Genomic DNA, 57,671 nt, shown 5'->3' on the forward strand with positions numbered 1-57,671 from the left:
CAAAGTATGGAGGCGGGATGTGGATTTATCAGAATGCACCAACCCTGACCAATGTTACATTCCTGTCGAATTACGCAACTAATAATTGTGGCGGATTGTTTAATCAGAGTACTTCAAATCAATCCATAACCGGTGCTATATTCCAGTCGAATTACTCCTTAGAACGTGGTGGCGGGATGGTCAATAATAATTCTTCACCAACCATTACCAACATTGTATTCCGGATGAATTACGCAGGAATTGATGGAGGTGGGATGTATAATTATTCTTCTTCTTCTCCAACCATCACCAATGCTGTATTTTTATCCAATTCATCAAACTACGGCGGAGCTCTGTATAGCTATGATTATTCCCACCCTGTCGTTACCAACGCTACATTCTCGAAGAACAACGCAGGCATAAGGGGTGGCGGGATATACATCTGGAGTAATGGTTCAGCCACCTTCAACAACTGCATTATCTGGGGAAATACAACCACCCCGGGGATTAATGGTCAGCAGATATGCGTGGATGGGGGAACAACCACCCTGAACTATTGTTGCTATGCGAATGGAACGAATGATGTTAAATTGTTAAACAACGGTACATTAACGGCGACCAATAATATTATCACCAAAAACCCAAACTTCATTGACCCGGCAAGTGATTTCAGGATACTCGGCAATTCTCCCTGTGTGGATGCAGGCAGCAACGGCTATAACTCCGAAACTTATGACATTCGCGGCGAGGCCCGCATCCAGAACGACACAATAGACATGGGCGCATACGAATGGACAGCGGGCCTGGACCCGGCTGTTCAGATCTTTTATGTTAACGACGATGCACCCGGCAGCAACGACGGAACCAGTTGGACCGATGCCTTCACCTCATTCCAGTCGGCCCTGGATGTGGCCACAAGCGGCCACCAAATATGGGTGGCAGCCGGAACCTACAAGCCGAGTTATGATTACGGATTAAATATTGCACCCCCGGATACCGCAAGAGGTTATCACTTCCGCATGATCGAAGGTGTTGAAATCTATGGCGGCTTTGCCGGAAACGAAACCGCCGTTAGCCAGCGAACCGACTTTGGTGTGGGAGGTGCCAACGAGACCATCCTGAGCGGAGATATTGGAACTGTGGGTGTGAATACAGACAACTGCTACCATGTATTCTACCATCCGTATGGTTTGAACTTAACAAGCGCTGTTATATTAGACGGGTTTACCATCACAGGGGGGAATGCTAATGGAAGTTATCCTCATTTCAAAGGCGGCGGGATGTATAATAATTATTCTTCTCCAACCATCACCAATGCTACATTCTCTTTGAATTCCGGTAAGGATGGTGGCGGGATGTTTAATTCTGATTCTTCTCCAACCATCACCAATGTTACATTTCAATCGAATAACAGCTCCGGGTCCGAGACCGGAAAAGGCGGCGGGCTTTCAAATCAATATTCTTCCCCAACCCTCACCAATGTTATCTTCCAGTCAAATTTCTCAGGATGGGGGGGCGGGATGTATATTGATGGTTCTGCACCCACCCTTATCAATACTACTTTCCTGTCGAATTCTGCCACCTATGGCGGAGGAATGTATAGCAAGGCTTTTTCTTCAGTAACGCTCAACAACTGCATCGTCTGGGGCAACACCGCTGACGTGAGCGGTAAGCAGTTTTACCTGGAAAATGCAATCAACACCCTGAATTATTCCTGCTATTCAAACGGCACGGGAGATGTTTTTACCATCAACAGTGCTTTTACGGCAACCAATAATAATATCACCAAAAACCCAAAATTCATTGATCCCGCAGATGATTTCAGAATCCATGGCAATTCGCCCTGTGTGAATACAGGCAACAACGATTATAATTCTGAAACTTATGACATCCGTGGCGAAGCCCGCATCCAGGGTGACACCATCGACATGGGTGCTTACGAATGGACAGCGGGTATAGACGCGGCAACGGATACCGTGTATATAAGCGCTGGTGCAACTGGCAGCAACACAGGGACAGACTGGGCCAATGCATTTACCTCCTTCCAGTCGGCCCTGGACATTGCCGCCAGCGGCGACCAGATATGGGTGGCAACCGGAACCTATTACCCAAGTTACGATTATGGTTTGGATATTGGAGAAAGAGGTAAGCACTTTCGTATGATCGAAGGTGTGGAAATCTATGGTGGCTTTGCAGGAATGGAAGATTCCATCAGCCAGCGCACCGACTTTGGTATGGGAGGCGCCAACGAGACATTCCTGAGCGGGGATATCGGAACCGTGGGTGTGGTTACCGACAACTGCTACCATATTTTCTACCACCCGGAGGGTTTGAACTTAACGGGCGTTGCTATATTAGACGGGTTTACGATAACAGAGGGGAATGCTAATGGAAGTAATCCTCATAACAATGGGGGCGGAATGCATAATTATAATTCTTCTCCAACCATCACCAATGCCACATTTTCATCAAATTCTGCGTTACGCGGCGGCGGGATGTTTAATGATGCTTCTTCTCCAACCATCACCAATGCTACATTCTCTTTGAATTCCGCATATTTTCATGGCGGCGGGATGTATAATAATTTTTCTTCTCCAACCATCACCAATGCTACATTCTCTTTGAATTCCGCAGATTATTCTGGCGGTGGGATGTCTAATAATTGGTATTCTTCTCCAACCATCACCAATGCTACATTCTCTTTGAATTCTGCAGATTATGATAATGGCGGTGGGATGCATAATTTTTATTCTTCTCCATCCATCACAAATACTACATTTTCATTGAATTCCGCATCAATTGGCGGAGGAATGAGTAATCATAGCTCTTCATCTCCAACCATCATAAATGCTACATTTTCATTGAATTACGCAGACAGCCTGGGTGGCGGGATCTATAATTATTATGCTTCTCCTACCTTCAACAATTGCATCATCTGGGGAAATATAACCACACAGGGGGTAGATGGACAGCAATTTTGCCTGGAGGGGGGAACTACAACCATGAATTATTCCTGCTTTGCAAATGGCGCTGAAGATGTGAATGTAATGAGTGGTACTTTTGTTGATTCCAATAGTAACATCACCACCAACCCGAAATTTGTAGATCCCGCAGATGATTTCAGAATCCACGGCAACTCTCCCTGTGTGAATACAGGCTTTAATGACTATTTTACTTTAGTTGATAGTGTGGACATCCGTGGCGAAGCCCGCATCCAGGACAACACCATTGATATGGGAGCCTACGAATATACATCGGGCCTGGATCCGGCTGTCCAAATCTTTTATGTTAACGACACTGCTACCGGCAGCAACACTGGGGCAAACTGGGCCAACGCCTTTACCTCTTTCCAGTCGGCGCTGGATCTCGCTGCTCCCGATGATCAGATATGGGTGGCAGCCGGCACCTATGAACCGGATTACGATTATGGTTTGGGTATTGGAGAAAGAGGTTATCATTTTCGCATGATCGAAGGGGTGGCTATTTACGGCGGTTTTGCAGGAACTGAAGATTCCATCAGCCAGCGCACCGACTTCGGCATAAATGGCGACAATGAGACCATCCTGAGCGGGGATATCGGAATTGCAGGCGATAGTACCGACAACTGCTACCATGTTTTCTACCACCCGCAAGGTTTGAATCTAACCGGCGCTGCTATGTTAGACGGGTTTACCATCACAGGAGGGAACGCGGATGGTGTTGATTCCCATGGCCGCGGCGGCGGGATGATGAATGATGGGCCATGTTCTCCCACCATTACCAATGTTTCATTCAGGTCGAATGCTGCTGCCAGCGGCGGCGGGATGTTCAACAGTGATTCCGATCCGTACCTTACCAATGTGATCTTCCTTTTGAACACCGCGGTTGAGTCGGGTGGCGGTATCTATAATGATGTGTCTTCTCCGTCAATCACCAATGTTACATTCTCGATGAATGCAGCCGGTAACCAGGGCGGCGGTATCTATAATTTAAATTCTTCTCCTTCCCTCTTCAACTCCATTGTTTGGGGAAACACGGCTTCCGCCGGCAGTCAACTCTACATGGACGGAGGAAGCACCACCCTGAACTATTGCTGCTATGCCAACGGCGCCGGGGATACAACTGCTGTAAACTCCGCTGTTTTTACAGTCACAAACAACAATATCACCGACGATCCGAAATTTGTAAATCCTGCAAGTGATCTGAGGCCATTCGCCACCTCACCCTGTGTGAATGCAGGAAACAACGACTATAATTTCGCGAGTACCGACATACGCGGTGAAACCCGGATCCAGGGTACCACCATTGATATGGGCGCTTACGAATGGATCACGGGAACAGATCCCTACGGCATTTATTATGTAAAGCACGATGCGGCTGGCAGCAATAACGGATCAGGCTGGGACGATGCCTTCACCTCAATTCAGTCGGCGCTGGATATTTCAGTCGGCGGCGACCAGGTGTGGGTAGCAGCCGGAACCTACACACCAAGTTACGATTATGATTTGGGTATTGGAGAAAGAGGCAAGCACTTCCGCATGATCGAAGGTGCGGCTATATACGGTGGCTTTGCAGGAACGGAAGATTCCGTCAGCCAGCGAACCGACTTTGGCCCGGGTGGCGCTTATGAAACCATCCTGAGCGGGGATCTCGGAATTGTAGGTGATCATACCGACAACTGCTATCATGTATTCTACCACCCGGAAGGTCTTAATTTAACCGGCGCTGCCAGGTTAGACGGGTTTACGATCAATGGGGGCCATGCAGATGGAAGTCCTCCTCATGATGTTGGCGGCGGGATGTCCAATTGGTCTTCTTCTCCGGCCATCACCTATGCTACATTTGCATTGAATTCCGCGTCTCAATACGGCGGCGGCATCTTTAATTCTTCTTCTTCTCCAACCATCACCAATGCCACATTTTCATCAAATTCTGCATCAAACAAAGGCGGCGGGATTTACTGTCAGGCATCTTCATTCCCAACCCTAAACAACAGCATCGTCTGGAACAACGCTGCTGAAAGCGGTAAACAGTTTTACCTGGATAGTGCAACCATCACCCTGAACTATTCCTGCTATGCAAACGGATCGAATGATGTTACCCTTTCAAACGGCGGTACATTAACAGCAGCCAATAATAATACTACCGATAATCCTAAGCTTGACGCAGATCTTAACCTTACCTGGACAAATTTTCCCGTAGATGATGCAACCAAATCTCCCTGTATTAACACCGGTGATCCGCTTGATTGGATAAATAACCCCAACCACCGCGACCCCGACCAGTCGATGATGGATATGGGGGCAAAGCATTATCACCAGGAACCAGCGCTTTATTTTTATGATGAAATATCTTGCGACAATCCACCGGAACAATATAATACAGATTGCTATAACCACAATTTCGGTGAGAAATATGTAAACACTTCATCAACACATCGTTGGTTTAACATCGTGAACCGGGTTGATAAATTTACCAATATTGAATTTGTTTTCACCGGAAGTCATCCGTCAGATTTTAAGCTTAATTCTGCCAATGATACAATTTTAGGTACTTTGCAAGGTTATTTTCCGGTATTACCCTACTTTCAACCAACCGGAACAGGGCCTCGTGCATCTACTTTACAGGTAGTATCGGATGGAGTTATCGTAAAGGAAGTTTTTTTAAGTGGTTACGGAAAAGGATCCGGTAATATTGAAGGCTATGTGTATGCTCCGGGTGGTGAAATCCCTGTTTCAGGAGTGAATATAACCGTATTCAGAGAAGAATTCTATCAGGGCAACTTAGAGGATACGATCTCATTTTATGCTAATACCAACCTGAACGGGAGATATTATATAGCCAATGTTGGTTTTGGGTCTGATTTTAGATTTACTGTAACACCTTACCACATGACCGATGGTATTGAGCATGATTTTGACCCGGAATATTATGACGATATTATCATTGAAAACGAGAATGTAACTTATCCGGTACCTGATTTTATTAATACATCAGTATTCCCTTTTGCAGGATTTGTTTTTTATCAGGGAACGCAATGCCCGGTTGAAGATGTAATAATCAGTGTAAATGGTATAAACACAACCCCAACCAATGAAGAGGGAGCTTACCAATTGACTTTACCCATTGGCAATCACACCATCTCTCTTTCAAAACCCGGACATACCTTTAACCCGCCAGATACAACAATATATGTAACATCACCCCTGGCAAACATCAATTTTGAAGATGAATACACCCATCACCTGCATGGTTTTATTGGTGGTGCATGCGAAATACCATTAACACTGGACTCCGCTCAAAAAATTGAGCTTAATGTTCATCACGTTTTGGAATGTATGGCAGACATGACCATCGAGCTCCCCTTAATAGGTGATAGTGCCGGGTTTTACGTCATCGAGCTGCCGCCGGGCAACTACCAACTCAGTATTGATGAGAATTTTTATACAGAAGATTTCCCGACGGTTCCATTAAACTATTCTGCTGTTGAAGTTGATCTGTCAGAGAATGACACATTGAAGCACGACATCATTTTTCTTACTGAGCCTGTAATAAATGTTTCATGGCCGGACAACGAATCGGATACCATTGTTTATTACCTGGATGACATACCTGTTTTGCACCAGATCAATAAATATACTGCTATTGTTGATGTTTACCGCCCATATGTGAACGGCACATGCCCTGTACCACCGGGCGATACCCTACAAGTGTATGACGGCATCAGTGATGCGAAAGGCTGGAAAGACCTCATTATATCCGATACAACAAAATATGTTTTTTATGCCGGCATGCCCAACATTATAGCAGGAGGCAGCAATCCCCACCAGAAAAAGCTGCAATTCCAGTATGTGTATGATCAGGAAGCCAGAGAAATTGTTGAGTATGATATCTGGGTATATGTGCTGGGCATCAAACCCAGGGCGGGGCAGGCATTTACCACCACCACCCCCCAGATACCTTTGTGGATAATTCGTGATCCGCCGGGGGATAATAGCTATAGTATCTGGGAACAGAGTAAAACATTTTCACAATCGTTTAGCTTCAGTATGGCACGTGGTTTAGAGTACTCAGAAATGTCAACAGCAAAATTGGGAGTTGATTTTAAAACTGAGATTGGATTTATAGTAAGTACGGAGGTTGATGTTGATGTTACAAACGACATTGGCGTTGGTTATACTACAAGCCTAAGCCAAAACTCCCTGGTGGAAAATCAATATACCTTTTCAACTACAACGAGTTACGCGACAAGCCAGACCCAAAGCGGAGAGGGAGCCGACCTGTTTGTTGGTTCTGCAATCAATATTATTTATGGTATCACCGATGTATTGGCGATTGTTAATGATACCATCAACATCTCACAAGATATCATCCTTGTACCTAATGGCTTTCATACCAGCTATGTTTACTCCCAAAGCCAGATCCTAAATGAAGTAATCCCATCACTTGCGTTGATCGGAGACCAAGAGTCAGTTGACATGTGGGAAGATATCATCTCGCTAAATAATTCCCTAAAAGACAGTGCTACATTTATAAGATCACGCTCTTTCGGTGGAGGAGGTTATACCATAGGAGAATCACAAACCTTCGACATACTGAGTATGACTGAAATTTCTTTCGAGGTGGCTTTGGATCTGAAAGTGACCCAAGCCCTCGGACTTACAGTTAATGGTGCTGGTGGATTGTTTGAACGATATGTTACCACAAGCGTGAAGTATGGCGGCTCCCAGGTAAACACCGGAGCTATTTCAACTACAACGGGATTTTTTTTGCAGGATGAGAATGGGGGGGATCTTTTCACGTTTGATATTAAGGAGGACCCGGTTTATGGCACACCTGTATTCGACCTGATATCTGGTAAGTCATCCTGCCCCTTTGAGCCGGGTACCCAACGACGGCAGGGCTGTGAATTTGACCAGCCCGTTTACCTGAAACAGGAAATCGTAGGGGATACAGCAAATTATGAAGTGGAGCTAAGTGGAACGGGATCAACTGTTGATCAATTTGGATATATACTGTCCGTAATGAGTGAAACAAATCCATACGGCGCAGTGGTAACGATGGATGGTGAGAATCTATCCAACGGCGTAGAAATTTCGCTAACGAATGGCCAAGGCACTCCAAAAATCATCAAATTAGTCAGAGACAACGACTTTGATGTTTACGAACTCACTGGTATTGCCTTGAAACTGGCATCCACATGTGGAGATCCCTCAATTGCAGATACTGCCATCCTCAATGCACATTTTGTTCCGGCATGCACCTATGTAAGCATTGTAGAACCCAACCAAAACTGGGTGGTGAACGGTGATAATACCACCCTGGAAATAATCATAGGAGGCTATGATACGACGAACTCTTCATTCCTGAATGTCGAATTGCAGTACCGGTATTATGGATTGTTAGGATGGGAAGGTTGGGTGACCAAAGAGACCTACCAAAAAGAAGAGTTGGGTGACGGTTACACAACCTATTCCTGGGATATGGAATATTATACTGATGGGAAATACCAGATACGTGCGGTAGCAAATTGTACCAATAACCAGCAGACCATTTCGCCCTCAAAAACCGGGTTTGTGGACAAATCCCCTCCAATTCTAACATCATCAGGGCCGGCCAACATGCTTCAACCCGGGGTTGAAATATTCTTTAAATACGATCAACGGCTCAATCCAGGGACCGTGAACCTGAGCAACTGTACTTTGCACAATATAGACAACCTTCAAACGGATCTGCCGATAAGCATACTTTTGACTGAAGACTCAACTAGAATTACGTTTACAATACCACCCGGCATGATTTACTTTGCCGAAAACCAAACGCTGGTGGCAAAGGTTTCAGAACTGGAAGATCTCTACGGTAACAGTTTACCTGTCCCTGACTCAATTATTTTTTACGTGAACCTGGGGCCATTACACTGGAGTGTTAACAATTTTGCGTTTGAAATTGATCCTGCGGATTCCGTCAGCTTCATTTCAACTTTAAGTAATGTTTCTTCAAAAGAGGTTTATTATTCACTACAATTGCCCGAATGGCTCACCGCAACGCCCAGTCAGGGGTCTTTGGAGCCGAACGGTTCAGTAGTCATAAATTTCCAGAGCGAGAATCTTAGTACTGGTTTTTATAACGAAACCCTCTTTGCTTTTACCCTGGGTTTCCCGGGAGAAGAAATACATGTTGACGTTCAGGCCGGCGATCCTGAACTTTCTGCCAGTCCACTCAGTCATCAGGTTTTAGCACTGGCCGGAGAGGTTATCTTCAACATCACTTCAAATGTTTCGTGGACGGTTGCTGAGGACGTAAGCTGGCTTTCAGAGGAACCTATGGGTAGCAGTAACAATGGAATACTCACTGTTTCATACAACACCAATGCATCCTGGTCGGGCCGTACCGGAATCATTACACTTTCGGCAGTTGGCTTTACTGATATTGAACTCACCATCAATCAGGCCGGGGCTGTATTATCAGATAGTAACTTCGTTGTGGATCACACAGTGCAAGCGGGAGAAATTGAATGTTATGAGGCATTGCAAACCATCACCGCACAGAATTTGACTTTTGAAAGCGGAAGCACTGTCAGGATGGTTGCCGGGAATAAAATAACCCTGCTGCCAGATGTTCACGCCCAATATGGCGCTGATTTTCATGCCTGGATTTCAGATACTGATTTCTGTAGTTTGCCGCCTCCGGCCATGGCTTCTGCTGAAATAGAAACAGAGCAATTTGAGGATGAAATGGTATTTACCGATAAGCAGGAGCTAATCAGGGTTTATCCAAACCCCGGCAAGGGCCTGTTTACCCTGGAATTACTGGGAAGCAATCAGCAGCAGAATAGCACGGTGCAGATATACACCATTATGGGAGAAAGGATATTGGACATGAGGCTGGAAGGCGGAAATAACCATCATTTTGATTTATCCGCAAAGCCTGATGGCATTTACGTGGTAGTGGTCATTAACGGGAATGATAAGGCCATTGTGAAGCTTATTAAGATGTAGGGCTGTATTTATTTCTACCATTCACAAATGCTTTGTGCCAATGTTTATCAGTTCAGATATTCAACCAGCTATTGTCTGGATAAATATCTGAACTGATGGACACTTTCGATTCATTTAAGTGGATTAGCAATCCTTGTAGGAATAATGTCCGGATTTGCATTTAATCGAACAATTCAACTCGCCAGCCTGCCCGAAAGAAAAAACTGACAGGTGGCTGGTCAGACAATTGACTGTCTTATAAAGCCCAATGCCAACCCGGTGGAGGCGTTGAAGTATGAGTAAATGATTATTCCAGCTTCCGCAATAACGAATCCGCTTTCAGTAAATCAGTATACAAAATGCCATCCAGGTGGTCAATCTCGTGCTGGAAAATACGGGCGGTGAATCCCTGAACGGTTTCAATAACTTCATTCCCTTCCGGGTGAATGTATTTAATTTCAATCATATCCGGACGTTCCACCGGGCCGCGGCATCCGGGGATAGACAAACAACCTTCGTCGTGGGTGACAGTTTCTGTTGATTTGGAAAGGATAACAGGATTGAAGTAAGCTTCAAAAGGTTCATCTTCTTTGTCGAAGCGCTGAACCAAGATGATCCTGCGGTTGATTCCTACCTGCGGGGCAGCAATACCCACACCACCTACTTCAGGATGGGTCACAGTGATTAACATTCGCTGGGTTAAGATCTCCAAATGCTTGTTGTCCGGCTGTTTTACAGGATTGGATATTTTTCTGAGCACAAGAGAATCTTCAGCGTCAAAAACACTCAGAACATACATGGCGCTATCGGCAGGGCCAGTATTGATCAGCCTTTTCTCGATGGATGTTAATCGGTTGCCTTGACAGGATGCAAAAAGAGTCAAAGCAATTAGTGGTATTATTATTCTCGGTTTCATCGTATTATTGATTTTTATGTAATTGGCAAATTTATATTTTTTGTCAAATCCAGATAAGTTGCTTTATCGGTTTTTTGCCAACCCGGGACAATTAAAATCAGATTTTGATTTCAAATTAAAGCGTTTATATTAATTTTGCACCCCTTACTTAAATTACTTCAACGAAAAACCAGCATTAATGAAAAACAAATATATTGATCTTATTGAACAAACATTTGATTTCCCAACTGAAGAATTCAAGGTTGTGGATGATGAGCTTTACTTCAACGATATCCCAATGATGGATATTATAAAGCAATACGGCACTCCCGTGAAGTTAACTTATCTTCCCAGGATCAGTAAGCAAATTCAAAAGGCAAAACGAATGTTCAACGTTGCTATTGCGAAAGCCGATTATGAGGGCGAATATCACTTTTGTTACTGCACAAAAAGTTCCCATTTCTCTTTTATACTCGAGGAAGCATTGAAAAATGAGGCGCATATTGAAACCTCCTCAGCGTTTGATATCAACATTCTTGAGCAATTGCATGATGAAGGCAAGTTTGCCAAGGATAATTTTATTATCTGTAACGGGTTCAAACGGCCGCAATACATTGAAAACATCATCAACCTTGTAGAAAATGATTTTGTGAACACCATACCGATTTTGGATAACCTTGCCGAAATTGATCACTACGACCAGGGGATGACCAAGAAATGCAAACTTGGTATCCGGATTGCAGCAGAAGAAGAACCTCGTTTTGAATTTTACACTTCCAGGCTTGGCGTCAGATATAATGACATAGTTCCTTTCTATGAAGCCAAAATAAAGAACAACCCGAAGTTTGAGCTTAAGATGCTTCATTTCTTCATCAACACGGGTATTCGCGACAATGCATATTATTGGAACGAGTTGCAGAAATGCGTAAATGTATATTGCGATCTCAAAAAAATCTGCCCCGAACTTGATTCCCTGAATATTGGCGGCGGTTTTCCTATAAAAAACTCCCTCTCCTTTACTTTTGATTATGAATATATGGCTGAGGAAATAGTAGCGCAGATCAAGGCTGCCTGCGATCGCAACGGGGTTGCTGAACCGGATATTTTTACTGAATTTGGTTCGTTTACAGTTGGTGAAAGCGGCGCCGTACTTTATTCCATCATTGACCAGAAACGCCAGAACGACCGGGAAATCTGGAACATGATTGACAGCTCTTTCATGACCACGCTACCCGACACATGGGCGGCTCACCAGCGCTTTATTCTACTTGCCGTGAATAACTGGGACAAGGAATATGAAAGGGTATTTCTTGGAGGTCTTACCTGCGACAGCCAGGACTATTACAATTCTGAAGCCCATGCCAATGCAATCTTTCTTCCAAAAATTGCCAATGGCGATCCGCAGTACATTGGATTGTTTCATACCGGCGCCTACCAGGAATCAATTGGAGGATACGGCGGGGTTCAGCATTGCCTTATCCCGGCACCCAAGCACATCATCATTGACATTGATGAGGAGGGAGAATACACCACAAAACTGTTTGGAAAGGAGCAGAGTTATAAGTCTATGCTCAAGATATTGGGTTATTGATCTGCAATTTATTGTAATTTTGCGCCTTGCTTCTGAGCGGGAAAAACACATTCTGCCAAGAATATCCAAAAGTATAAACCAAAACCAACAGCTATGAACTTCGGCGATTTACCCGAGAAATATTCAACATTAGGATCATCAAAAATTGTGATCCTCCCAGTTCCGTTTGATGCCACCAGCACCTGGGGCAAAGGCGCCGATCGCGGCCCCGAAGCCATTATTGAAGCTTCGAACAACATGGAAATTTACGATATTGAAACCGATAGCGAAGTGCATTTGCTTGGCATTCATACTGCCGAACCGGTTGCTGTAACTGATGATCCCGACGAAATGGTTCAGTCAGTTTACAAAGAAGTGAAAAAGCATCTTAAGAAGAACAAATTTGTTGTCACACTTGGCGGTGAGCACTCAATAAGTATTGGCGCCATAAAGGCTCATGCCGAACAATTTGAAGATTTAACCATTGTACAGATTGACGCCCACGCCGACCTGCGCGATGAGTACATGGGTTCGAAAAACAATCATGCCTGTGTGATGGCGAGAGCAAAGGAACTTGCCCCGGTGGTTCAGATCGGTATCAGAAGTATGAGCGTTGAAGAAAGTTTTGGCGTTGAGCAGGGTCGGATTTTCTATGCCCGCGATATCAACGACAACGAAACCTGGAAATACGATATGCTAAGCATACTCACCAACAATGTTTACATTACTTTCGATCTTGACGCCCTTGATCCTTCCATTATGCCATCAACCGGCACCCCCGAACCAGGTGGATTGCTTTGGTATCAGGCAATTGAGATTTTACGCCGCATTAGCGAAAGGAGCAATATCGTAGGCTTTGATGTGACAGAACTTGCTCCGAACCCAAATACAAAAGCTCCTGATTTTCTCGCATCAAAACTGATTTATAAGCTGCTGACTTATAAATTTATTGACCAGATACCGGGCCAGGAAAAATAATTCCGGCGCAAAATATAGATTCAATAATTTTCAATAAAGAATAAAATGAAAAAATCAGATCTCCTCAAAGATCCAGTAAAACACATTGACATCAAGAGTTTCGATGCAAGCCCAATGATCAATGCAATGCGCGAAATGTCGTTCACATCGCGCGATACGGCCGCTGCTGCCGATATTTTTGATCTTATGATCAATGATAAGGATTGTTCAATAATCCTCACCCTGGCCGGCAGTACCAGTGCGGGCGGTTGCATGCAGATTTATGTTGACATGATCCGGAACAATATGATTGATGCAATTGTAGCTACCGGTGCAAGCATTGTTGATATGGACTTTTTCGAAGCCCTTGGGTTCAGGCATTATAAAGGCAGTTCCGACCTCGACGACAAGGTGCTTAGAGAACTATACATTGACCGGATTTATGACACGCTGATAGACGAGGAAGAACTTCAGGCTTGCGATCACACAGTATATGAAATTGCAAGCCAGCTTGAACCAAGGCCATACAGCTCACGCGAATTTATTCATGAAATGGGCCGGTGGCTCGTGAATAATCCGGATAAAGCTGTTAAGAAAGATTCATTGGTCCAGGTTGCTTACGAACACAAAGTGCCCATTTTCTGCCCGGCTTTCTCTGATAGCAGCGCGGGTTTTGGTTTGGTAAAACACCAATGGGACAACCCCGGGAAACACCTTTCAATAGATTCAGTAGCCGATTTCCTTGAACTCACCAAAATTAAAATGGCTGCTCCTACAACCGGTTTGTTTATGATTGGGGGTGGGGTTCCAAAAAACTTTGTTCAGGATACAGTTATTTGTGCCGAAATTCTTGGAAAAGATGTTCCCATGCATAAATATGCCGTTCAGATTACTGTTGCCGACTCCCGTGATGGCGCTTGCTCTAGTTCAACACTCAAAGAAGCAGCATCATGGGGAAAGGTTGATACCGTGTATGAACAAATGGTTTACGCCGAGGCTACCTCCGTGTTGCCTATGATTGCAAGCTACCTTTACCACAAAGGCGACTGGCGCAACCGTCAAAAGTTTGAGTGGGCAAATCTGTACGGGAAATAATTATTCAACAGGTATCTCTGCCCTTTCGCGCTTAAAATAAGATCCTTTGACGAGGCTGTCTCAAATGGTCATATCTTGTCATCCTGAACGAAGTGAAGGATCTCTATTTGACTGTATATTAGATTCTTCGCTGCGCTCAGAATGACAAAAGCCGACAATCCGAAAAGTTTGGAGACAGCCTCTTTTTTGTTAGCCTTATTTTTTTACGGCTTGACCATAATCTCTCCCGTCATTCAATGATTTCATCAGGCATTTCATAGCCTAAAAACCGGCATTCACAGTACTTTGTTTTTGCACATAATTGGCTGGATTTACATTTGCTGCATAATCATTTCAAAATCTTTAAACAGTAAAATCATGAAAACACAATTCAACCAGTTACTTGCCCTGTTTACCTTCAGCGCTCTGCTTTTATCCGGATGTTACAAACTTGAACCCTGGCCTTCAATTAAGGGCGAAGGTCCGATGGTTCGCGACACATATCAAATGGGATATTTTGATGGGGTGCAGGTAGATGTAAATGCGTTCGTAAGAATATCGCAAGGATCAGAAACCAGGGTTGAAATCCTTGGCCAGGAGAATATTCTTGATATTCTTGATGTGCGAACAATAAATAATGTTCTCGTCATTAGTTTCGATGTGAATGTCTGGAAGTATGAGAAGCTGCAGATTGACATTGAAGTTCCTGATCTGAACCTCATATCCTCTATGGGCAGCGCAGATATTCATATGATAACGCCATTGGTTACGGATAATCTGAGCATTGATATTTTTGGCTCAGGAACCACGATAATCCCTGAGTTATCGGCTGAAAAACTCACCTCACGCATTCATGGATCAGGAAATATTGAAGTAGGCGGATCGGTTGAAACCGAACATGTGAGCATAAACGGTTCAGGCAATTTTTACGCATTTGATCTTTTTGCCGCCGAAGTCAGGATTAATATCTTCGGTTCAGGAAATGGCAACATTTTTGTAAGCAACTCGCTCGATGCTTCAATTCATGGAAGTGGCAGCGTGTTCTTCAAGGGAAACCCACAAGTTAGCACGACCTCAATTTTTGGAAGTGGAAAAGTTGTAAAGGTTAACTAACCGCGGAACGATGACTCTTAAAATTTAATCACCTCAATTACATTAACTTAATTTTTAAAACTATGAAAAAGTTGGTCTTAAGCATGATAGTGGCAATTATGTCGGTATCAGCAGTTGCACAAAGTTATGAATACAAAATCGTAACAATTGTTGAGTCAATCGTTCCAATGGGTCTTGGAAGATCACGTATCATTGAAAACAAGCAGGAAATCAATGCAAGCGATTTAACCACGGCCAGAACCGATGGCAAAACCAGTAAACAAAAAGAAGTGAGCAGGAGCGATGCCAAGATCCAGGAATTTGAAGAAACTACTTTACTGAATTTTTACAGCGGTGTTGGTATCAATTTCCAGAATATTGCTTCAAATGATGCTATTATCACATCAAAGATCATGGAGATTGTTCAAGAAGGATGGGACCTGGCATTTGCCCTCAGCGGAGTTGAAAGCGACAGTGGCGATACCGATGGTAAAGGCATCTATATCACCCGCCTGATATTCAAGAGAGTGATCGAATAGTTTTTTATTCATTCAATATTTTCAAGCCCCGGAAGGTTTATATAAATCTGACGGGGCTCTTCATTTCTTAGCATTCCATTGTATCTTTACACATCGATCAATTGAAATTTAAATTTATTGCACATGGTTTTCACAAAGCCATTCATCATATTTAACCTGGCCTTGGTTTCCATGATGATATTCGGGTCATGTAACACTACCCGCAGGCTCGAAAAGGCATTGGCCAACCCGAAAGGAGTTACCAAACTCAATTTAAGTTATGGCAGTCTTAATGAGCTGCCGGCAGAAATTTCAACCTTAACTGAACTTGAAGAACTTATCCTTTTTAAAAATCAGATTAGCAGCCTGCCACCTGAAATTGGCCAGCTCAGCAAACTCCGGAAGTTGGTAGTCAGTAGCAACAACTTAAAGACAATACCGCCCGAAATAAGCCAACTAACAAACCTTGAACATTTATCTTTAAAATTCAATGAAATTGATAGCCTTCCACCCGAAATAGGCTCGTTGGCGAACCTGGATTATCTTGATCTGAGCTACAACCGGATTGAAAAACTTCCGCCAGAAATAGGCATGCTCAAAAACCTTGAATTTCTGTATCTCGGTCAGAACCAATTATACGAAATCCCACCCGAAATAGGACAGCTCGAGCGCCTGCGCCATTTATACATCGGCAGGAATTTTCTCACATTTCTGCCCTTTGAAATCGGGAATCTGCGTAACCTGAATGAACTTGACATCGCAGGAAGCGGTCCTTTACTTGATGTGCCTGAAAGCATCTCAAATCTTAGAAGCCTTGATATAATTTATATTGATCAAACAACTGTTTTGCCTTACAGTATCCATTTATTGCGCAACCGGACGATGATTATAATTAAATTCTGAGTAAGCCTGCAAATCTGAAACATATCTAAACCCTGCAATCCTGCATCGCTGAAAAGTCTTACTTTTGTTCCTGATGTGGGAAAAATTTAAACTTCACCTAAGCCAGGATCTTAAGATTGTAAAGCAATCGCGGATTCTTGTTGCAGTGAGTGGTGGGATGGATTCGGTTGCGCTTTTGCATCTGCTCAACAAAGCGGAACTGGCGATAGGTGTTGCACATGTAAATTTTAAATTGCGAGGCGATGAATCAGACCGCGATGAAATCTTCGTAAAAGAACTTACGGATCAATACAAATTGCCATTTTATTCCGTGCATTTTGCAACCGGCGATTTTGCTGATAAAGAGAGTATTTCAATACAAATGGCAGCCAGGCAATTGCGCTACGAATGGTTCGAAAAGATTGCGGCCAGCAACAATTATGATTTTCTAGCCACCGCCCATCATCTCGACGATCAGATCGAAACATTTTTTATTAACCTATTGCGTGGTTCAGGGATTGGCGGATTAAAAGGTATCCCTGTCAGAACCGGCATTTTCATCCGGCCATTGCTGCCTTTTCATCGGAGTGAAATTGAAGCGTATGTGAAATCAAACCGGCTTGACTTCAGAGAAGATTCAAGCAACCTCAAGTCAGATTATCTGCGAAATCGCATCCGGCATCATTTGATTCCACTATTGGAAGATTTGCAGCCATCGTTTCGTAAAGTGATGGCCAGTAATCTGAAACATCTTTCAAGTGCAGAAGCATTCTACAGGGAAGCAATCGGGCATTTGAGTTCTGGCATAATCAGAAATGAGGAATCCGGGACAATTATCTCTATTCAGAATTTGCTTGAGAGCAGTCACCCTGAATTGCTGCTGCATGAAATTCTGCAGGAATATGGGTTCACCACCGGCCAAACGCAGCAAATTTTCCTTGCAACAAGCGCGCAGCCTGGTAAAATCTTCAGGTCAGAAACCCATCGCCTGATCAAGGACAGGGATAACTTCATATTGCAATCATTGAATGAAATTGACGACGATAAAGCGGGTTATACTGTTGAGTGTGATACTATAGAGGTAGTTCATCCCATTTGTTTGCAATTTAAGACCATCGAAAGGAATATTGATTTTCATCCTTTTGCTGATCCTGACAAGGCCTTCCTGGATTTTGATACAATCAAATTCCCATTAATGATTCGAAAATGGAAGCAGGGTGATAAGTTTAAACCCCTGGGCATGTCAGGTCATGTGAAACTGAGCGACTTTTTTATCGCAAATAAGATGTCATTAAGTGATAAAGAGAAGATATGGTTGCTTACAGATGCCGGCGATCAGATACTTTGGATCATAGGCTATCGCATTGCCGGGCAAAACAGGATCAAGCAATCAACAAAAACCGTATTTATGATTGAATGGTTACATTGAAACAAGTATATTTATCAATCATTTCAGGGATAAAAACTATTTTTGCAAAATAATTAATACTCGAAACCCATGCTTAACCGACTGCTTTTAATCTCGACTTTCGTGGCCATAACTTTATCAAGCGCTGCCCAAATTCTTGAGCCGGTAAAATGGTCCTTCTCAACCAACAGAACCAGCCTGAACGAGGCAGAAATTATTTTTACTGCCACCATTGACGATGGCTGGTACCTATACTCACAGCATCTTCCTGAAGGCGGACCGGTTCCGACAAGCTTTACCTTTGAAGAAAACGCTTCTTTTACCCTCGTTGGAAAGGTGATTGAGTCTAATGCAAAGGAGAAGTTTGATGAGATCTTCAAAATGGACATTAAGTATTTTCTTGGTGAACCGGTTTTCAGGCAAAAAATCAAACCCCTCACAAACGAGGCTTTCAAGGTCACGGGCTATGTAGAATTTATGAGCTGCGATAACAATAATTGCACTCCTCCTACTGCCGTTGATTTTGAATTAACTGTACCAGCGTTTATTGCTGATGAAACTACTCCGGCCAATCCTGATAGTGGGGAAGAATCAACTGAAACTTTGAAGGAAGAAACTATAGAAGTAGCACAACCCACTGCAATAACGATCGCTGAAGAAATGCCATTAGATCAGTCAACTGATAAAAGAGGACTTTGGTATATTTTCTTTGCCGGTTTGCTGGGTGGTTTGCTTGCATTGTTAACCCCATGTGTCTTTCCTATGATCCCAATGACGGTCAGTTATTTTATCAGGAATACAAGCAATAAGGCCAAAGGTAGAAGAGATGCAGTTATTTACGGTATTTCCATCGTGATTATTTATGTGACCCTGGGTCTGGGCGTTTCATTGATTTTTGGATCCGATGGCCTGAACCAATTGTCAACCAGTCCCTGGTTCAACCTGTTTTTCTTTGTATTGCTTATCGTTTTTGCGGCAGCATTTTTTGGTGCATTTGAGTTACAATTGCCGTCGAGCTGGACGAACGCCATTGATAACAAGGCAGAAAAAACCGGTGGGTTCGTAGGTGTATTTCTGATGGCGCTGGTTCTTGTGTTGGTTTCCTTTTCATGTACCGGCCCAATCATTGGCACGCTGCTGGTTGAAGCAGCAACTTCAGGCAGCATGCTCTCTCCTATGATTGGCATGACAGGTTTTTCAATAGCCCTTGCAATTCCTTTTACACTCCTGGCTATTTTCCCCTCAATGATGGGTTCGATACCAAAATCAGGAGGCTGGCTTAATTCAGTAAAAGTGGTGCTGGCATTTTTGTTGCTTGCTTTCTCACTCAAATTCCTCACCGTTGCCGATTCAGTTGCACAGTGGAATTTAATGAGCCGCGATGTTTTCCTCGCGATCTGGATTGCTATTTTCACCTTGATGGGCTTTTATCTGCTCGGAAAGATCAAATTCCACCACGACAGCGATTTACCTTATGTTTCTGTGCCACGCATTTTTCTTGTCATCATCGTTTTCTCTTTTGTGGCTTATTTAATTCCGGGTATGTGGGGAGCGCCTCTAACAAGCATCAGTTCTTTTGCTCCTCCGGTTACCACACAGGTATTTGATGTCAACCGTTCATCGGGAGGCGAGCAGGGCAGCGCAGTAAATCAAACCAGCCTGCTTCCTGAAGGTTATCATACCAAAGAAGGCGCTTATGGGCTGGTTAAATTTCTTGAATACGACGAAGGCCTTGAATACGCCCGCAAAGTAGGCAAACCCATATTTCTCGACTTCACGGGTCATGGCTGCGTTAACTGCCGGAAAATGGAAGCAGCCGTGTGGAGCGATCCGCAAGTGCTGCAGAGGTTACGAAATGAATATGTGATCATTTCATTGTATGTTGACGATCGAACACGCTTATCGGATGAAGAACAATATACTTCCGATTTTGGAGGTAGGGAAAGGCGAATCAGAACGATTGGTAATAAATGGAGCGATTTTCAGGCAAAGCGCTATGGAGTAAATTCCCAACCGTATTATGTTTTGCTCGACCACCAGGAAAACCAGTTGGCTCAACCCTATAGTTACAATACAAATGTTGGGCAGTTTGTCGACCACCTGGACAAGGGAATTGAGGCTTTCAGGCAAGCACAATAGTTGCTTTTCCCCTTTTGGCTCAGCTAGAATCTATATTTCTCCCCTGAGAGAAAAGCCCTTCGGGGATGAATGGGCAGCCCGCCCGGCTGAACACCGTTCGGACGGGTTGGCAATCAAATACAACGCTCCCCGCCCGTACCGAAGCGGCACGTTCGGGCTGGCATCACTCTATTACTGCAATCATTCAAGGATTAAAGTCCAAAGCCAAAATCCAAAATCCAAGTCTAAGATTTCAATCCAAAATATAAGTTACTTGTATTTACGAATCTTAAATCTGGAATTTTGAATGAGTAATTCCCTTACTCCATCTAAAATGGCACATCGGGACTCCGACACTCGAAACTGTATCATAAACAACAGGGCTTCAATCCCCTCGTACCTCGGGGCTTGGATCCCTTCCATTACTCCAACACTCCAACACTCCAATCCTACAGTATCACAGCAGCACTGCCTCACTGCATCACAAAAAATGCAACATGTGGGTTAGTTAGATTACCGTGCCTAATCAAACGCAATCTTATTCACATAAAAAACATTCCTTTTGTTTTGTGAAGGAAGATAATTGTTGGTGATGGTCTGATAACCCGAAGCCAGAAAATAATTCCCATACCATTTAATCAGGCGACTGCTTTGTTCACTGTTTACCCTGTCTTTTGAATAACTGGTTTCAATATTTGCGTAAGAAATGTTGGTTATCGTGGTGTCTTCCTGTAACAGTTTCCACGCTATTTTACCTTCATGATTATAAGCCAAAGCCAGTCCATCCACATCGTTGTGAAGAACGAGCCTGGGAAAAAGATCAAAAGTCCGGATGTTGATCATTTCTATTCCATTGTCCCATTTTAGCTGACCCTGGCTGTCAAAAGCCACGACTACTCCATGGCTGTACCTGTAGCCATCAAACACGGAATAGCTCCTGGGCACCGGTCTGCCATAATAATCATAAGCAATGGTTGTAACCGTGCGGAAGTCAGGAGTAAAAGCCTCACCTGCCAGCAGAAAGGCATCATTTGCTTTTAACACTTCATGCATCACAAGGTAGTGTTCAAAACTTGCTGCTTGTGAGCGTTGAAACCAGCGCCTGAGCGAACGCTGCCTTCGTTCTGCAATGGTTCCGCGAATGTAATTTTCGAGATTGGTAAGATCGCTGAAATTATGGAATTGTACTTGTGGATTGTTGCCATCCAACCCAACCAACACGTTATAAAAGCCGGTTGAACGGCTTCCTTCTGCATCAGTTACACCGGAAGCTCTCCTTTGAGGTTGTGAAGTAAAACTGCCCAATACCATATAAGAACCTTCATTCAGCGGAACGTATTCAGCAGAGGTGATCATCTTCCGGCTGTCATTTTTTATAAGTTGCGTGAATGATTGCTCATTTCCTTCACTGTTGAAGCGATGCAGACAAAGTGCATTGCGGCGTCGCTCATTTCTGGAACTTGTTATAACAATAATCTCCTGTGTTTTATCATTAACATTGATGTTCTCTATAAAGTTACCTCCCTCAGAATTTAGCTCAAGCTCAATTGAATCGCCTGATTTTATATCAATACGGTAAACCTTGCACGCATTCTTTGAGTTCACACCAACATAGCAATGATTGCCTTGCCTTGTAAAGCGGTATGGTTCAAAGCGTTTATCAATATTTCCGTCAACCAGATGATATTGTTTTGATGCAGTATTGATAGTCAGGATTTGCAGGTTGGATTCTGCCGATGCACGGGAATCATAAAACATCAACGAAACCTGTTGCTCATTATGGAATGAAGCCGCGTATTCCTGGTACCGAAGCAGAGGCACGGTAAACTCCCATTGCAGACCAAAAATAGTGTCATAATGCCCGAATCCCCATATTCGGGAATTTCGATCTTCAAATTCGTTGGTTTTAAGGCTTAACAACAGGCCATGCCCAGCCATAGGAACGAGCATGAATGGCTCAGTATTTGGCTTGGATTCCAGCTCAATTCTTACAGGCTGGCTGTCAGTTTGCCCAGCTACGATTAAGCTCAGCAGAAACGCGATTACAACTATCAGATAATGCTTCATGGTTTTTGCAGGTTCGAATCCAAAAGTACAAAACTCTGCCCAGATGGCTATGTTATTCAGTATTTGCCAGGGCAAAAAAAAAGCCGTTCTTATTACTGAACGGCTTTACTTGATAATTAAGTTTATTAGTTTTTGACTTCTTCGAAGTCAACATCGGTTACTTCGTCATTTCCGCTTTTGGGTTCGGAAGCTCCCTGATCAGAACCAGGTTGATTTTGTGCTTGCTCCTGACCTTGTGTGGCCTTGTACATTTCTTCACTTGCGGCCTGCCATGCAGCATTAAGTTCAGTCATTGAAGCATCTATTCCGGCAATGTCTCGATTTTTATGCGCTTCCTTAAGCTTATTTAGCGCATCTTCAATCGGTAGCTTTTTCTCTGCCGGAAGCTTCTCGCCGAATTCCTTGAGTTGTTTTTCTGTTTGGAACACAAGGGCATCAGCGCTGTTTAATTTGTCCACTTCTTCCTTGAGTTTCTTGTCAGACTCAGCATTGGCTTCAGCTTCTGTTTTCATACGTTTTACTTCATCATCGCTGAGACCGCTGGTGGCTTCAATTCTTATCTGGTGCGATTTCCCGGTGCCTTTATCTTTGGCTCCAACATTCAGAATACCATTGGCATCAATATCAAAAGTAACTTCAATTTGAGGTATACCGCGTTGTGCCGGTGGAATGCCATCGAGATGGAACCTGCCGATGCTTTTGTTATCTTTTGCCATCGGACGCTCGCCTTGCAGCACATGGATCTCAACAGATGGCTGGTTATCAGAGGCTGTGGAAAACACTTCCGATTTTTTTGTAGGAATCGTTGTGTTTGATTCTATGAGTTTGGTCATTACACCGCCAAGTGTTTCAATACCTAACGATAAAGGTGTTACGTCGAGCAACAGTACATCTTTCACTTCGCCGGTAAGAACGCCACCCTGTATGGCAGCGCCAATGGCAACTACTTCGTCGGGGTTCACACCTTTTGAAGGGGCTTTGCCGAAGAATTCTTCCACAACCTTTTGAATTGAAGGAATTCGGGTTGAACCACCAACAAGGATCACTTCGTCAATATCTGATGTTTTCAGGCCTGAATCGCTCATGGCTTTTCGGCATGGTTCAATGGTAGCCTTTACAAGACTTTCAGTAAGCTGATCAAATTTAGCTCTGGAAAGCGTTCTCACAAGGTGCTTGGGAATTCCGTCAACCGGCATAATGTAGGGCAGGTTGATTTCGGTTGAAGTTGAGCTTGATAATTCTATCTTCGCTTTTTCGGCGGCTTCTTTAAGTCTCTGCAAAGCCATTGCATCGCGGCGAAGGTCAATGCCTTCGTCTTTTTGAAACTCATCAGCAAGCCAGTCAATTATTTTCTGGTCGAAATCATCACCCCCCAGGTGAGTATCGCCGTTAGTTGATTTTACTTCAAATACGCCATCGCCCAATTCGAGGATCGAAATATCAAATGTTCCGCCTCCAAGGTCAAAAACGGCAACTTTCAAATCTTTATTTTTTTTATCGAGGCCGTAAGCAAGGGCAGCGGCTGTAGGTTCGTTAATGATTCGTTTAACAGTAAGCCCTGCAATTTCACCGGCTTCTTTTGTAGCCTGGCGTTGCGAATCACTGAAATATGCAGGCACGGTAATAACTGCTTCAGTTATTGTTTGACCCAAATAATCTTCAGCGGTCTTTTTCATCTTCTGCAACACCATTGCGGAAATTTCCTGGGGCGTATAAAGCCTGTCATCAATGCGGACGCGGGACGTATTATTGTCACCTTTTTCAATAACGTAAGGTACGCGCTTTACTTCTTTCTGAACCCTGTCAAATGTTTCGCCCATGATCCTTTTGATTGAAAAAACGGTTTTTTTTGCATTGGTGATGGCCTGACGTTTGGCAGGATCTCCGACTTTTCTTTCTCCGTTTTCGGTAAAAGCGACGATTGAGGGTGTAGTGCGACGGCCTTCGCTGTTAGGTATCACAACTGGTTCGCTGCCTTCCATTACGGCAACGCAGGAGTTTGTAGTTCCGAGGTCAATTCCGATTATTTTTCCCATAGTAAATTATCTTTTCTGATTAACAAATATTTTCAGGTTTCGTTACCCAAGTCAATGATTGTGCCAAGCTGCCTCCTATGCAATATTCGCATTGGCATTTCATATGTGCGAGCTTGCTTTTACGAAGGATGGCTTTAGTCAAAACAAATTAATTACCAGTCGCTTAGCTGATTTTACAGAGTCAATAAATGAGGGAAGTGTTTAAAATTCCGGATCGTAGATGAAAGTGGAATGAATGACAATTAGTCAGAAACTATGAGGCAATTAAGGAACCCACTGGAAATTATGGCCATCCATTTCCATTAGCCGGTTAATGGTTTGGAAATGGATACGGTGCACACTAGTCTTATCATAGCGGGCGCTGAAAACACCAAGGCCATTTTCAATATTTGTATATTCCGGTCTTTCCTGAACCAGGCTCGAAGATGGTTCATTCACTTCAATATAAGTGCTTAGGTCGGTGGCTGCCACATAAAAAATGAGTTCGACATTTACGGGGTAACGGATAATATTTTCAAGTTTCGGGATTTGGGTTTCAACCATACTGAAAAATGTTTCGTTGGTGAACCTGATCTCAATATCACCACCACCACTTGTATTTCCTGATTTTACTATGGGCGAGAACCATTCAATATGTCTTGCGATTGTATCGTTGGTTCCCACATCAACATCCAGATAATTGAAACGCATGATCATCTGGTAGCGTCCGGCATTTTTTGCCGGTCTCCAGGCAAATGTTTTTGTCGGATTAGTAGGAATATTAAAGTTGATCTGGGTATTCGCAGCCGGTGTGGTTATGCCGAAATCGCCCACTAGTTCGCATTCCGATGTAATTACCTTATTAGTACTGAGATTGGTAATTACCAATTTATATTTATAGTTCGGATTAAGAGTTGCTTCTCTAAAATACAGCGGTTGATTAGAGGAGAAAAATATACCGGATTCTTTGTCCTTAATTGTTATGGTATCAAGTTGCAGGGTTCGAACCAGGGTAGCGTCGTTCCATTCCTGGATCACCACGTCGAGATTGTTCGGATAGAGATTTGAATCGGCTTCCAGCGCCATTTGCAATACATTTCCCTGTCCGAGAAAAGCCTTTTGGATCCTGATATAATGGGTGTCCTCATTTTGATTAAGAATACCATAAACTACGGTAATATCTTTCCATTCGGCATTGAGGTCAAAATCAGTTTCGCACGAAACCCAAAGCAAGGGGATGAAGAGTAGAAGAATGAGGCGCTGGTAGTTTTTCATAAATATTATTGAGATAGCGATATAGGTTTGCAAAGGTAGCAATAATCAGATTAGCTTCATTTTCCATTAACGCTGAATGCCTGGGTTTATGATAAAAATGAATGGAAATACCGGAAAGTTCTGCAAACGCATACCGATTTGCTACCTTTGCAAACTTGTTTAATTATCGCCATCGTAGTTGGCGTAATCATCGGGGAACTAAACATCAGTAATAATTTGACGCATGACTAAAGTAATTGCCAGAAAAGTTACCACCCATGTGCTTCAGGAGATGAAGCTGAAAGGTGAAAAAATTTCAATGCTAACAGCCTATGATTTTTCAATGGCACGGCTTGTTGAGGCTGCCGGCATTGATGTGATCCTTGTTGGGGATTCCGCTTCAAATGTAATGGCAGGGCATAACAGTACGCTGCCTATTACGCTGGATCAGATGATCTATCATGGCAGTTCAGTTGTGAGGGCTGTAACAAGGGCGTTCGTGGTGGTTGATATGCCTTTTGGAACCTACCAGGGCAATTCAAAGGAAGCGCTGTCGTCATCTATCCGTATCATGAAAGAAACAGGCGCTGATGCTGTGAAACTTGAAGGCGGCAAAGAAATACTTGAATCCATTGACCGTATCCTCTCAGCAGGAATACCCGTGATGGGGCACCTGGGCCTGACACCCCAATCCATACACAAGTTTGGAACCTATGTGGTGAGGGCAACCGAAGAAAGCGAAGCAAAAAAACTTGTTGAAGATGCGCATCTTCTTGAACAATCGGGTTGTTTTGCGTTGGTACTTGAAAAAATACCAGCCAAACTAGGTGGAGATGTAGCCAATGCGTTAAAGATCCCTGTAATTGGCATTGGAGCAGGCAGGTACGTTGATGGGCAGGTGTTGGTTCTACATGATATGCTCGGGATCACACAGGAATTCTCACCAAGGTTTTTACGCCGCTATCATAATCTCAGTGAAGAAATTCAAGGTTCCGTGCGAACCTATATCAAGGACATTAAGTCACTGGAGTTTCCAAATGAAAGGGAGCAATATTGATTTAAATCCAAAGGCCAAAGTTCAAAATTCAAAGTCTCAAATCCCAAGCCCCAAATCCCAAGACTCAAGACCAGAATCCAAAGCTCAAAATTCAAAGAACAACGAATTAACTACTCAACACCGCAATACTCCAATACTCCACTACTCCATTTCCCCAATATTCAACTAAGCCCAAATGGATGAAATTGACTATATAAGCCTGCGTGTTCTTTTTGAGGACAATCATTTGCTCGTGTTAAACAAGCGTGCCGGCGATATTGTGCAGGGCGATAAAACAGGAACAGAACCCTTACTGGATAAAGCCAAAGCTTACATCAAAGTAAAATACAACAAACCCGGGAATGTTTATCTGGGCCTTCCGCACCGGCTCGATCAACCGGTAACCGGAGCGGTTATTTTTTCCCGCACTTCAAAATCCCTTGCACGCCTGAACCAAATGCTACAGGATCATGAGATCACAAAAATATATTGGGCCATTGTTAAGAACCGCCCACCGGTTGATGAAGGAACGTTAATTCATTTCATGTCGCGCAACCGGGAGAAAAATAAATCCTATGCTTTTGCCACTCCACGAAAAGATTCACAACGGGCAGAGCTAAAGTATACACTCATTGCCTCAAGCGAACATTACCATTTACTTGAAGTAGAATTGCTCACCGGTCGTCATCATCAAATCCGCTCACAACTTTCCATCAGTGGCTGCCCGATAAAGGGCGATCTGAAATACGGCGCCCCCCGCCCCAATGAGGATGCTTCAATTCACCTTCACGCCCGAAAGTTGATGTTTGCTCACCCAGTTTCAGGCGAAGCGCTCAATATCATAGCGCCGGTTCCATCCGATCCACTGTGGCAGTATTTTGAAAACATTCTTGGCTAACACAATCCCAGCTTTATCTTGCCGACCATTGCTTATTCAAAGCCTATCAACTTCCCACTCAATCAGCCAGATAATCTTCAATAGCTTTCTGTAGTCAAGTATCTGCACACTAAACTACTGCACAACTGCATCACTGTTTCACTGCATTACAGCATCACAACATTACTCCAGACTTGGACAGGCTCAGCCATCCGATTCCATTACTCCATCACTCCATTACTCCATTCCTACTGCATCACTGTAACACTGCATCACAATCCAAAAGCAGAGAAAAAATACTGGCAGATTTAGCCAGATTCTGATAACTTTGCCATAAAAAGCAGCAGGTTGTGAAAGAAGGTCAGAAAGGCAATATGGTTGAAACCCCCTTGATGAAGCAGTATTACTCCATCAAGGCGAAATATCCTGATGCATTGTTGCTTTTCAGGGTGGGCGATTTTTATGAAACCTTCGGCGAAGATGCCATCAAAGCCTCGAAAATACTTGGTATTGTACTCACAAGGCGGGCCAATGGCGCTGCTTCTTATGTTGAACTGGCCGGCTTTCCACATCATGCATTGGATACCTATTTACCGAAGCTGGTAAGATCGGGACTGCGGGTTGCCATTTGCGATCAGCTTGAAGACCCAAAGCTAACCAAGACAATAGTAAAGCGCGGAGTAACAGAACTTGTAACCCCCGGCGTTTCCTACAACGACAAAACGCTGGATCATAAGGCAAATAATTTCCTGGCCAGCATACATCTTCAACCTGTCACTTCCGGTATAAGTTTCCTGGATGTTTCCACCGGTGAGTTTTATCTTGCCGAAGGTTCGAACGAATATATTGATAAACTTCTTCAGGCTTTCCAACCCAGCGAAATCATCATTCAAAAAAGCAAACGCCATCGTTTTGCCGAACTATTTGGCGACAAGTTTTACACCAATACTTTTGAAGATTGGGTTTTTACCTTCGACTTTGCCCACGAACTCTTACTCAAACATTTCAAAACGGTATCCTTGAAAGGTTTTGGAATTGATGAGCAGAACCAGGGCACGATTGCTGCCGGTGCAGCGCTGCATTACCTCGCCGAAACACACCATGACAAGGTGGAACATATCTGCAAGATTTCGCGCATCGAAGAAGAAAACTACGTTTGGCTCGATAAATTCACGATCCGAAATCTTGAGCTGATCAGCTCAGTGAACGAAAATGCCGCTACTTTGCTCAATGTAATGGATCGAACCATTTCTCCGATGGGTTCGCGCATGATGAAACGCTGGATTGTGCTGCCGCTGAAAAACCGCAAGCCCATTGAGGAAAGACATGAAATGGTGGAGTTTTTCATTCAGCATCCGGAAGTTGTACAGGTTTTGAATCAGCAGATCAAAGTGATCGGCGACCTGGAGCGCCTGATTTCTAAAGTGGCAGTACGCCGTGTGAACCCCCGTGAAGTTGTGCAATTGAAGAGAGCGCTTGATGCGCTGATCCCGATCAGGGAAGTGTTGGCTTCATCAGGTAAGGCAGCGCTCAAAATTATTGCTGAGCAATTGAACCCCTGTACACTTATCAGCACCCGGATCGAAAAAGAGGTTCAAACAGAGCCTCCGGTGCAGGTTCAAAAAGGCGGTGTGATTGCCGATGGCGTGAATAGCGAACTTGATGAACTGCGCAAACTCTTGTATTCAGGAAAAGATTTTCTGGTTCAGATCCAACAGCGGGAAATTCAGAACACAGGTATAGCTTCACTGAAAATAGGCTACAACAACGTTTTTGGGTATTATCTTGAAGTTACCAACACGCATAAAAATAAAGTCCCGCCTGAATGGCACCGTAAGCAAACGCTGGTGAATGGCGAGCGCTATATTACTGAAGAACTTAAAGTTTACGAACAAAAAATTCTTGGCGCTGAGGAAAAGATCCTCGCTCTCGAGCAACGCTTGTTTGATGATTTGGTGCTGGCTCTTTCTGACTATATCGAACCGGTTCAGCTCAATGCATCGCTGATTGCCCGCCTTGATTGCCTGCTATCATTTGCTGCCATTGCTATTGAAAACAATTATGCACGGCCGGTAATGAATGATTCGTGGGCGCTGGACATTCGAGGAGGGCGGCACCCGGTGATCGAAAAACACATGCCAACAGGAGAAGAATACATTGCCAATGATGTTTACCTCGATCATGAAACCCAACAGATAATGATTATCACCGGGCCGAATATGTCCGGAAAATCGGCTTTGCTCAGGCAAACAGCGCTGATTGTGCTGATGGCGCAGGCCGGAAGTTTTGTTCCGGCCAGTGAAGCGACCCTCGGCGTAGTTGATAAGATTTTTACCCGGGTCGGAGCATCTGATAATATCTCGTCTGGTGAGTCCACTTTTATGGTGGAAATGAATGAAACAGCAAGCATTCTCAATAATGTTTCGAGCCGCAGCCTGATCCTGCTCGACGAGATAGGCCGTGGCACCAGCACCTACGATGGAATTTCCATTGCCTGGGCCATCGCAGAATATCTGCATGAGCATCCACTGTTCAACCCCAAAATCCTGTTTGCCACTCACTACCACGAGCTGAATGAAATGGCGGCTTCATTCCCGCGCATCAAGAATTTTCATGTGGCAGTAAAAGAACTTGGCAATAAAGTGATATTCCTGCGCAAGCTTAAGCCTGGCGGAAGCGAACACAGTTTCGGGATACATGTAGCCCGTATGGCAGGGATTCCTTCAACTGTAATAGATCGTGCGAACCAATTGCTGAAGCAACTGGAGCAATCGCACAGCCATGAAACACTTACAAGCAAGGGACGAAAAACAGGCAAACAAGCATCCGACCAATACCAGTTAAGCTTTATCCAACTGAATGATCCATTACTGGAACAAATCCGCGAAGACATTCTCAACACCGATATAAACACGCTCACACCGGTTGAGGCGCTGATGAAACTAAATGAGATCAGGATGTTGATTGGGAAGAAATGAATGCATGTCTGATAAAAGGCAAAGCAGATAGTTTAAACAATGGTTTGTGTACCACTGGATTAATTATCATCACACAAGACCAGAGAATGAAATTTACGGAAAGTAAAATAAGGGAAAATATATTTCAGAGAGAATTATAAATTGAATGTCTATTGCAGTAAGGCTGGTTTTAGCGATAGGATCGCTGGAAGCGATATTATCGCAATAAAAAAGCAGGAATTACTCCTGCTTCTGGTACCCGGGGCGGGACTTGAACCCGCACGGCCGCGAGGCCAAAGGATTTTAAGTCCTTCGTGTATACCAATTTCACCACCCGGGCTTTAAGAACTTATATAGCGGCACAAAAATACAATGCCTGTGCTAATTAATCAAATTTTTGTGCCTGAACAAAAAATCCCGGCTTTTACCGGGATTTGAGCGAAAGACGGGACTCGAACCCGCGACCCCGACCTTGGCAAGGTCGTGCTCTACCAACTGAGCTACTTTCGCTTTTTAATGAGCATTCCCTTTCGGGGCTGCAAATATACAATGATTTTCTTTTTGACAAAAAATCACTGAAAAAAATTTACTTGCTGTTTGTTACAATGATAAGTTCAATGGAGTTCTTAGCAAAGACACGAACCAAAACACCGTCTGAAGTTGTGAAAAGTGCTTCCACTCCTAACAGATGATTAACGTGGCTTCTAATCTTCCTCCAAGCTGGAAATTCAGTTGTTGTGAGCTTAAGGAATAGTACCATAGCATGTTAAGAACCAGGAATAAAATGATAAAATGAGTTGAGCGCGTAATGAATTGTTTAATTTTGATCCTTAACCTTAAATGAATTGCAATGAAACGCTCAAATGCCTTTTTGTTAATTGTAGTGGCGCTATTGTTGGGTTTTGGCGCTGCCATTGGGATTTACCTGATAGAAAAGAATCGCTACAGGAAAACGATCACTCAAATTCAAAGTGTAAATCTTCAGCATGTTTACCAGTTGCATGAATTTAAACGCGTTGTAGGACTGGATAATGTGGGCCAGCAACAGGAATTGTTTTTTGTAAAAGTTGAACAGGCGCTGCCGCTTCAGGCTCAACTTTCAGAACTGGCAAGGGCACTGTCGAGACATTGTTTTTCTTATTTGCCAATTGAAGTTCAGGGAATTCAGGAATACGACGACAAAAAAGTAGCCGTGATAAACCTCAAAGAGTCCGAAGGCTTTGGGACCGTAGAAACGTGGTATGGTGCATCATGGGCACAAGGTTTTTTCCAGGGCAGTTTAGGCGGCTCTTCAACCAGCACAATCCTTATTGAATCATTTTTGCAACGCGATAACCCGTTGCCATGGATTGATGGAGTGGTTTTTCTTTATGAAGATCAAACCATAAGGCAATTTGATCATGTTGCGGCTCTTGAGCAAACGGTATTCAGGAATGACAAATAATCACAGTAAATCAGGAGCGGGATCATATTTCTTAAGCTCCAGCGTATCCCCATCAAAAACAGCATAGGTGAAATGTGTGATCCAATCGCCAAGAATCACAAGCCTGGCTTTATCGTTTATCAGAACATTTGTGGGAAGGTGGCGGTGCCCGAAGATAAAATAATCTATTTCAGGCTGATGAGAAATTTTCCGGGCTGCATACTTATATAGCATTTCTTCCTCAATGGGCGGGTTGCCGTATTTTGCTTCATTTTCATTATTGGCATATCGGCTTTTTCTTGAAAAATACAAGGCCAATCGCGTACCGAAGTCGGGATGTAACCATCTGAAAAACCACTGGTTAAAGCGGCTCCTGAAGATTTTTTTCACGAATTTATAACCTTTGTCACCTGGGCCTAGTCCATCGCCATGGGCAAGAAAAAATAATTTATTACCAAAGCGTGTAAGCATTTTACCATCGTGAAGTTGAATGCCCACTTCCGTTTGTAAATAATCAAACGCCCAGATATCGTGGTTGCCTCTAAAAAGATGCACAGCTATTCCACGATCAACAAGCTCAGCCAGTTTCCCGAGCAAGCGGACAAAACCTTTTGGGATCACAGTTTTATACTCAAACCAGAAATCGAATACATCGCCCATGAGATAGATAGACTGTGCACTGTCTTTCACTTCATCAAGCCAATGCACAAGGATTTTTTCACGTCGAAGGCTTTTTTCGTGATTGGGAACCCCCAGGTGAAAATCAGAGGCAAAATATATTTTCTTTGTTAAAGGAGCTTGGTATGAATGTGTAGATTTATCCATCTGTTTCTTGTAACAGATTTACATGCCTGATAATAATTCCCTGATCAGTAAGGTGACCTTTGGTTCAACCTGCGAAGCTGCTTCAATCACATCGTGATGCGATACTTCAACAATTTTGCCTGTTACACCTAAATCAGTTATTACGCTTATGGCAAAACAGGGGAGATCCATCTGGCGTGCAACGATAACTTCCGGTATGGTTGACATTCCCACAGCATCAGCACCAATGGTTCGAATAAAGCGATATTCTGCAGGAGTTTCGTACATTGGCCCTGTTACAGCAGCGTAAACACCAGTTTTATATTTGATATTGTGACGACGTAAAATCTTGATGGCTTTGTGAATGAGTACGGCATCGTAGGCTTCGCTCATATCAGGGAAACGTGGACCGAATTCTTTTTCATTTGGTCCAAGCAAAGGATTGGTAGGCAAGAGGTTAATGTGGTCGGTGATGATCATCATGTCGCCGATCTCAAAATCGGGGTTCACACCACCACTGGCATTGGAAAGGATAAGCATTTTGATACCGAGCATCTTCATTACCCTAACCGGAAAGGTAAGTTCCTGCATGGTGTATCCTTCGTAGTAATGGAAACGGCCTTGCATGGCAACGATGCTTTTGTCTCCCAGCTTGCCAAAGATAAGTCGCCCCTGATGCCCTTCAACAGTTGAAACCGGGAAATGAGGAATTTCTTCGTAAGGAATGCTCTCGCTTATTTCAATTTCATTGATCAACCTACCCAGCCCGGAACCTAAAATTATGCCTACTTCCGGTTGAACCTTGGTTTGCAGCTTTATAAAATCAACGGTTTCTGTTACTTTTTTCAACATAATCTAAAATTTGTCGGTCAAACGCTTCCTTGTCGCCTTCATGAAAGTCAATTTCAATTGGAATGTAATGAAGGGGCAAATTTACTACCAAATCCCATATCCCAGGCTCTTTTAAACGCATGAGGTCTTTTTCAGTAGTCACTAACAATTTATTACGGGTAAAAATATCATCCCATTCCTTTGTAATCCGTGTAATGTCTTTAGCCGTGTAACGATGATGGTCAGGGAAAGTTAGCGTGATCAGATCAATGCATAAACTTTTCAGATGATCCTCAAGCGGGTAGGGGTTTGCAATCCCTGCAAACATGAATATGGTGTTTGCTACCTTTCCTTTCTTCAATGGACATTCCTTTTTTTGTGCCGGAATTATTTGCCCGTATTTAATGTACGATAGATAAAGGCTCTGATGAGGAAGAGGTTTTAATGAATCAATCAATCGCTGACGAGTGATAGGCGAATGAACCTTACGTGTTTTGGTAATAATGATGATGTCAGCGCGTTTGGCTTCACTCCTGGGTTCGCGTAAATTACCGGCCGGAAGCAAATAATCTTCCGTGTATAGATGATAAAAATCAGTTAATAGTATTGAAAGCCCTGGTTTAAGGGCACGGTGCTGAAACGCATCATCCAGAATAACAGCGCTAAGGTCGGGATAACGGTCGGTAAGTTCCCTGATGCCATGGCAACGGTTCTCGTCAACTGCCACAGGAAGATTGTCAAACTTTGTTGCAAATTGCAAAGGTTCATCACCAATTTCAGATGGAGTGGAGAAAATGCTGGCAGCATGAAACCCCTTGGTACTTCTCCCGTACCCCCGGCTAAGTGTAGCAACTTTATAGTTGTTTGAAAGCAATCGGATAAGGTATTCTGTATGAGGAGTTTTTCCGGTTCCACCGGTTGATAAGTTTCCAATGCCAATGATCGGAATGTCAAAACTTTGCGAGCGCAACACTTTCCGGTCAAACAACCAGTTTCGAATTACTATGATGAACCCAAAAATCAGGCTGAACGGGTACAAAAGTAATTTACGCATGCAATCAAACGATTAGGGTGAAAATAAAAATGAATCAAAACCCCGGAATCCCAATTAACGCGGCAAAATACAAAAAAAAACAATATCACCTGATTATCACATGTGCTTAATGGAAATTTAATATGTCTGAATTGGTTATGTCAGAATACCTACAATCCTTAAATTTGCAGTTGAAAATCAGGTTTTCAGATATTTCTTACAATTTAATTCCGACCCATGATCTACATAAAAACAATTACATCTTACCTTGACAAGGAATTTCCGTTGGCCGATCAGGAGGATTGGGATAACTGTGGGTTGCTTATCGGGAATGCAGAACAGGAAATAACCAGTGCCCTGCTATGCGTTGATATAACCGAAGATATCGTTGAGGAAGCGGTTCTGCTTAAATGTGGTTTAATCATTGCACATCATCCCATCATTTTTGGAGGCTTAAAGCGTATTACCGGAAAAACCTATGTGGAACGCATTGTTCAGAAAGTCATAAAATACAACATAGCCATTTATGCAATCCACACCAATCTCGATAATCATATCAATGGGTTGAACCGCATGCTGGCCGAAAAACTTGGCATGACCAACCTAAAGATCCTGCGGCCTAAGCAAGACACGCTTAGAAAGATCGTCACCTTTTGCCCGACCGAACATGCAGAAAAGGTTCGCAACGCTATTTTTGAAGCAGGCGCCGGCCAGATTGGCAATTACGATAGCTGCAGTTACAATACCCTAGGTGAGGGTTCGTACAGGGCAAATGCAGAGGCAAATCCCTATGCAGGAGAAACTGACAAGCTGCACTTCGAAAAAGAAGTTAAGATTGAAGCAATTTATCCTGTTTATCTTGAGCAGCTTATTATTTCCAGTATGATCAAAGCCCATCCGTACGAAGAAGTTGCGTATGATATTCTATTGCTGGGAAACACTAATAAATACAGGGGAAGTGGGATTATAGGAAACCTTGCATCGGAAACTACGGCTTCCGGGTTTCTTGAAAAGGTTAAAACAGTTTGTGGGATGCCTGTAATCAAATACAACGGCGATCTTAGCCAGCAGGTTACAACTATTGCTTTGTGTGGTGGTTCAGGAAGTTTTTTGATCCAGGATGCAATGAAGGCCGGCGCCCAGGTTTTTCTTACCGCCGACCTGAAATACCATGATTACTTTTTACCGGAAGGGAAAATGTTGCTGGGCGATATAGGGCATTATGAATCCGAACAGTTTAGCAAAGATTTGATTGCACAAGTACTTATGAAAAAATTTCCTAATTTTGCCGCTCTTAAAACAAAGACGAACTCAAACCCTGTTAAGTATTTATAAAATACATACAATCACCAATGACAACTAAAAAGAAAGCCGTTAGCGAGGAACTTGAAATTCAGGAACCCGAAATTCATACCGAAACATCAAAAGGAAGTGTTCAGGCCCAGGACGATTCAGATGAGGCCATTATCTCAATCGAAAAGAAACTTGTGGCACTATATAATTTGCAGCAAATTGACTCTCAGATTGATAAGATTCGTATCGTTCGTGGAGAACTTCCACTCGAAGTTGAAGACCTTGAAGATGAAGTAATAGGACTCGAAACAAGGATCGCTAATTTTAATCAGGACGTTGATGTGTTGCAGCGCCAGATATCCGAAAAGGAAGCCATGATCAAAGATAGCAAAACACTGATAGATAAGTACAAGGCGCAACAAATGAATGTACGCAATAACCGCGAGTTTGAATCGCTCAACAAAGAAGTAGAATATCAGGGTCTTGAAATCCAGCTTGCTGAAAAGCATATCCGCGAATATTCGGGCAGCCTTGCCCTGAAAAAGGAAGAAATAACAAAAGCAGCGCAAGAGTTGGAAGAACGCCGTGGCGATCTGGAAGTTAAGAAAAATGAACTGTCAGATATAGTTTCAGAAACTAAGAAAGAAGAAGAAAATTTAGACATTCAATCAAAAGAAAACCAAAAAGTTATTGAAGAACGTTTGTTGAATGCATACACCCGCATCAGGGAAAATGCACGTAATGGACTGGCTGTGGTGATGGTTGAAAGAGACGCCTGTGGTGGTTGTTTCAGCAAAATTCCACCCCAGCGCCAACTTGACATCAAAATGCACAAAAAGATTATAGTGTGCGAATACTGCGGTCGTATCCTGGTGGATCCAGCTATTGTAGAAGCAGCACATTTAGCCTGATCAATTTCAAGATAAAGTGATTTTCTGAGCCTCTTTTTACGAGGCTTTTTTTGTTTGTTATTTATGCGAAAGCCAAATAAACATAGCGTCCGTTCTTTAATGTTGCAATTCAACAAAAGTATCTTGACTGGCAGATTTGTTGTCGCTGTGTTTCTGTGCAGCTTTTTTGTTCCACTTTCTGGAAACACTTCTCCGCACTATGACTTTAACGCCAACTGCATCAAGGCATACACAGAGATTATTTCACTGAACTTCATGGCTGGCGCTGAGTTACTTAGCCTCGAAAAAACTGAGAACCCGGCGAATAGAATTCCGGTTTTTCTGGAGAATTATATTGATTTCCTTACCCTGGCCATCGGTGAAGAGCAATCCGACTTTGAGCAACTCAAACAGAACCGATCGGTTCGTATTAATATTCTTTCATCCGGCGAACCAAATTCGGCATGGCATAAACATTGCCAGGCTGCTGTTTATCTGCAATGGTCGTTCGCAAGGGTAAAGTTTGGTGAATACACCATGGCCGGGCTCGACCTAAACCGAGCTTACCGCCTGCTAGAAGAAAACAAAACCCTTTATCCCGGATTTGTACCCGACATGCTTTTGAATGGTGTGATGAATGCACTCATCGGGAGCATACCTGATAATTACAAATGGGCAAGCAGGCTTGCAGGAATGGAAGGAGCAATAGAATCTGGCCGTACCATGCTTTATCAACTTCTTGACATCACGGATGCAACTCCACAATGGGCGCATCTAAAATCCGAAACATTTTTTTACCTCGCCTTCATTGAAATGAACCTTCAAAGCGATAAAAACCGTGTTGTTGAACTTCTAAAACGTATGGAAAGCACTGACGGCCATGCTACCGGCCCGCTGAACTGTTATATCAAAGCCAATCTTGCCATGCGAACCCGCAATAATGACAAGGCCATAGAAATTCTTGAAGGCTGCAAAATTCCTGATGGTTCATACCCCTTTCACTATCTCGAATTTGTTATTGGCAATGCAAAGTTGAATCGTTTGGATCAGAGCGCTGCCAAGCACTTCCTCAACTATGTGAACCATTACAAAGGCTCAAACTATATTAAGAGCGCTTACCAGCGTTTGGCTTGGCTATCGCTGCTCAAGGGAGATTATAACGGATACCGATTTTACATTTCTCTTATTCTTAAGCATGGACAAACCTTTGTTGATGAAGATAAGCAGGCACAAGCGGAAGCACTGTCAGATATATTGCCGCAAACCTCATTACTTAAAGCGAGGCTTTTGTTTGATGGCGGTTATTTTGAAGATGCGCTCGAGGCTCTTGGAACCAATGTATTTAGTGAACCGGGAGATTCGGTAGAATATCTGTATCGCAAGGCCAGGATTTATCATGAATGGGGGAAACCGGTTCAGGCAAAAGATTTTTACCTCCGCACAATTGAAGCCGGAAGCGATTTAAAATACTACTTTGCAGGTAATTCAGCCTTGCAAATGGGGCTGATTTCAGAAAGTGAAGGTAAATATACCGAAGCTGCGCATTACTATGATATGTCTATCAAAATGCATTTTACTGAATACCGGAACAGCATCCAGCAAAAAGCAAAAGCCGGACTTCAACGCGTTAGAAAATAAAAAAGCCGGCTGAAATAAATCAGCCGGCTGCCCCTCCCCAGGGGTATCAACAAACCAAACCAAACTAAAATCTCCAGCCCAGTGTTAGCATAAAAAGTTGCCTGTTAAATGTTTGATTGGCAACGGGAGTTGAAAAGTCAAGACCTTCTCCTTCCGGAACCCAATACATGTATTTGTCTTCTTTGTACGAACTGCTGACCCAGGCAAAATCAACATAATAATCTTGTTGCCTTAATCCTATTCCTAACGAAAGCTGATCAGTTGCACCATCGTTGACTCCGGATTTGTACGGACTGCCATAGATAGCATATCCTCCACGGAAATACACATCATTCAACCTCCATTCGGTTCCTAGTTTAAGATTATGCGCAGCAGTGTATTCATCACGGATGGTCTGGTTCTCATCAACAAATTTAAAAGAAGAAGAGTTGAGTTTCATTTCAGAGTAATCGGCAAACTCGTATTCTGCTGAAACAAGCCCTGATTTTCCGAATAATATGGTTGCACTTCCTATTGCTTTCATAGGGGTTGTTAATTCATAGTCGAATCTTCCGGGTTGTGATTGAGCCGAGCGGTTTTCAATCTTATTGTCCAGGAACAATTCTGATTTCATGCTATAACTCCAATCATCGCGCATGTTTGAATAAAAAGTAGGTGTGTGGAATGCAGCGCCGAGCCTCAACCAATCTGTTGCCCTTAAAATGGCTCCTAATTTCAGGTTTACGCCGGTACCGCTGGTTTCAATATTTTCTCTCCTTGTTAAGGAGTTAAATTCAGCATACCTGTTATCAGTATCTGTTTCAGTGTATTCCGATTCATATTTGTATCGGATATAGGGTATGCCAACTGAAGCGCCCAAATAAAGCCTGTCATTGTAGCTTGATCCAACTGTGAAAAGCATTTCACTCATGGAGCCTGAGGTAGTTATTGTTTGTTGTTGATTCACTCCGCCAAAATAAGCATCGGTTTGGTAAAAATAGTCCTCAGTATCATCCTCAGGCCAAATCAGCCATGCATCGTATGCAAGCTGAGTTGTAAACTGGTTAAGGTTATCAGGTGCGAACCCATCGGCCTGATGCACATAACCTGTCATCAGTGAACTGTTGTCATTGAAGCCCTGAATAAAAACCCTGTTGCTGAAATTATTGATCCGGTTAAGTCCGAAACCAAACTGAATTCTTTGCCATCCGGAGGACTGGGCGTTTCCCGAAAGGTCGGAGCTTAAAACAAAACCTATGTTTCCTAAACCCAGGTTGTATTTACTGTCATCTCGCATTTGGCTGAAATATGTGGCTTCTGTTTCGCTGAAGGTAATCAAGGGAGTAAATGCAAATTCTGATCGTCTGAACATGCCAATCCCGGCAGGATTTACACTAAGTGCTGAAAAATCTGCTCCAATTGAACCGTAAGCTCCACCCATAGCCATATACCTGGCTGAACCAACAAGCGAAGTTTTCCCGTAGCGCAGTGCATCCTCCTGGTTCTGAGAATGAAGCGTGAGTACTGAGAGTGAGAGAGATAGTATTATAAGCAATCGCGTTTTCATGGTATTACTTTTTTTAATTTTAGTAATGGTCACTGATTTTACCTTTTGCCCCTTCCAGATGAAGACCCTGAAGACCTTGATGATCCTGAAGATCCTGATGAGCTGGGAGGAGGTGAGCTACTTCCGCTTGAGCGGGAAGGTGCAGAATAGCTTGGGCTTGATGAGCGCGAAGGAGAAGAGCTGTTACTTCTTGATGGTGCTGAGTAAGATGGGCTTGAGTTATTATTCCGGGTTGGTGGAGTATAAGTTGGCCCGCTTGATCTCGCTGGTGTTTCACTTCTTGTAGGAGGTGAATATGACCTGGGCGGTGGAGTTGATTGCCTGTTGTCATTCGACCTTCCGGGAGGAGTATACCGCGGTTGACTCTGCTCCTCACGGCCAGGCGATGTCTGAACCGGTGACCTTTGCTGCGAAGGAGAAGCTTCCTGACGCTGTGGCTGATTATCTGCGGGCCGGACAACGTTGCTCGGGTTGCGATAAGCAGGACTCGTAAACTCTTCACTGGTTTTGGGTTTGGTGTACCTGGGCGAAGAATAAGGTTGTGGCTGCCTTTGAATTTGCGTTGGTTGCTGTCTTTGGGCATCAGGCCTTACATAACCGGGATTCGGGCGACTGCTGCTACCATCGTACTCATAGTTGCGCTGATTAGGAGCTACTGTGCGGGCTGGTTGAGTATTTTGGTCAGTTGGCTCATTTATCCGGCGTCCTTCAGCGTTTTGTCCTTCACGAACTCCTGAACCTACCCGGGTGCCGGAACGGTCGGTATCTTGTGGACTTGTAATAGCTTCACCTCTTTTTACATCAGTTGAAGTTTGCCTTTCAGCATCGACAGCACCGGAATTGCTACCCCGTGTAACTTCTGTACCAGGTGCAGGTCTTGAACCCCTGCCATCTTGAGAACCGCGGGTTACACCTTCGCCGATTAATGCTTTTTCGTAACGTTCACCGAATGTTACAGGCCTCCCTGCGGCCTCGTTGTTGCCGCCACTACCGGTATTTCCTGCAAAACTTGTCCTGGGCCCATAATAGTATGAGTTTTGATCATTGCTGTTATAGTACCAGTCGTTACCGTAGTAAGAACCATAATAGCCATCCCAGTAACCGTGGTTGTAGCCCATCCAGTAAGAACTATAACCGCCATAATAATAGTGAGGGTAACCCATGCCATACATATAATACGGACTGTACCATGATGACCAGTATGATCTTCTGGGCCAGCCCCATCCATAATAATACGAAGGATACCCGCCATAGCCAATATAAATGCTGGTTCCGTAGTAATAAGGATCGTAATTATACCAGTACATATTAGTGTAATAATCATTATAATAAGATCCAAAACCGGGGCTATGGAACCTTCTCAGGCGGGAGGTATATGAATAGTCGTAATAATCACCATAGTAATAATTTGAAACAGAACCGCTTTGTGGATCTGAATAATACTGCGATTCGGTGTAGGGGGTTTCATACGATGGATCGGTATAATATTGCGTTTCTTCCTGATAATATTCCTGCTGATCCTGTCCTGTAGCTATTTGCTCCTGGTCATTGGTTGTTATTACAACTTCCTTAACATGAACAACCCGATCCCTCGGAGAATAATATACATCGTCGTAAACAGTTGCACCAGGCCTGCTGGTGGTGCAGGATGCCATCAACATCGCTGCGAATAAGCTTAAAATTGCAATGGGTTTCATAGGTTTGCCCTCCTTAATTGATGTGTTATTTTGTATTGGTCTTGATTTCATGCCTGTATTATTTCTTACTTTTGCCGCTTCAATAGAATTAGCAGCAAAATAGATACAATATTCATACCACAACAACTAAAATGGCAAAAGATTTTCCAACACGGGCTGAAAATTACGCTCAATGGTATAACGATTTGGTTATCAAGGCAGACTTGGCCGAGAACTCAGCCGTACGCGGTTGCATGGTCATAAAACCTTATGGCTATGCAATTTGGGAAAAGATGCAGGCTGCGCTTGATCAGATGTTTAAGAAAACCGGTCACGTGAATGCATACTTTCCAATTTTCATACCAAAGTCGTTTTTCAGCAAGGAAGCCAGCCACGTAGAAGGATTCGCAAAGGAATGTGCTGTGGTAACACACTACCGTTTAAAGAGTGCACCAGATGGCAAAGGCGTTGTGGTTGACGAAGATGCGAAACTGGAAGAAGAATTGATTATCCGCCCAACATCGGAAACCATTATCTGGGACACATACCGTAACTGGATACAATCTTACCGCGATTTACCCTTGCTTATCAATCAGTGGGCCAATGTGGTAAGATGGGAAATGCGCACCCGTTTGTTTCTTCGCACTGCTGAATTTCTCTGGCAGGAAGGACATACGGCTCATGCAACAAAACAGGAGGCAATTGAAGAAACCGAGCGCATGCTTGGTGTGTACGCCGATTTTGCTGAGAACTGGATGGCCATGCCGGTTTTAAAAGGACTAAAATCGCCGAACGAACGCTTTGCCGGCGCCCTGGAAACCTATTGCATTGAAGCATTGATGCAGGATGGAAAAGCGTTGCAGGCAGGAACTTCACATTTCCTGGGTCAGAATTTCGCCAAGGCTTTTGAGGTGAAGTTTTTGAACCAGTCGAATCAACTTGACTATGTATGGGCTACATCCTGGGGCGTTTCCACCAGGCTTATTGGTGGATTGATCATGGCGCACAGCGATGATAACGGCCTGGTCTTACCTCCAAAACTTGCTCCGATCCAGGTTGTGATCATTCCTATTTACAAACAGCCTGAGCAATTGGCGTTGATATCAGAAAAGGCCAATCAAATAAAATCAGATCTGGAGGCCAGAGGCATTTCAGTGAAATATGATGACCGCGATACCTTTAAGCCAGGATGGAAGTTTAACGAATATGAGTTCAAGGGAGTGCCCGTAAGACTGGCCATTGGCCCCCGCGATCTTGAAAATGGCACAGTTGAAGTTGCGCGCCGCGATACGTTAGAGAAGTCAGTTTACCAGATGACCGACATTGAAAACAAGATTGTGAACCTACTGGATAGTATCCAGGAAAATCTTTACCAGAAGGCGCTTTCATTCAGGGAAGACAGCACTCACACAGTAGATTCCTGGGAAGAATTTTGCGATGTGATTGATAACAAGGCTGGCTTTATTTCCGCTCATTGGGACGGTACTGTTGAAACCGAACAACGCATAAAAGAAGAAACCAAGGCAACCATCCGGGTGATACCCTTGGATGCAAAGGCAGAATCCGGCAAATGCGTTTATTCAGGAAAGCCATCAGAGAAGAGGGTGATTTTTGCGAGGGCGTACTAGGATCAGGGTTAAGATATAACGTTGCTGGTTGCTGGTTACGGGTTGCGGATAGTGTGATTTGGGTCATACAATTGATATACTGTGGTCATGCGGTTGTTGATTGCTACTTACAAAAATTATAAATTGGAGCGAAGCACAAATCCCGAGAGGAGTGATTCGGGATCGTGAATTCGATTACCAAACCCCATTCAAAAAGCACTGGCTTTAAGATTTCAAATTATAATACTAAGTCTACTGATCATGAACGATACATTGGCATCATTCCAGAAACTGCTCGAAATCATGGACGACCTGCGGGCGAAATGCCCCTGGGATCGCACCCAAACATTAGAATCACTACGCTATCTTACCATTGAAGAAACATACGAACTTTCTGATGCTATTCTTGAAAACGATCTGAACGAGATTAAAAAGGAGCTTGGCGACCTGATGCTGCATATCGTATTTTACGCTAAGATTGGTGCCGAACACAATGCATTCACCATCAAAGATGTTCTGGATGGGATCAATGAAAAACTGATCCGCCGCCACCCGCATATCTATGGCGATGTTGTGGCTGATAATGCGGAACAGGTAAAAACAAACTGGGAAAAAATTAAACTCCACGAAGGGAACCGGACCGTGCTGGGTGGTGTGCCCGCTTCTTTGCCGGCTATGGTAAAAGCCTACCGCATTCAGGAAAAAGCCCGTGGTGTTGGCTTCGATTGGGAAGAACCACATCAGGTTTGGGACAAGGTGATGGAAGAAGCTGCTGAACTTAAGGAAGCGCTTAATAGCGGAGATGACAAAAAGAAAGAGGAAGAATTCGGCGATTTGTTATTTGCGCTTGTTAACTACGCCCGCTTTATTGGTGTGAACCCCGAAGATGCCCTTGAAAGAACCAATAAGAAGTTTATCCGCCGCTTTTCCTACCTCGAAGAAGAAACCCGCAAACGTGGGAAATCGCTCAAAGACATGACCCTCGACGAGATGGATGTGTTTTGGAACGAAGCGAAGAAGGAAGAATAGGGAGGAAGGGGAGAACGGGAGAAAATGAGAAGATGAGAGAGTGAGAAGAGGTTATCTTATCTGATCTTCACTTCGGCGGCTTGCAGTACTTCTTTGGTATCGCCGTCGTAAACGAAAGCCACAATATTGCAGTTTTCATCATTCCAATTCTCTGAAAGCGTTGTCTGATAGGATTGTTTGAAGGAAGTTCCAGGATCAATTGTACTGCCATCGCTTAACTGATCGCCCCAGGTTCCGTTCAACGAAGTCCGGAGTACATATTTATGAACATAATCCGTAATGACTTCTGTATCATTCTGCTGGGGGGAAACAATATCGTTTTCAGTGATAAACACCGATAATAGTAACTTTTTTTGAAGAGGGGCCAGAGCACTTACATTTATCTCCACCTCAAGTTCCTTTGAGATTGTTGAGTAGTTGTGAGTTATTCCTATGTCGGCAAGGGTATCACCTTCGAGAAGTTCAACAATTCTGCCCGCCAACTCAGCTGATTCCAGTCGGTGGGTTCCAGAAGGATAGCCAGTACGGTTTACAAGTCCTTTGGGATAACCTGAAGAACCGATATCAAAAAACTGATCAAGTTCAGTGCTGGCAGGTGTGCGGTAATCGGTGGAAAAAGTTTGGCCAATGGGTATTGCGAAAAAACCCGCATGCATTGCTACAACCACAACTTTATCATCAAAAGTCTCTTTCAATGATTTAATAGCGACTGCCATTTCGGGGCAATTGGGGCAACGTTGACCGGTAAATTCTTCGATAAGGATAACCTTTTTAACTACATTTCCTGTATCAATAATGTTACTGGTTTGTATTTTATATGGGGAATCAATTTTATCGCAGGCCTGCCATGCAAAAACCAGGGCTATAAGGCTGAATATTATGGTTCTTAGTTTCATTATCAAAGATTTTATGTTTTAATAATCCGGATTAAAAAGAACTTGTGATCGTAAGCATCAATCCGCTGCTAGCCGGAACATAGCGGCAAACACCTCCTACGCAAACAATGCCCTCACGCTGCCTGCCCCAGGTAAACGCAATCCTTGATGAGTGATGCGTATAACCCATGGAAGCATTATAATAATGGAGACGTTTATCCTTATCGGTGTTGCCATAGTTGAATTCATCACTGAGGCTAAAAAACCATTTTGGAGCTATTGTGTATTCCATCATGGCAGCAGCCCAATTGCCTTTATCCTGTTCGGTGTAAAGGTGTTGGAGTTCAAATCGAAGGGTTTTTGTTGGTGTGAGCTTATATTGTATGTCTGTGATCCCTATATGGGCTTTCACAGCAGGTTCGCCGGGATGGCCTTCAATTACAGCAATGTTATAATAAAGGTTGAGGTATTGCAGTGAAATTTTCAGGTTGCGGTTCATACGACGTGAAATCTCAATGTTGAAATCGCTGAAATATTTCTCATCACTGGCATCAAACAACCCGGCGTCGTATCCCAGCGTACCCCGCTGCCCGATGGCGATTGAGTCATTCATAGGCTTGCGGTTGAGCGCATGAACCATCGAATAATTGGCCGTGATGTAAGTTCCATACGGCCCTCCGGCTTTGGTGTTACGTTTGATTGTGTATATCACCTGTCCCTGGTAGGCCACTTCTCCATTAGGCTGAGTGGCATATGGGTACATACTTGATAATTTATAAGTGTGTTGTTTTGTAAGTGGGGGCAAAAAATTGATATCGAGCGCTGATGAGGCTTCGGTACGGCGGGTCTTAAAGCTCATATTATCAGTATGCTTGGCCGAAAGCATAACGCTAAGGCCAGGCCGGAAGTAAGTTCCGGTGAGATAGAGTGACTGCCCGGGTTTGTAGATAAAATTATTGATGGAAGAAGGATCGTTGATTTTATGCGCATATTCGCCGGTAAAATTGAAGTTCGTGGTGCTAACGTTGAACCTTCCTGCAAAAGCTGAAACGTTTCTAGGGAGATCGAGGCGAAAGCCCGGATCGGCAATGATAAACTCATCTTTCTGGTATTTGCTTACAATACCGGCTCCGGCAAAAATGCGTGTTGAGTTTTCTTTGAGAGGTTTAATGAGATCATTCACTGAGAAATCGGCATCAAAACCTCTGATGATCCCAGGTGATTTATCCCAAAAGTATCGCTGCTTTCCGTACACGCCTTTGAGCGCAATGCCTTGCATAGGATTGAATTTAACCCGGACTCCATCCAGCGAATTATCAATGCCCAGGTTCCAATCCTCGTAGGTTCGCAAAATAAGGCCATTGCCAAACTGCTCATAGAAATTCCCGGCTGTGATCTCAAAATCACCTGTTTTGTAAGAAATAAACCTGTAAGGCATTCCGGTTCCTTCCAGCCTTGGATCGTAGCCACTGATGGGGTTCAGATAACTTTCGAACCGCAGCCCGGCGGTAAAATCACCTTGTGTGTACAAGAGATTGGTGAAGGCATTCATCAGCATTTTCTCACCCACATCAGGAGCACCGATCAGCGTATCACTACGGTAATACTGTGCGTCGAGCTGGAAGTTGCCACTTACCCTTGATGGGCTTGAAAAGCCTTGTGCCTGAACCTGGGTCGGAGTAAAAATTGCGAGTAATGCGATTGTTAGGGAAGCCGGAAGCAGATGTGTGTACTTCATAAATCAAAATTCGTTAATCCGTATTCTGAGATCAAAAAGAGAGAATTATGCGAAGTCTTCAGTATCAGTGCCCTGAAATGTCTTCTCCCTTGTTCAGCCTGCGAACCAATTCAATCAATTGGTGCTGGCTGCCTTCTGAAAACGAAGTGTGTTGCCACACAATTTCGCCTTTGCCGTTGATGATAAAATTATGCGGAATCTGGTTCACATTCATTGCCCGGCGGAAATCGCTGTTGGCATCCAGATAAACTTCATAATCCCAGTTTCTTCCCTGAACCGTGGGCAATACCCGTGAGGTGCTGCGTGCATCATCAATTGAAACGGCAATGAGCTTCACACCTGTTTCTTCGGTCCAATCTTCGTAATCCTCAGCGATAGCCGTAAGTTCGCGCATGCAGGGTGTGCACCATAGCGCCCAGAAACTTAAGATGATAGGCTTGCCATCGTTTTCGATGTCGGCTGTGTTGAAGTCGCGCCCGTCAATGGTTTTAACAGTAACCGAAGGGATTTTTGGAAAGTTTTTTTCATCGCTCTGGGCCAGCGTGCTGAATGCAATGAGCATTACAATTGCCGAAAGGAATAGTTTTCTCATGTTGTATTGACTTATATTTAAAGATAAATATCTGCGGACAAAAATACTTTAAAATAATGAAAATGGAGCAGGCAAAAATCAAGCCGTAAAAATTTCCAGGATGCGTGTTTCCGGCTGCGGAAGTATGGCAACACGTTTCGTAGAGGCTGGCAGCAGAAGGCATTCCCCGGTTTTAAGTTTCGTTTTTCCTGAAGATGAATCAATGTGAGTCATACCTTCGACGCAGAGATAGATAACGAAAGAATCCAGTTCAGTATAATCTTTTGGCAAAGGCTTGTTAAGATACAATTGGTTGACCACAAAATACGGGCTTTTAACCATTGAAGAAGTCTGGTTGGGTTTGATCACAGGCTTGATTTTGTAATCATCGTAAACGTTGAAGTCAATCGCATCCAAAGCTTCTTCGGTATGCAAATCGCGCGATTTTCCAGCAGCATCTACACGGTCCCAATCATACATCCGGTAAGTAATGTCAGAGGTTTGCTGGATTTCGGCAAGCAAAATTCCTGGCCCCAGTGCATGAACGCGGCCTGAGGGCATATAAAAAACATCCCCGGCTTTCACTCTTTCAAAGTTCATGATGTCGGGCAGGGTTTTGTTTTTGAGGTGTTGAAGATACAGTTCCTTGTTCATTTTTTGGTTGAAACCGCTGATCAGTTCCGACTTTTCATCAGCGCCAAGCACATACCACATTTCAGTTTTTCCCGAACCATTGTGACGTTTTTTTGCAAGCTCATCATCCGGGTGGACTTGTATAGAAAGCCAGTCGTTGGCATCAAGTAATTTGATAAGCAAGGGAAATTCTTCACCAAACTTTTCATACACTTTTTCACCAACAAGTTCGTCCATGTAAATTTCAACGAGTTCGTTGAGGTGGTTGCCAGCTAGCCAGCCATCGCTCACCACGGTTTCGTTGTCATTTACACCCGAAAGCACCCAGGCCTCGCCGCAATTGGGCAGAGGTGAAAAATCCAGACCAATCTGGGATTTGATTTTTTGCCCACCCCATATCTTGTCTTTGAACAGCGGATGGAATTTTAATGGATAGAGTTGGTTCATGTTACGCCCAGGTTGTTTTGAGTTAGGTCGCAAAGTTAGTATAATGTGTTGAAGTTGATTTCCACACCAGAACATAAAACGCAAAAAGATCGGCGCAATGTTTTCTCAAGTTTATTGAGGTTGCATTCAAATAGGTAATGGAATTTTCATACCACTTGCGAACATAACTTCCGTAGCATGACTCATTGTTTGTCATCCGGGAGCGAAATTTAGATAAATAGTCTATTATTGCACACATGTGTATTATTTAAAGCTTTGAACCTAGGCTAAGTGCCAATAAATAAAAAGGTAGCGGTGTATTAATTAAATGATTATTTATAACTTGGCCTATTCATTATTGTTTATTTTTGGTTTGCAAATTTGTATTATCCAAATTAACAGACTCTTGACAAGCGAGCTACAACTTAGGAGAATTCGAAAGAGAAATATGCATTTTAATTTTACGATCCTCCTAATTTCAATAACGGCTTTTGGTAAAATTTTGTTTTCATCAAATCCTTATAACTTTGCTGAAGATTTTGCCTATTCAACCCGGCAAATTTCCATATCTAATGGCCTTCCATCAAACGTTGTAACAGCAATCATTAAGGACGATTATGGATTTGTGTGGTTCGGAACAACAAAGGGTTTATGCCGATGGGATGGTATTAGTGCGATTGTTTTCCAGCAAAACCAAACCGACAGCACCTCACTAATTGGTAACCGGATACCGCGCAACGGACTATGTTGGGATGAAAAAAGACAGCATTTGATCGTCGGGACAAATGAGGGAATCAGTATGTTCGATCCGTTAACAGGGGTTTGTAGTAATTACTATGTCAATCCTGCTGAACCCCGATCCATCCCGGCACCGGTAAACACGATATTTACCGATAAGCAGGGAATAATTTGGGTCGGTACTGACAATGGGTTCAGCCGGTTCAATTCTTTATCCGGAGATTTCGACACTTTTAAGCTTGATAAAAATCTACCTGCAGGGGTCATTCTCGACCGGATTTCAACCAACATGATCCATGATATCTGTCAGGATCTGAATAATGATTCCATCTTATGGCTTGCATCCCTGGCTGGTTTGCTAAAGTATAACAACCATACCGAAAGCCTTTCATGGTTTTATTATCCCGATAAGGACTACATCCGTGAGATAAACCAGTTTAACCTGATTGTTCCTCACCCGGATGGGAAACTTTACCTGGGTACGTGGAACTTTGATATGGTTGTTTTCGACACCCAAACCGAAAAATTTTCCGGACGTTTTGGGCCATCAACCCAAGAAGCATCTTCCATTACGAATAGAATTGCACCTTGTGCAGTGCACCCTGATGGTGGTGTCTGGATTTCATCATTGCAGGGATTAGGGATATTGAATCCGCAAAATGGTAGAATCAATTTTATCAAGTCCTTCAAAAACGAAAGTGGGCACCGTTTTGCCCCCGAACTTTATTTTACGGATAAAGAAGGGCAATTGTGGCTGGGTTCAGAGACAGGCGTATTTATCCTCAATCCTGGGAATCATCCGGTAAACAACTTTTTTTTGAATCCTTTAGATGAGGATCATTGGTATCTAACCCTTTCTCTTTTTGAGGATACCTTGAAAAACGAATTGCTTATTGGCTATGGCCGGGGCGAAGGATTACATTATTTCGATTTAATAACAAACAGTTTCGGAATAACTCCCTACAAACAAAGGATTATATCTGAATACAATCTGGTCGAAATTATTCGATTACAAAACGGGGAGATATTTTTTTTGGCTTCTGATGAAATTTATCAATATTTTCCCGATAGTAAAAAAACTAAAGCCCTGAATTATCCTTACGCCCATTTTCCGGCTTTTACTGATATCAAGCAGGATACAACAGGCCATATCTGGGTAGCTTCCGGAAACCTGGGATTACAGCAGTACATAGATGAGAACAACAATGTAAAAAACATTCGTAACTGGAGCGACATTTTTACCACGGGTCATGAACTCCCCTTGTTTAGTGAATTGTGCATTGACCCTCAAAATAGGATATGGTTTCGGCGCAGAGGCGAATCCTACGGTTATTATGATCCACAAACAGATTCATTACGTTATTTCAAAGATGCTGAAAATAAATATGACCTGACTTGTTTCGGCGAAATTTCCGGAGATACGCTTTGGGTAGCAATTGCAACTCATGGATTAGGTTTTATTGATTTGAAGAACCCTGAGGAAGGCGTAAAACTGAGTAATTTTCTCAGTTCCATAAAAACCGGAATGATTGGGGATATGGCTTTTGATCAAAGGGGAAGGCTTTGGTGCATGGCAGAGAAGGGCCTTTTCCGCATCAATACAAATTCGGGAGCATCGGTTCTGTTCGATGAAAATTACGGAATACCACTCCTCGATGCCTGGTCAGATAAAGGTGCCCTCATTCCCGGCCAACTAAAATTATTGTCGGATGGACGCATGGCCATCAGTTACCGGCGTGGTCTCGGGTTTTTCCATCCCGACAGCCTCAAAGTTTTATACCGGACACCTGAACCCTATTTCATATCTATCAGGATTTTTGATAAAGTGATTTCAACCATCAACGATGATACATTGAAGCTGCGATACAATGAAAACTTTTTATCATTCCGCTATTCAGCACTGGAACTTTATCATCAAGGCATCTCATTCCAGCACAAACTTTCAGGTGTGGATACGGACTGGTATGAAAATCCCTCCGTGCATGAAGTTGCCTACCCAAATCTTCAGCCTGGGTCGTATCAGTTCAAAGTGCAGGCCGTGTCCGAATCCGGCCTGGGCGAAACAAAAGAATTGGTGCTAAACTTCAAAGTTTTACCACCCTGGTGGAAAACAGTATGGGCTTTTGTACTCTTTTTATTGCTGATAGCCGTGCTGTTTTATGTGCTTTACCGTTTCCAGATCAAACGGCAGTTGGCTCATCGCGAAACCCTTCGCCTGCTCGAGATGGATGAGCTAAAAACCAGGTTATATGCCAATATCACCCATGAATTCCGCACACCCATTACCGTGATTATGGGACTGGCTGAAGAACTTACCCATTCGTTTGAAACCATCGAAAAGATTCAATTCAGAAAAAGCATGGAAACCATTCAACGAAGTGGCGGCAACCTGCTTCACCTGGTCAACCAGATGCTCGATCTTGCCAGGCTGGAGCAAGGTAAACTCAAATACAACCCCATCCTGTCCAATATCATTCCCTGGCTTCAATACATCGTGGAAAGCCATCAATCGTTGGCTTCCACCAAAGAAATCCAACTCACTTTTTACTCCGAAACCGAATTACTGGAGATGGATTATGATTCCGATCAGCTTTCAAAAGTAGTTTCGAACCTGCTCACAAATGCTATAAAATTTACAGAAAAAAGAGGCAAAGTAATCTGTCATGTGAAATTTGAATTCTCTGCCAATACCCTTCACATCAAAGTAAAAGATACCGGTGTGGGCATTCCGGAAGGTGAACAATCCAGGATATTCGACCGCTTTTACCAGGTGGAATCAGCAGTTCAGCAAAACAGGGGCGGAACCGGCATCGGACTTTCGTTGACAAAAGAGATCGTAGAACGGATTGGCGGTACCATTTCTGTAAAAAGCCAGCCAGGAAAAGGAAGTGAGTTTGAAGTGGTAGTGCCGGTTTCCCGGAATGCTAAGGGAATTTCATCCAATAGTGTGCAAGTTGAGAAACTGTTGATCCAACAGACAATACCTACCGATGTTTTTGAAGAAGATCAGCCCGAAATTGGAAATATAAAACCCTTGGTACTGATTGCGGAAGACAATCCAGACGTGGCCGCTTATATTCGCGACATCATCCGGAAACAATACAAGGTGAAATGGGCGTCAGACGGTGAAAAGGCTATTCAAATGGCTTTTGATCTCATTCCCGACCTGGTGATCACCGATGTGATGATGCCCGGTAAGGATGGGTTTGAGGTTTGTAATTCCTTAAAAACCGATGAGCGTACCGACCATATTCCTGTGATCATGCTCACCGCGAAAGTTAGTGATACCGACCGGATTTCAGGTTTTGAACGGGGGGCAGATGCTTATCTTACCAAGCCTTTCAACAAAAAGGAATTGCTGGTAAGGATTGAGCAACTACTCCGGCTTCGCAGGCAATTGCAAGCTAAATTTGGTAAACTGGAATTTAGAGCCGGGCCTGAAATTCCGGCAAGTCGGGAAGAACAATTTATTCTGAAAGCTTTTCAAATTGTGGAAGCCAATCTGGAAAAATCCATATTTAATGCCACTGACCTGGCCAGTGAGGTCCACCTCAGCGAAAGCCAGCTATACCGGAAACTGAAAGCCATCTCCGGTAAATCCACAGCCATTTTCATCCGGACGATCCGGCTGAAGAAAGCAAAAGAATTACTCGAAACGACCAACCTGTCTGTTTCCGAAATCGCATACGAAGTGGGATTTAACGATCCGGCCTGGTTCAGCCGCGTGTTTAAGGAAGAGTTTGGGCTGTCGCCGACGGAGGCTAAATTGAAAAGTTAATTCGGTTCTTTCACCAGATCCATCTGAATAGCCTCAATTAATTGACTTTGCAACAATACCATTAGCCTTTGCAGAAATACCACAAGCCATTCACTCCAAATGAAGCTATTTTAGCTGAATGAAAAATAAAATATATAAACTCATTTTGCTTACACTTATCGGACTTGGACCGATTACTGTAAGCGCGCAAAACACCTGGACTAAAACCTATGGTGCAAATAATGACGATGAAGGGAATGTAGTCCAACAAACTTTTGATGGCAGCTATATCATTACCGGGAACACATTTCCAAATCAGCCCTGGGATTCTGATCTCTATCTCATTAAAACAAACAACTTCGGCGACACCGTCTGGACAAAAACCTATGGTGGAGCGGGCAATGAAATCGGTGTTGATGTAAAGCAAACAACAGATAATGGGTATATCATTGTTGGGTACAATGCAACGATGGAGTCAGGAGGCTTCGATGTCTGGTTATTAAAAACAAACAGCAGCGGGGACACTTTGTGGACCAAAAAATTTGGGGGCCCTAACAATGATTTCGGTAACTCGGTTTTCCAAACCGATGATGGCGGTTATGTAATTATTGGTTCTACAGTATCGTTTGGGGCCGGCTTTTCCGATTTTTGGATCATAAGAACAAACACCGTTGGTGATTCGTTGTGGTCGCAGACCTATGGCGGAATTTATAACGACATTGCCTTTGAAGCGCAGGCAACATCAGACGGGGGCTATATTATAGCAGGGTACACACAGTTGCAGGGATTTAATGATGTTAATGTCTGGCTGCTTAAACTATTTAGCAATGGTGAAATTGAATGGTCACAAACCTATGGCGGCAGTCTGGCCGGAATTGCCAATTCGGTGCAGGAAACGGCTGATGCAGGATATATCGTTACCGGTGGAGGTCCGGATCTGTTTTTGATTAAAACGGATATGTACGGCGATACACTCTGGACCAAAACTTTTGGCGGAGACAGGAATGATGCCGGCTATTCAGTCACCGAGACAGCAGAAGGTGACTTCTTAGTGTGTGGAACTACTTCTTCGTTTTCGGCAGATGGGGATTTTGATCTCTGGCTGATCAAAACAGACATCAGCGGATATACCTTATGGACAAAAACCTATGGGGAAACCGGCGCTGAAATAGGCTTTTCCATAATTGAAACCTTTGACGGCAGAATAACAGTTTGTGGTTTTACCTCATCCTTTGGAGCCGGTAAAATAGATGTCTGGCTACTCCACCTTGATGCAAACGGGCAGGTTGGTATTGCAGATCATCTATCCACGAAGCCGAAAGGATATAGACTGGGTCAGAATTTTCCAAATCCGTTTTCTGGCGAAACTACAATTTATTATTCCATCCCAACATCAGGAACCGTATCCCTGGAAGTTTTTGACTTATCAGGTAAGCTCATAACAACATTGGTGCATGAATACAAGCATGCCGGAAGCTATTCGGTTCGTTTTGAAAACAAGCAACTACCAAACGGAATTTACTATTACCGCCTGCTATCAGGCAACTTTAATTGCGCGAAGCAATTAATTTTGAGCCGGTAAATTCTGTTTTGATTAACCTAATGCAGAAATACCACAAGCCTTCGCAGAAATACCACAAGTTATTTACTCCAAATGAAGCTAATTTGGCTGTAAATAAAAACAACTGGTATGAACAAGGCAAAAACTACTTTTCTAACAGCAATCTTCCTCTTCAGCACCCTCATCACATTTTCACAGGGAGTTGGTATTAACAATGATGAATCCAATCCGGATCCATCGGCTATCCTGGATGTGAAATCAACAACGCAGGGCATGTTGGTTCCGAGGATGACTGCTGCACAGGCTTTTGCAATTTCAAATCCTGCTGAAGGATTGTTGATTTATGCTACCGATGCCCAAAGTTTTCTGTATTTCAAATCAGGCACCTGGGAATACCTGACCAGTGAATTTGCACGGGAAATAGCCGATTTTGATTTCGATACGAGAATTACAACAGGCAATGGTTTACATCCGGATGATGACCTGATTGAATTTTATCTTGGCAATTATAGCGAACCAAAATATAGGATAGATTCCTTAAGAATTGAACCTTTGATTGGGAGTATTTTTATTGGTAGGGATGCTGGGAAAAACGCAACTATATTTGAAAAAATAATAGCTTTTGGGGATTCCGCTTTGATGAATAATAGTGGAGCCTATAACATGGCCATCGGTAATAAAAGTTTATTGAATAATTCAATCGGAGAAGGAAACCTTGCAATCGGTGTAAATGCGTTGGAAGAAAACATTAATGGAAAATTTAATGTTGCTATTGGTTTTTACTCATTAAACAATAATATTTCAGGGAATAGCAACGTGTCACTGGGAAACGGTTCCCTATTTCGAAATGAAACAGGGAGCTCAAACGTTGCAGTTGGCAAGTCTGCCTTATATGAATCACTTTCCGGAAGCTATAATACGGCAATTGGCTGGCAATCTATGGGCTTCAACATAAGCGGAAGGGCAAACACTGCCATCGGGTATAGTGCACTTGAGGGTGATCAAAATGGATTTTCAAATGTTGCCATTGGGGTAAATGCTGCTTCACAGGGGAGCGGCCAGCATAATGTGGTTGCCATCGGTGATTCGGCATTGTATAGCAACCTGGAATCAGGCAATGTGGCCGTGGGTTCAAAAGCCATGTTTAGCAATACAACAGGCACCACCAATACCGCAATCGGGTATGAGACACTCTATTCAAATACCGTTGGTAATTACAACTCAGCTTTTGGTTATACTGCCCTTGCTACTAATACAATCGGAGCAGGGAATACAGCAATTGGCTGGAGATCAATGTATCAAAACACTCTTGGTGATGAGAATACAGCTGTTGGATTTTCTGCGCTTCTCTCCAATCAGGATGGCCAACAGAATACGGCTGTGGGTGCAGGTTCTCTTGGCGATAACACAGGTGGAAGTGCAAATTCTGCTTTTGGGAGGGGTGCAATGATTAGCAATTCTACGGGAAGTTTAAATACGGCAGTGGGAACTTATGCGCTTTTTAATAATTCAACCGGGCAATCTAATGTGACCATAGGTGCCATGGCTGCTTTTACCGGAGTATCAGCCAGTAATGTGGTTGCCATTGGCGATTCGGCACTGTTCAATAATCTTGTATCAGAAAATGTGGCGGTGGGGTCGAAGGCACTTTACTCAAACACAACTGGTGATAATAATACAGCAACTGGTTCTTATGCACTCTATTCCAACTCGATAGGCTATTATAATACAGCAACTGGCATATCTGCACTTGAATCCAATACATTAGGATATGATAATACAGCAACTGGTGCTCATGCGCTCAGTAGCAATACAACTGGGAAATATAATACAGCAGATGGTGTATTCGCACTTGGATATAACACAACCGGAAATCACAATTCAGCATACGGATTTTTTACACTTTATAACAATACAACCGGATATTCAAATGTAGCCATAGGCGCTGGTGCGGCTTTTAATAGTCAAACGGTTAGTAATACAGTTGCCATTGGCGATTCAGCATTGTATTATAATGGCACCGGAGCGACAGGATTTTATGAAGGAAAATACAATACAGCTGTGGGTTCAAAAACACTATTTTTGAATAATACAGGATACTCTAATACGGCTGTTGGTCATAATGCCCTCCGTGGAAACCAGGGCGGTTATGAAAATACTGCAATGGGCAATACTGCCTTATATTATAATATCAATGGATATGCAAATACGGCCCTTGGTAATTATGCCCTTTCAACAAGTAATTCCGGATCTATGAATACTTCCATCGGAAACCATTCATTACAATCCAATGGTTCAGGTAATCGAAATACCGCAGTCGGAAATTATGCAGGGCAAAACACCATAAGCGGCAGCTATAATACCATGATAGGAGCTTACACAAGTTTTTCTACATCATATAATAATTCGGCTGCGCTGGGGGATGCTGTAAACATTACAGCCAGCAACCAGATAAGGTTGGGTGATGCAGGTGTCAACAGCATCGGCGGATATGCCAACTGGACCAATATTTCCGATAAACGGTTTAAAACCAATGTCAGCAAAGATGTTCCCGGGTTGGATTTCATTAAACTTCTTGAACCGGTAACCTATAATCTGGATGTATCAGCGATCAATGATTTTTTGGGTGTTGATAATTCCGAAAAAGCAGAAGTACTTGCAGAATCCGGAAAGGAGAACATGAAAATGACCGGATTGCTGGCCCAGGACGTGGAGACGGCGGCCCTATCGATAAGCTACGATTTCAGCGGTGTAGATGCACCCAAAAATGATAAAGACACTTATGGCCTTCGTTATGCCGAGTTTGTTGTGCCACTGGTAAAAGCTGTGCAGGAGCTTGCCGAAGAAAACCAGGAACAGCAAGCTTTGATAAAAACATTATTTGAACGTATTGAAATACTTGAAAACAAATAAACGCAATATGAAAACACATCGATTACTATTAACT

Annotated in this window: 35 protein-coding genes and 2 tRNA genes (2 of these 37 only partly in view); 22 read left to right on the plus strand and 15 right to left on the minus strand. The window is 43.4% G+C overall.

From position 1 onward, the window contains the following. Positions 1-9,956 carry the 3' portion of a T9SS type A sorting domain-containing protein gene (locus IH597_01175; GenBank protein MBE0661051.1) on the plus strand. Its footprint begins 646 nt before the window's first position, so only the last 9,956 of its 10,602 coding nucleotides appear in the window; its start codon lies off the left edge, out of view; its stop codon occupies positions 9,954-9,956. Positions 9,957-10,242: 286 nt separating this feature from the next. Here IH597_01175 and def read toward each other — a convergent pair whose 3' ends face one another. Beyond that, positions 10,243-10,851: a peptide deformylase gene (gene def, locus IH597_01180; GenBank protein ID MBE0661052.1), complete on the minus strand. Its 609-nt coding sequence runs from the start codon at positions 10,849-10,851 to the stop codon at positions 10,243-10,245. A 178-nt stretch (positions 10,852-11,029) separates the two neighbouring features. Between def and IH597_01185 the strand changes: the two genes are divergently transcribed. The 8 genes from IH597_01185 (at position 11,030) to IH597_01220 (ending at position 20,470) form a co-directional block, all read left to right on the plus strand. Further along, positions 11,030-12,421 (plus strand): arginine decarboxylase, encoded by a 1,392-nt coding sequence (locus IH597_01185; GenBank protein ID MBE0661053.1) that lies wholly within the window; start codon positions 11,030-11,032, stop codon positions 12,419-12,421. Between the two features lie 93 nt (positions 12,422-12,514). After that, complete coding sequence (gene speB, locus IH597_01190; GenBank protein MBE0661054.1) at positions 12,515-13,378, plus strand: agmatinase; 864 nt, start codon at positions 12,515-12,517, stop codon at positions 13,376-13,378. Positions 13,379-13,423: 45 nt separating this feature from the next. Beyond that, the gene (locus IH597_01195) at positions 13,424-14,452 is read left to right on the plus strand and encodes a deoxyhypusine synthase (protein MBE0661055.1); all 1,029 of its coding nucleotides are present in this window, start codon (positions 13,424-13,426) and stop codon (positions 14,450-14,452) included. Positions 14,453-14,809: 357 nt separating this feature from the next. Next, positions 14,810-15,544, plus strand: coding sequence for a DUF2807 domain-containing protein (locus IH597_01200; GenBank protein MBE0661056.1), 735 nt, complete (start codon positions 14,810-14,812; stop codon positions 15,542-15,544). Between the two features lie 62 nt (positions 15,545-15,606). After that, positions 15,607-16,062 (plus strand): hypothetical protein, encoded by a 456-nt coding sequence (locus tag IH597_01205; GenBank protein ID MBE0661057.1) that lies wholly within the window; start codon positions 15,607-15,609, stop codon positions 16,060-16,062. A gap of 123 nt (positions 16,063-16,185) precedes the next feature. Next, positions 16,186-16,944: a leucine-rich repeat domain-containing protein gene (locus IH597_01210; GenBank protein MBE0661058.1), complete on the plus strand. Its 759-nt coding sequence runs from the start codon at positions 16,186-16,188 to the stop codon at positions 16,942-16,944. A 73-nt stretch (positions 16,945-17,017) separates the two neighbouring features. Next, positions 17,018-18,352 carry a tRNA lysidine(34) synthetase TilS gene (gene tilS / locus IH597_01215; GenBank protein MBE0661059.1) on the plus strand — a complete coding sequence of 445 codons (1,335 nt, stop codon included), beginning with the start codon at positions 17,018-17,020 and terminating at the stop codon, positions 18,350-18,352. A 69-nt stretch (positions 18,353-18,421) separates the two neighbouring features. Further along, positions 18,422-20,470: a thioredoxin family protein gene (locus IH597_01220; protein ID MBE0661060.1), complete on the plus strand. Its 2,049-nt coding sequence runs from the start codon at positions 18,422-18,424 to the stop codon at positions 20,468-20,470. Positions 20,471-20,971: 501 nt separating this feature from the next. Here IH597_01220 and IH597_01225 read toward each other — a convergent pair. From IH597_01225 to IH597_01235, 3 genes are all read right to left on the minus strand, one after another. After that, positions 20,972-22,516 carry a hypothetical protein gene (locus tag IH597_01225; GenBank protein ID MBE0661061.1) on the minus strand — a complete coding sequence of 515 codons (1,545 nt, stop codon included), beginning with the start codon at positions 22,514-22,516 and terminating at the stop codon, positions 20,972-20,974. Positions 22,517-22,641: 125 nt separating this feature from the next. Beyond that, complete coding sequence (gene dnaK, locus IH597_01230) at positions 22,642-24,552, minus strand: molecular chaperone DnaK (GenBank protein ID MBE0661062.1); 1,911 nt, start codon at positions 24,550-24,552, stop codon at positions 22,642-22,644. 264 nt (positions 24,553-24,816) lie between these two features. After that, complete coding sequence (locus tag IH597_01235; protein ID MBE0661063.1) at positions 24,817-25,806, minus strand: DUF4249 family protein; 990 nt, start codon at positions 25,804-25,806, stop codon at positions 24,817-24,819. A gap of 223 nt (positions 25,807-26,029) precedes the next feature. Here IH597_01235 and panB point away from each other — a divergent pair, with 223 nt between their 5' ends. The 3 genes from panB to mutS all read left to right on the plus strand — a co-directional run bounded on the left by panB (position 26,030) and on the right by mutS (position 30,676). Beyond that, a complete protein-coding gene (panB, locus tag IH597_01240; protein ID MBE0661064.1) occupies positions 26,030-26,842 on the plus strand; it encodes a 3-methyl-2-oxobutanoate hydroxymethyltransferase in 813 nt (270 codons plus the stop codon). A 175-nt stretch (positions 26,843-27,017) separates the two neighbouring features. Continuing rightward, positions 27,018-27,719: an RluA family pseudouridine synthase gene (locus tag IH597_01245; protein MBE0661065.1), complete on the plus strand. Its 702-nt coding sequence runs from the start codon at positions 27,018-27,020 to the stop codon at positions 27,717-27,719. Between the two features lie 353 nt (positions 27,720-28,072). Then, positions 28,073-30,676, plus strand: coding sequence for a DNA mismatch repair protein MutS (mutS, locus tag IH597_01250; protein ID MBE0661066.1), 2,604 nt, complete (start codon positions 28,073-28,075; stop codon positions 30,674-30,676). Positions 30,677-30,908: 232 nt separating this feature from the next. Here mutS and IH597_01255 read toward each other — a convergent pair. Further along, positions 30,909-30,995: transfer RNA gene (locus IH597_01255), tRNA-Leu, on the minus strand. Between the two features lie 97 nt (positions 30,996-31,092). Continuing rightward, a tRNA-Gly gene (locus IH597_01260) sits at positions 31,093-31,165 on the minus strand. Positions 31,166-31,505: 340 nt separating this feature from the next. Here IH597_01260 and IH597_01265 point away from each other — a divergent pair. Next, positions 31,506-32,099: a hypothetical protein gene (locus tag IH597_01265; protein ID MBE0661067.1), complete on the plus strand. Its 594-nt coding sequence runs from the start codon at positions 31,506-31,508 to the stop codon at positions 32,097-32,099. Here the strand turns inward: IH597_01265 and IH597_01270 are convergent, their stop codons facing one another. From IH597_01270 to lpxK, 3 genes are read right to left on the minus strand one after another with little or no spacing between them, the layout of a single operon-like run. Continuing rightward, positions 32,100-32,903 carry a UDP-2,3-diacylglucosamine diphosphatase gene (locus IH597_01270; protein ID MBE0661068.1) on the minus strand — a complete coding sequence of 268 codons (804 nt, stop codon included), beginning with the start codon at positions 32,901-32,903 and terminating at the stop codon, positions 32,100-32,102. Between the two features lie 18 nt (positions 32,904-32,921). Next, a complete protein-coding gene (locus IH597_01275) occupies positions 32,922-33,734 on the minus strand; it encodes a purine-nucleoside phosphorylase (protein ID MBE0661069.1) in 813 nt (270 codons plus the stop codon). Then, positions 33,706-34,767, minus strand: coding sequence for a tetraacyldisaccharide 4'-kinase (gene lpxK, locus IH597_01280; GenBank protein ID MBE0661070.1), 1,062 nt, complete (start codon positions 34,765-34,767; stop codon positions 33,706-33,708). The genes IH597_01275 and lpxK overlap by 29 nt, the downstream gene beginning before the upstream one ends. Positions 34,768-34,983: 216 nt before the next feature. Here lpxK and IH597_01285 point away from each other — a divergent pair, with 216 nt between their 5' ends. The 3 genes from IH597_01285 to IH597_01295 all read left to right on the plus strand — a co-directional run bounded on the left by IH597_01285 (position 34,984) and on the right by IH597_01295 (position 38,567). Next, positions 34,984-36,081, plus strand: a complete 1,098-nt coding sequence (locus IH597_01285) for a Nif3-like dinuclear metal center hexameric protein (protein ID MBE0661071.1) — start codon at positions 34,984-34,986, stop codon at positions 36,079-36,081. A gap of 17 nt (positions 36,082-36,098) precedes the next feature. Next, positions 36,099-36,950: a hypothetical protein gene (locus IH597_01290; protein ID MBE0661072.1), complete on the plus strand. Its 852-nt coding sequence runs from the start codon at positions 36,099-36,101 to the stop codon at positions 36,948-36,950. 123 nt (positions 36,951-37,073) lie between these two features. Then, the gene (locus tag IH597_01295; GenBank protein ID MBE0661073.1) at positions 37,074-38,567 is read left to right on the plus strand and encodes a hypothetical protein; all 1,494 of its coding nucleotides are present in this window, start codon (positions 37,074-37,076) and stop codon (positions 38,565-38,567) included. Between the two features lie 64 nt (positions 38,568-38,631). Here IH597_01295 and IH597_01300 read toward each other — a convergent pair whose 3' ends face one another. Further along, positions 38,632-40,113, minus strand: coding sequence for a hypothetical protein (locus IH597_01300; GenBank protein MBE0661074.1), 1,482 nt, complete (start codon positions 40,111-40,113; stop codon positions 38,632-38,634). Between the two features lie 38 nt (positions 40,114-40,151). Beyond that, on the minus strand, positions 40,152-41,861 hold the full coding sequence (locus tag IH597_01305; GenBank protein MBE0661075.1) for a hypothetical protein: 1,710 nt from the start codon (positions 41,859-41,861) through the stop codon (positions 40,152-40,154). A gap of 80 nt (positions 41,862-41,941) precedes the next feature. Here IH597_01305 and IH597_01310 point away from each other — a divergent pair, with 80 nt between their 5' ends. Both IH597_01310 and mazG read left to right on the plus strand, forming a co-directional pair. After that, the gene (locus tag IH597_01310) at positions 41,942-43,417 is read left to right on the plus strand and encodes a proline--tRNA ligase (protein MBE0661076.1); all 1,476 of its coding nucleotides are present in this window, start codon (positions 41,942-41,944) and stop codon (positions 43,415-43,417) included. Between the two features lie 240 nt (positions 43,418-43,657). Continuing rightward, positions 43,658-44,425, plus strand: coding sequence for a nucleoside triphosphate pyrophosphohydrolase (gene mazG / locus IH597_01315; protein ID MBE0661077.1), 768 nt, complete (start codon positions 43,658-43,660; stop codon positions 44,423-44,425). Positions 44,426-44,481: 56 nt separating this feature from the next. Here mazG and IH597_01320 read toward each other — a convergent pair whose 3' ends face one another. From IH597_01320 to IH597_01335, 4 genes are all read right to left on the minus strand, one after another. Then, positions 44,482-45,321, minus strand: a complete 840-nt coding sequence (locus IH597_01320; protein MBE0661078.1) for an Omp28 family outer membrane lipoprotein — start codon at positions 45,319-45,321, stop codon at positions 44,482-44,484. A 31-nt stretch (positions 45,322-45,352) separates the two neighbouring features. Next, positions 45,353-47,038 carry a hypothetical protein gene (locus tag IH597_01325; protein ID MBE0661079.1) on the minus strand — a complete coding sequence of 562 codons (1,686 nt, stop codon included), beginning with the start codon at positions 47,036-47,038 and terminating at the stop codon, positions 45,353-45,355. Positions 47,039-47,102: 64 nt separating this feature from the next. Then, positions 47,103-47,630, minus strand: a complete 528-nt coding sequence (locus IH597_01330; GenBank protein MBE0661080.1) for a TlpA family protein disulfide reductase — start codon at positions 47,628-47,630, stop codon at positions 47,103-47,105. 78 nt (positions 47,631-47,708) lie between these two features. After that, positions 47,709-48,689 carry a class I mannose-6-phosphate isomerase gene (locus IH597_01335; GenBank protein ID MBE0661081.1) on the minus strand — a complete coding sequence of 327 codons (981 nt, stop codon included), beginning with the start codon at positions 48,687-48,689 and terminating at the stop codon, positions 47,709-47,711. 427 nt (positions 48,690-49,116) lie between these two features. Here IH597_01335 and IH597_01340 point away from each other — a divergent pair, with 427 nt between their 5' ends. The 4 genes from IH597_01340 to IH597_01355 form a co-directional block, all read left to right on the plus strand. After that, the gene (locus IH597_01340; GenBank protein ID MBE0661082.1) at positions 49,117-53,184 is read left to right on the plus strand and encodes a response regulator; all 4,068 of its coding nucleotides are present in this window, start codon (positions 49,117-49,119) and stop codon (positions 53,182-53,184) included. A gap of 118 nt (positions 53,185-53,302) precedes the next feature. Beyond that, positions 53,303-54,745: a T9SS type A sorting domain-containing protein gene (locus tag IH597_01345; GenBank protein MBE0661083.1), complete on the plus strand. Its 1,443-nt coding sequence runs from the start codon at positions 53,303-53,305 to the stop codon at positions 54,743-54,745. A 108-nt stretch (positions 54,746-54,853) separates the two neighbouring features. Continuing rightward, positions 54,854-57,637, plus strand: a complete 2,784-nt coding sequence (locus IH597_01350) for a tail fiber domain-containing protein (GenBank protein ID MBE0661084.1) — start codon at positions 54,854-54,856, stop codon at positions 57,635-57,637. A gap of 7 nt (positions 57,638-57,644) precedes the next feature. Further along, positions 57,645-57,671 carry the beginning of a tail fiber domain-containing protein gene (locus tag IH597_01355; GenBank protein ID MBE0661085.1) on the plus strand. Its footprint extends 2,217 nt past the window's final position, so the window shows 27 of its 2,244 coding nt (coding positions 1-27); the start codon lies at positions 57,645-57,647; its stop codon lies beyond the right edge, outside the window.

This window comes from Bacteroidales bacterium, from assembly GCA_014860575.1.
Classification (GTDB): Bacteria; Bacteroidota; Bacteroidia; order Bacteroidales; family JAAYJT01; genus JAAYJT01.

Coding starts and splice junctions, on each gene's coding strand:
- lpxK (MBE0661070.1), bottom strand. CDS start 34,767: ATGCGTAAATTACTTTTGTACCCGTTCAGCCTGATTTTTGGGTTCATC.
- IH597_01205 (MBE0661057.1), top strand. CDS start 15,607: ATGAAAAAGTTGGTCTTAAGCATGATAGTGGCAATTATGTCGGTATCA.
- IH597_01285 (MBE0661071.1), top strand. CDS start 34,984: ATGATCTACATAAAAACAATTACATCTTACCTTGACAAGGAATTTCCG.
- IH597_01335 (MBE0661081.1), bottom strand. CDS start 48,689: ATGAACCAACTCTATCCATTAAAATTCCATCCGCTGTTCAAAGACAAG.
- mazG (MBE0661077.1), top strand. CDS start 43,658: ATGAACGATACATTGGCATCATTCCAGAAACTGCTCGAAATCATGGAC.
- IH597_01245 (MBE0661065.1), top strand. CDS start 27,018: ATGGATGAAATTGACTATATAAGCCTGCGTGTTCTTTTTGAGGACAAT.
- mutS (MBE0661066.1), top strand. CDS start 28,073: ATGGTTGAAACCCCCTTGATGAAGCAGTATTACTCCATCAAGGCGAAA.
- IH597_01275 (MBE0661069.1), bottom strand. CDS start 33,734: ATGTTGAAAAAAGTAACAGAAACCGTTGATTTTATAAAGCTGCAAACC.
- def (MBE0661052.1), bottom strand. CDS start 10,851: ATGAAACCGAGAATAATAATACCACTAATTGCTTTGACTCTTTTTGCA.
- IH597_01320 (MBE0661078.1), bottom strand. CDS start 45,321: ATGAAACTAAGAACCATAATATTCAGCCTTATAGCCCTGGTTTTTGCA.
- panB (MBE0661064.1), top strand. CDS start 26,030: ATGACTAAAGTAATTGCCAGAAAAGTTACCACCCATGTGCTTCAGGAG.
- IH597_01270 (MBE0661068.1), bottom strand. CDS start 32,903: ATGGATAAATCTACACATTCATACCAAGCTCCTTTAACAAAGAAAATA.
- IH597_01310 (MBE0661076.1), top strand. CDS start 41,942: ATGGCAAAAGATTTTCCAACACGGGCTGAAAATTACGCTCAATGGTAT.
- tilS (MBE0661059.1), top strand. CDS start 17,018: ATGTGGGAAAAATTTAAACTTCACCTAAGCCAGGATCTTAAGATTGTA.
- IH597_01325 (MBE0661079.1), bottom strand. CDS start 47,038: ATGAAGTACACACATCTGCTTCCGGCTTCCCTAACAATCGCATTACTC.
- IH597_01195 (MBE0661055.1), top strand. CDS start 13,424: ATGAAAAAATCAGATCTCCTCAAAGATCCAGTAAAACACATTGACATC.
- IH597_01300 (MBE0661074.1), bottom strand. CDS start 40,113: ATGAAAACGCGATTGCTTATAATACTATCTCTCTCACTCTCAGTACTC.
- IH597_01290 (MBE0661072.1), top strand. CDS start 36,099: ATGACAACTAAAAAGAAAGCCGTTAGCGAGGAACTTGAAATTCAGGAA.
- dnaK (MBE0661062.1), bottom strand. CDS start 24,552: ATGGGAAAAATAATCGGAATTGACCTCGGAACTACAAACTCCTGCGTT.
- IH597_01305 (MBE0661075.1), bottom strand. CDS start 41,861: ATGAAATCAAGACCAATACAAAATAACACATCAATTAAGGAGGGCAAA.
- IH597_01350 (MBE0661084.1), top strand. CDS start 54,854: ATGAACAAGGCAAAAACTACTTTTCTAACAGCAATCTTCCTCTTCAGC.
- IH597_01185 (MBE0661053.1), top strand. CDS start 11,030: ATGAAAAACAAATATATTGATCTTATTGAACAAACATTTGATTTCCCA.
- IH597_01330 (MBE0661080.1), bottom strand. CDS start 47,630: ATGAGAAAACTATTCCTTTCGGCAATTGTAATGCTCATTGCATTCAGC.
- IH597_01345 (MBE0661083.1), top strand. CDS start 53,303: ATGAAAAATAAAATATATAAACTCATTTTGCTTACACTTATCGGACTT.
- IH597_01235 (MBE0661063.1), bottom strand. CDS start 25,806: ATGAAAAACTACCAGCGCCTCATTCTTCTACTCTTCATCCCCTTGCTT.
- speB (MBE0661054.1), top strand. CDS start 12,515: ATGAACTTCGGCGATTTACCCGAGAAATATTCAACATTAGGATCATCA.
- IH597_01265 (MBE0661067.1), top strand. CDS start 31,506: ATGAAACGCTCAAATGCCTTTTTGTTAATTGTAGTGGCGCTATTGTTG.
- IH597_01200 (MBE0661056.1), top strand. CDS start 14,810: ATGAAAACACAATTCAACCAGTTACTTGCCCTGTTTACCTTCAGCGCT.
- IH597_01210 (MBE0661058.1), top strand. CDS start 16,186: ATGGTTTTCACAAAGCCATTCATCATATTTAACCTGGCCTTGGTTTCC.
- IH597_01225 (MBE0661061.1), bottom strand. CDS start 22,516: ATGAAGCATTATCTGATAGTTGTAATCGCGTTTCTGCTGAGCTTAATC.
- IH597_01340 (MBE0661082.1), top strand. CDS start 49,117: ATGCATTTTAATTTTACGATCCTCCTAATTTCAATAACGGCTTTTGGT.
- IH597_01220 (MBE0661060.1), top strand. CDS start 18,422: ATGCTTAACCGACTGCTTTTAATCTCGACTTTCGTGGCCATAACTTTA.